52 protein-coding genes (3 of these 52 running past the window's edge) are annotated in these 57,671 nt (G+C 32.3%); 31 read left to right on the top strand and 21 right to left on the bottom strand.

All coding sequences use genetic code 11. The annotated features are described in order from the left end of the window. Positions 1–406, bottom strand: partial view of an LLM class flavin-dependent oxidoreductase gene (locus G6042_RS14135; RefSeq protein WP_169525088.1) — the 5' portion only. 602 nt of this gene lie to the left of the window's left edge; only the first 406 of its 1,008 coding nucleotides appear in the window; its start codon is at positions 404–406; its stop codon lies off the left edge, out of view. Positions 407–728: 322 nt separating this feature from the next. Between G6042_RS14135 and G6042_RS14130 the strand changes: the two genes are divergently transcribed. Together G6042_RS14130 and G6042_RS14125 are read left to right on the top strand one after the other, a co-directional pair. Next, positions 729–1,226, top strand: a complete 498-nt coding sequence (locus G6042_RS14130) for a hypothetical protein (protein WP_235933322.1) — start codon at positions 729–731, stop codon at positions 1,224–1,226. 134 nt (positions 1,227–1,360) lie between these two features. Further along, the gene (locus G6042_RS14125) at positions 1,361–3,457 is read left to right on the top strand and encodes an LTA synthase family protein (RefSeq protein ID WP_169525087.1); all 2,097 of its coding nucleotides are present in this window, start codon (positions 1,361–1,363) and stop codon (positions 3,455–3,457) included. Between the two features lie 13 nt (positions 3,458–3,470). Here G6042_RS14125 and G6042_RS14120 read toward each other — a convergent pair whose 3' ends face one another. Both G6042_RS14120 and G6042_RS14115 read right to left on the bottom strand, forming a co-directional pair. Continuing rightward, on the bottom strand, positions 3,471–3,992 hold the full coding sequence (locus G6042_RS14120) for an NUDIX hydrolase (protein ID WP_169525086.1): 522 nt from the start codon (positions 3,990–3,992) through the stop codon (positions 3,471–3,473). 98 nt (positions 3,993–4,090) lie between these two features. Beyond that, a complete protein-coding gene (locus tag G6042_RS14115; RefSeq protein ID WP_169525085.1) occupies positions 4,091–5,134 on the bottom strand; it encodes a GMP reductase in 1,044 nt (347 codons plus the stop codon). A gap of 258 nt (positions 5,135–5,392) precedes the next feature. Here G6042_RS14115 and G6042_RS14110 point away from each other — a divergent pair, with 258 nt between their 5' ends. Continuing rightward, the gene (locus G6042_RS14110) at positions 5,393–5,965 is read left to right on the top strand and encodes a pentapeptide repeat-containing protein (RefSeq protein WP_169525084.1); all 573 of its coding nucleotides are present in this window, start codon (positions 5,393–5,395) and stop codon (positions 5,963–5,965) included. 55 nt (positions 5,966–6,020) lie between these two features. Here the strand turns inward: G6042_RS14110 and glyA are convergent, their stop codons facing one another. Next, the gene (gene glyA / locus G6042_RS14105) at positions 6,021–7,295 is read right to left on the bottom strand and encodes a serine hydroxymethyltransferase (RefSeq protein WP_169525083.1); all 1,275 of its coding nucleotides are present in this window, start codon (positions 7,293–7,295) and stop codon (positions 6,021–6,023) included. Positions 7,296–7,404: 109 nt separating this feature from the next. Between glyA and fahA the strand changes: the two genes are divergently transcribed. Then, positions 7,405–8,688, top strand: a complete 1,284-nt coding sequence (fahA, locus tag G6042_RS14100) for a fumarylacetoacetase (RefSeq protein ID WP_169525082.1) — start codon at positions 7,405–7,407, stop codon at positions 8,686–8,688. Between the two features lie 146 nt (positions 8,689–8,834). Continuing rightward, positions 8,835–9,917 carry a glycine cleavage system aminomethyltransferase GcvT gene (gene gcvT / locus G6042_RS14095; protein ID WP_169525081.1) on the top strand — a complete coding sequence of 361 codons (1,083 nt, stop codon included), beginning with the start codon at positions 8,835–8,837 and terminating at the stop codon, positions 9,915–9,917. A 125-nt stretch (positions 9,918–10,042) separates the two neighbouring features. Here gcvT and G6042_RS14090 read toward each other — a convergent pair whose 3' ends face one another. Next, positions 10,043–10,642 (bottom strand): outer membrane beta-barrel protein, encoded by a 600-nt coding sequence (locus G6042_RS14090; RefSeq protein ID WP_169525080.1) that lies wholly within the window; start codon positions 10,640–10,642, stop codon positions 10,043–10,045. Between the two features lie 285 nt (positions 10,643–10,927). Between G6042_RS14090 and G6042_RS14085 the strand changes: the two genes are divergently transcribed. From G6042_RS14085 to G6042_RS14075, 3 genes are all read left to right on the top strand, one after another. Next, complete coding sequence (locus tag G6042_RS14085; RefSeq protein WP_262887317.1) at positions 10,928–12,847, top strand: S41 family peptidase; 1,920 nt, start codon at positions 10,928–10,930, stop codon at positions 12,845–12,847. A gap of 4 nt (positions 12,848–12,851) precedes the next feature. Then, positions 12,852–13,886 carry a hypothetical protein gene (locus G6042_RS14080; RefSeq protein ID WP_169525078.1) on the top strand — a complete coding sequence of 345 codons (1,035 nt, stop codon included), beginning with the start codon at positions 12,852–12,854 and terminating at the stop codon, positions 13,884–13,886. A 116-nt stretch (positions 13,887–14,002) separates the two neighbouring features. Further along, entirely contained in the window at positions 14,003–14,713 is a 711-nt protein-coding gene (locus tag G6042_RS14075; protein ID WP_169525077.1) for a YebC/PmpR family DNA-binding transcriptional regulator, read from the top strand. Positions 14,714–14,846: 133 nt separating this feature from the next. Here the strand turns inward: G6042_RS14075 and G6042_RS14070 are convergent, their stop codons facing one another. Together G6042_RS14070 and G6042_RS14065 are read right to left on the bottom strand one after the other, a co-directional pair. After that, positions 14,847–15,887: a PLP-dependent cysteine synthase family protein gene (locus G6042_RS14070; protein ID WP_169525076.1), complete on the bottom strand. Its 1,041-nt coding sequence runs from the start codon at positions 15,885–15,887 to the stop codon at positions 14,847–14,849. 77 nt (positions 15,888–15,964) lie between these two features. Continuing rightward, complete coding sequence (locus G6042_RS14065; RefSeq protein WP_169525075.1) at positions 15,965–18,025, bottom strand: S9 family peptidase; 2,061 nt, start codon at positions 18,023–18,025, stop codon at positions 15,965–15,967. Between the two features lie 132 nt (positions 18,026–18,157). Here G6042_RS14065 and G6042_RS14060 point away from each other — a divergent pair, with 132 nt between their 5' ends. After that, entirely contained in the window at positions 18,158–18,481 is a 324-nt protein-coding gene (locus tag G6042_RS14060) for a YbaB/EbfC family nucleoid-associated protein (protein WP_169525074.1), read from the top strand. A 39-nt stretch (positions 18,482–18,520) separates the two neighbouring features. Here G6042_RS14060 and G6042_RS14055 read toward each other — a convergent pair whose 3' ends face one another. Further along, the gene (locus G6042_RS14055) at positions 18,521–19,546 is read right to left on the bottom strand and encodes a threonine aldolase family protein (protein ID WP_169525073.1); all 1,026 of its coding nucleotides are present in this window, start codon (positions 19,544–19,546) and stop codon (positions 18,521–18,523) included. Positions 19,547–19,734: 188 nt separating this feature from the next. On the opposite strand from G6042_RS14055, the gene prfB reads away from it, so the two are divergent. Both prfB and G6042_RS14045 read left to right on the top strand, forming a co-directional pair. Further along, positions 19,735–20,830 (top strand): peptide chain release factor 2 gene (gene prfB / locus G6042_RS14050; protein WP_169525072.1). Its coding sequence is split into 2 segments (ribosomal slippage): positions 19,735–19,797 and positions 19,799–20,830, totalling 1,095 coding nucleotides; the frame shifts between segments, so codons are not numbered across the junction. Positions 20,831–20,934: 104 nt separating this feature from the next. Beyond that, entirely contained in the window at positions 20,935–22,131 is a 1,197-nt protein-coding gene (locus tag G6042_RS14045; RefSeq protein WP_169525071.1) for an IS256 family transposase, read from the top strand. A 246-nt stretch (positions 22,132–22,377) separates the two neighbouring features. On the opposite strand, the gene G6042_RS14040 is transcribed toward G6042_RS14045, so the two are convergent. The 4 genes from G6042_RS14040 to G6042_RS14025 form a co-directional block, all read right to left on the bottom strand. Then, a complete protein-coding gene (locus tag G6042_RS14040) occupies positions 22,378–22,839 on the bottom strand; it encodes a hypothetical protein (RefSeq protein ID WP_169525070.1) in 462 nt (153 codons plus the stop codon). Positions 22,840–22,953: 114 nt separating this feature from the next. Further along, positions 22,954–24,177 (bottom strand): porin, encoded by a 1,224-nt coding sequence (locus G6042_RS14035; RefSeq protein WP_169525069.1) that lies wholly within the window; start codon positions 24,175–24,177, stop codon positions 22,954–22,956. A gap of 128 nt (positions 24,178–24,305) precedes the next feature. Beyond that, a complete protein-coding gene (locus tag G6042_RS14030; RefSeq protein WP_169525068.1) occupies positions 24,306–25,619 on the bottom strand; it encodes an inorganic phosphate transporter in 1,314 nt (437 codons plus the stop codon). 27 nt (positions 25,620–25,646) lie between these two features. Beyond that, positions 25,647–26,291 carry a DUF47 domain-containing protein gene (locus G6042_RS14025; protein WP_169525067.1) on the bottom strand — a complete coding sequence of 215 codons (645 nt, stop codon included), beginning with the start codon at positions 26,289–26,291 and terminating at the stop codon, positions 25,647–25,649. A 191-nt stretch (positions 26,292–26,482) separates the two neighbouring features. Between G6042_RS14025 and G6042_RS14020 the strand changes: the two genes are divergently transcribed. The 6 genes from G6042_RS14020 (at position 26,483) to G6042_RS13995 (ending at position 34,604) form a co-directional block, all read left to right on the top strand. Beyond that, positions 26,483–28,111 (top strand): acyl-CoA carboxylase subunit beta, encoded by a 1,629-nt coding sequence (locus G6042_RS14020; protein ID WP_169525066.1) that lies wholly within the window; start codon positions 26,483–26,485, stop codon positions 28,109–28,111. 13 nt (positions 28,112–28,124) lie between these two features. After that, complete coding sequence (locus G6042_RS14015; protein WP_169525065.1) at positions 28,125–28,973, top strand: AbiJ-NTD4 domain-containing protein; 849 nt, start codon at positions 28,125–28,127, stop codon at positions 28,971–28,973. Between the two features lie 169 nt (positions 28,974–29,142). Further along, on the top strand, positions 29,143–29,952 hold the full coding sequence (locus tag G6042_RS14010) for a mechanosensitive ion channel family protein (RefSeq protein WP_169525064.1): 810 nt from the start codon (positions 29,143–29,145) through the stop codon (positions 29,950–29,952). 35 nt (positions 29,953–29,987) lie between these two features. Then, positions 29,988–31,628, top strand: a complete 1,641-nt coding sequence (locus tag G6042_RS14005; RefSeq protein ID WP_169525063.1) for a pseudouridine synthase — start codon at positions 29,988–29,990, stop codon at positions 31,626–31,628. Positions 31,629–31,643: 15 nt separating this feature from the next. Beyond that, complete coding sequence (locus G6042_RS14000) at positions 31,644–32,942, top strand: TIGR00341 family protein (protein ID WP_169525062.1); 1,299 nt, start codon at positions 31,644–31,646, stop codon at positions 32,940–32,942. Positions 32,943–32,948: 6 nt separating this feature from the next. After that, positions 32,949–34,604: a M1 family metallopeptidase gene (locus G6042_RS13995; protein ID WP_169525061.1), complete on the top strand. Its 1,656-nt coding sequence runs from the start codon at positions 32,949–32,951 to the stop codon at positions 34,602–34,604. 4 nt (positions 34,605–34,608) lie between these two features. Here G6042_RS13995 and G6042_RS13990 read toward each other — a convergent pair whose 3' ends face one another. Both G6042_RS13990 and G6042_RS13985 read right to left on the bottom strand, forming a co-directional pair. Then, positions 34,609–35,655, bottom strand: a complete 1,047-nt coding sequence (locus G6042_RS13990) for an AMP-binding protein (protein ID WP_169525060.1) — start codon at positions 35,653–35,655, stop codon at positions 34,609–34,611. An 11-nt stretch (positions 35,656–35,666) separates the two neighbouring features. Then, positions 35,667–36,602, bottom strand: a complete 936-nt coding sequence (locus G6042_RS13985) for a CPBP family intramembrane glutamic endopeptidase (protein ID WP_169525059.1) — start codon at positions 36,600–36,602, stop codon at positions 35,667–35,669. Positions 36,603–36,669: 67 nt separating this feature from the next. Here G6042_RS13985 and G6042_RS13980 point away from each other — a divergent pair, with 67 nt between their 5' ends. Further along, on the top strand, positions 36,670–37,035 hold the full coding sequence (locus tag G6042_RS13980) for an ArsC/Spx/MgsR family protein (RefSeq protein ID WP_169525058.1): 366 nt from the start codon (positions 36,670–36,672) through the stop codon (positions 37,033–37,035). Positions 37,036–37,075: 40 nt separating this feature from the next. Then, positions 37,076–39,532, top strand: coding sequence for an outer membrane beta-barrel family protein (locus G6042_RS13975; protein ID WP_169525057.1), 2,457 nt, complete (start codon positions 37,076–37,078; stop codon positions 39,530–39,532). A gap of 72 nt (positions 39,533–39,604) precedes the next feature. Here G6042_RS13975 and G6042_RS13970 read toward each other — a convergent pair whose 3' ends face one another. The 3 genes from G6042_RS13970 to G6042_RS13960 form a co-directional block, all read right to left on the bottom strand. Then, positions 39,605–39,772, bottom strand: coding sequence for a hypothetical protein (locus G6042_RS13970; RefSeq protein WP_169525056.1), 168 nt, complete (start codon positions 39,770–39,772; stop codon positions 39,605–39,607). Between the two features lie 209 nt (positions 39,773–39,981). Continuing rightward, positions 39,982–40,479: a CAP domain-containing protein gene (locus G6042_RS13965; RefSeq protein ID WP_169525055.1), complete on the bottom strand. Its 498-nt coding sequence runs from the start codon at positions 40,477–40,479 to the stop codon at positions 39,982–39,984. A gap of 265 nt (positions 40,480–40,744) precedes the next feature. Continuing rightward, positions 40,745–41,026: a hypothetical protein gene (locus G6042_RS13960; protein ID WP_169525054.1), complete on the bottom strand. Its 282-nt coding sequence runs from the start codon at positions 41,024–41,026 to the stop codon at positions 40,745–40,747. 93 nt (positions 41,027–41,119) lie between these two features. Between G6042_RS13960 and G6042_RS13955 the strand changes: the two genes are divergently transcribed. Genes G6042_RS13955 through G6042_RS13940 form a run of 4 tightly spaced genes read left to right on the top strand, consistent with a single transcriptional unit; the run spans position 41,120 to position 45,151 of the window. Further along, a complete protein-coding gene (locus G6042_RS13955) occupies positions 41,120–41,974 on the top strand; it encodes an aldose 1-epimerase family protein (RefSeq protein WP_169525053.1) in 855 nt (284 codons plus the stop codon). A gap of 8 nt (positions 41,975–41,982) precedes the next feature. Beyond that, the gene (locus G6042_RS13950; RefSeq protein ID WP_169525052.1) at positions 41,983–42,543 is read left to right on the top strand and encodes a GNAT family N-acetyltransferase; all 561 of its coding nucleotides are present in this window, start codon (positions 41,983–41,985) and stop codon (positions 42,541–42,543) included. A gap of 11 nt (positions 42,544–42,554) precedes the next feature. Continuing rightward, positions 42,555–43,727, top strand: a complete 1,173-nt coding sequence (locus tag G6042_RS13945; RefSeq protein WP_169525051.1) for an ABC transporter ATP-binding protein — start codon at positions 42,555–42,557, stop codon at positions 43,725–43,727. 14 nt (positions 43,728–43,741) lie between these two features. Beyond that, entirely contained in the window at positions 43,742–45,151 is a 1,410-nt protein-coding gene (locus G6042_RS13940; RefSeq protein ID WP_169525050.1) for a hypothetical protein, read from the top strand. On the opposite strand, the gene G6042_RS13935 is transcribed toward G6042_RS13940, so the two are convergent. Together G6042_RS13935 and G6042_RS13930 are read right to left on the bottom strand one after the other, a co-directional pair. Then, positions 45,148–45,381, bottom strand: coding sequence for a VF530 family protein (locus G6042_RS13935; protein WP_169525049.1), 234 nt, complete (start codon positions 45,379–45,381; stop codon positions 45,148–45,150). The genes G6042_RS13940 and G6042_RS13935 overlap by 4 nt on opposite strands. Positions 45,382–45,465: 84 nt before the next feature. Further along, positions 45,466–46,146, bottom strand: a complete 681-nt coding sequence (locus G6042_RS13930) for an OmpW/AlkL family protein (RefSeq protein WP_169525048.1) — start codon at positions 46,144–46,146, stop codon at positions 45,466–45,468. Positions 46,147–46,298: 152 nt separating this feature from the next. Here G6042_RS13930 and smpB point away from each other — a divergent pair, with 152 nt between their 5' ends. Further along, positions 46,299–46,754, top strand: coding sequence for an SsrA-binding protein SmpB (gene smpB, locus G6042_RS13925; RefSeq protein ID WP_169525047.1), 456 nt, complete (start codon positions 46,299–46,301; stop codon positions 46,752–46,754). 112 nt (positions 46,755–46,866) lie between these two features. Here the strand turns inward: smpB and G6042_RS13920 are convergent, their stop codons facing one another. Continuing rightward, a complete protein-coding gene (locus tag G6042_RS13920; protein ID WP_169525046.1) occupies positions 46,867–50,613 on the bottom strand; it encodes a transglutaminase domain-containing protein in 3,747 nt (1,248 codons plus the stop codon). Positions 50,614–50,629: 16 nt separating this feature from the next. Further along, positions 50,630–51,271 (bottom strand): protein-L-isoaspartate(D-aspartate) O-methyltransferase, encoded by a 642-nt coding sequence (locus G6042_RS13915; RefSeq protein WP_169525045.1) that lies wholly within the window; start codon positions 51,269–51,271, stop codon positions 50,630–50,632. Between the two features lie 154 nt (positions 51,272–51,425). Between G6042_RS13915 and G6042_RS13910 the strand changes: the two genes are divergently transcribed. After that, positions 51,426–52,394 carry a Gfo/Idh/MocA family protein gene (locus G6042_RS13910; protein ID WP_169525044.1) on the top strand — a complete coding sequence of 323 codons (969 nt, stop codon included), beginning with the start codon at positions 51,426–51,428 and terminating at the stop codon, positions 52,392–52,394. Between the two features lie 123 nt (positions 52,395–52,517). Then, on the top strand, positions 52,518–53,405 hold the full coding sequence (locus tag G6042_RS13905) for a 3-hydroxyacyl-CoA dehydrogenase family protein (protein WP_169525043.1): 888 nt from the start codon (positions 52,518–52,520) through the stop codon (positions 53,403–53,405). 95 nt (positions 53,406–53,500) lie between these two features. Further along, entirely contained in the window at positions 53,501–54,727 is a 1,227-nt protein-coding gene (locus tag G6042_RS13900; protein WP_169525042.1) for a DUF1015 domain-containing protein, read from the top strand. Positions 54,728–54,757: 30 nt separating this feature from the next. Beyond that, positions 54,758–55,420, top strand: coding sequence for a YggS family pyridoxal phosphate-dependent enzyme (locus G6042_RS13895; protein WP_169525041.1), 663 nt, complete (start codon positions 54,758–54,760; stop codon positions 55,418–55,420). 69 nt (positions 55,421–55,489) lie between these two features. Further along, positions 55,490–56,851, top strand: a complete 1,362-nt coding sequence (locus G6042_RS13890; RefSeq protein WP_169525040.1) for an exonuclease domain-containing protein — start codon at positions 55,490–55,492, stop codon at positions 56,849–56,851. Positions 56,852–56,854: 3 nt separating this feature from the next. Further along, on the top strand, positions 56,855–57,671 hold the 5' portion of the coding sequence (locus tag G6042_RS13885) for an ion transporter (protein WP_169525039.1). The gene runs 23 nt beyond the window's last position; the window shows 817 of its 840 coding nt (coding positions 1–817); the start codon lies at positions 56,855–56,857; its stop codon lies off the right edge, out of view. Further along, positions 57,645–57,671 carry the 5' end (the start) of a tRNA (adenosine(37)-N6)-dimethylallyltransferase MiaA gene (gene miaA / locus G6042_RS13880; RefSeq protein ID WP_235933320.1) on the top strand. Its footprint extends 957 nt past the window's final position, so the window shows 27 of its 984 coding nt (coding positions 1–27); its start codon is at positions 57,645–57,647; the stop codon falls past the right edge of the window. Before G6042_RS13885 ends, miaA begins: the two co-directional genes overlap by 50 nt.

Raw genomic sequence — 57,671 nt, 5'->3', positions numbered from 1 at the left:
TAGGAAACTGCTGTGCTTCGTCAAAAAAATCTTTTCGAATTGCTTGTGCTGTTAACGTATCTGTTCCTGGAGCGCGACCTAATCCTAAATCAATGCGGTTGGGAAAAAGCGTTTCTAACGTTCCAAATTGTTCTGCAATGATCAATGGCGAATGATTGGGCAACATAATTCCTCCTGATCCAACTCTGATTTTTTTCGTTTGACTAGCAATATAACTTATCAAGACTACGGTAGCCGAACTTGCTACGTGTTGCATATTATGATGTTCTGCCAACCAAAATCTGTTATACTCCAAACTATCGGCTAATTGGGCTAATTCTTTGGTTTTGGTAAGTGTTTCTGAAGTAGTACTTCCTTGAGTAACAATAGCTAATTCAAGCAGTGAAATTGGAATATTTTTTGACATTTATTTTGGCTCTTTGCACAAAATTACGGCAATCCTTTTGTTAGAAAATCAATTTTAACAGAACAATAATTTGGTATTAGAAAATTATAGACTTCTCCCCTATTTTATTTACCTACTCAAAATCTTTTTGGTGACAAATTCATCAAAAATCATCAATGTAAATATAGTAAAATCAAACTCCTGATTTACTCCTTTACATCTTCTCCCTATCTTCTCCCTACTTACTGTATGAAGAATGTATGAATACATTATGTCAAATAGCCTTCTAATATCATTTTTACATTAAAAAAGTATTTTTATATTTACATCAATTCAAATTACTATGTCATTAGATAAAAGTCGGGAGTTGCCTATTTATAAAAAATCGGAACAAATCTATTCCTTGGTAGAAAGTCTTCTTGCCTCAATACCCGAAGAGGATGATTATCTTCAAGCCACTAAGCACATGATGCGAGATGATGCTATGATTATTTCTGCAAAAATAGCAGGTGCTGAAGGTGGCAATCTGTACAGCATCCGAATGCAAAATGCAGCTATTATTAGAGATCATGCTATGCATTTGTATGTGCAAGTGGGTAGTTTGCGCTTTCATAAAAGTTTTAAAGAAGTCGAATATGTGAAGCTAATTCGCAAAGAAATAGACGAATTCAGACTTCTGTTTATCGAATGGGTTGCTAGTTTTGATCCCAACAATCACTACTGGGATGAATGGGGATTGTTTAATCCGCCAGGTGCTATTCCGCCAAGTGAAGATGAAACGTATAATGATGATGATTTTGACATCAATGATTTTCTAAATGATGACGATGATGATTTTTAAGTCAAACAGAATATAAAAACTTTCTTTTTTAATGTAATAATTTAGAGCAACCTAAACCTCTTATTTATAATTAATCTACTGTCTTTTTTATAAAATGAAAAACCTATTTTATTTACTTTTATAAAAAAAATGAAATGATTTATTTTTCAAGAAAATCTCCTATCATCTGGTTAGGATTTATTTATGTATTACTTTCATTACTCTTGCGGTTTGTCCTTTTATTTCATCCTATAACACAGAGTAATTTTACCGTAGCAGAAATACTAAAAATTTTACTCTTAGGTAGCTGTTTTGATGTTTTGGTTTATAGCATTGCTAGTGTTTTTCTATGGTTATATCTCCTCTTTTTATCAAATACTAAACTGGAAAAACCTTATGGCTACATTATATTTAGTTGTTTTCTAGCGTTACTAATCTATTTGATACTAGGTAATACAATTTTACATGAATATGGTGGTGTATTACCCGAAATTGGTATTGCTTTTATAAGCATAAAGACAATATTATTTGGATTATTACTTTTTCTACCTCGCTATAGAAAACAAATTAGATTAATTTTATTTTCGTTTACACTATTCTTGTTTGTTTTAATTATTGTCTTAAATTTTGTTAGTGAATTTTTCTTTTGGAATGAGTTTGGAGTTCGCTATAATTTTATAGCTGTTGACTATTTAATATATACCAATACTGTGCTTGGCAATATAGCCGAGTCATATCCTATTGCTGGATTGTCAGTTGGAATTGGGTTACTTGTTTTTTTATTGACCTTTTTCTTGGTCAATAAAACCAAAGCTTTTTTAGATAATCTGCCTCCTTTTAAAGAGAAGTTGACTAGCGCTTTTATCTATCTTCTGTTGCTTATTTTCTCTGGATTTAGTATTCCTTTTTTGGTTAAGCTTGAGAGTTCCAACAATACGTTTGTCAACGAAATTCAATCTAATGGAGTATATAAATTTGTAAAAGCATTTCAAACTAACGAATTGGATTTTAAAGAGTTCTACCCAACACTTTCTAACGAAAAGGCTTTTGCTTTACTACATCAAGAAATTAAAAATACCAAAGATTATTCCGTTACCAGAAATATAAAAAGCAATAACCCAGAAATTAAAAAAAATGTAGTTTTAATTACCATAGAAAGCCTGAGTGCAGACTTTCTTTCTGAGTATGGCGATAAAAAACAATTAACTCCTTTTTTAAATAAATTGGCTACCAAAAGTTATCAGTTTACTAATTTATATGCTACAGGAAATAGAACCGTTCGCGGGCTTGAAGCCGTTACTCTTTGCTTACCACCAAGTGCAGCAGAAAGTGTTATTAAACGAACCGATAATAAAAATAAGTTTTCAACTGGAAGTGTTTTTAAACAAAAAGGATATACCGTAAAATTCTTCTATGGAGGCGATGCTTACTTCGATAATATGGAATCCTTTTTTGGAGGAAACGGATATGAAATCGTTGACAAAAAGAGTTTTCTACCAAGCGAAATCACATTTGAGAATATTTGGGGAGTTTGTGATGAAGATATGTATAAAAAGGCTATTTCAGAAATGAACAAAGAAGCAAAGGCAGGAAAACCTTTTTTTAATCATATTATGACTGTTAGTAATCATCGTCCTTTTACATTTCCAGAAGGAAAAATTGATTTAGATCCAAAAGCAAAATCCCGCGATGGCGGTGTAAAATATACCGATTACGCCTTATCACAGTTTTTTGTCATGGCAGAAAAACAATCGTGGTTTAAAAATACTGTCTTTGTTATCGTAGCAGATCACTGTGCTTCGAGTTCTGGAAAAACTGAATTACCACTGGAAAAATACAGAATACCAGCTTTAGTTTATGCTCCCGATTTTTTACCACAAAAGCATGAAAACAAAATAATGTCGCAAATTGACCTGATGCCTACTGTAATGGGGTTTTTGAACTTTAACTATAAAAGTTCATTCTATGGTCAAGATATTTATCATGAAAACTATATTCCGCGAGCATTTATAGCAACTTATCAAGATTTAGGCTTAGTAAAAAATGACATACTAACTATTATTTCTCCAGTAAAAAAAATAAAACAATTTGACCTAAAAATAAAACCAAAAACCAATCTAAAACCTGAATTTCAATCGGTTTATGAAGAAATACCACGCAAAGTTTTAAATCAAAAACTAGTGGATGAAACTATAACCTATTATCAAACAAATGCTTATTTACTAAAAAAAACAAATAAAAATAAACGATAAACCAACTGTTTAATTAAATATATTTTGATTTAATCACATTTCGTATTGATATAAACCCAATATTATTCAAATCAATTTCATCTCGTTTAATCCAAACCAATTCTTGAATTTCATCTTGAGCAGCAATGGCTATGCTTTCACCTTTTAAAGCACATTCATAGAAAATATCCATCGTTCTATAGGCAACATTTCTATAGATATAATTATTTGGAAATGTGGTTACATAAGATAAATTATCTGAAGTAATGGTTAATCCTAATTCTTCTTTAATTTCTCGACACGCTGCTTCTTCGGCAGTTTCATTTGGATCGATAAATCCGCCAGGTAAATCGAGTTTTCCTTTGTCGGGATTTACATTTCTAACCGTGAAAAGTATTTTATCTTCAAAAGTAAAAATAACGGCAACCGCAGCAGCAATGTTGTGATACAATACAAAATCGCAATCTTGACAATGGAACTTGAAGTTATTGTCGTAAGTGAAGTTGGTGCTGGCGCAATTGGGACAGAATTTAAAGAAATTGGTTTCGGTTGACATGCTATAGTGAAATTTTATTTACCACGAATTCGCAAATTGTTTTTTTTTATACTGATAATCAAATTGATTTGTGAAAATTTGTGAAATTTGTGTTTTACTCACAGCTTTCCAAAAACCGTGTTTTCTTGTTCGGTTACGCGGATAAATGTGGTTCGCTTAGTGAGTTCTTTTAGTTTGGATGCTCCAACATACGTACAAGTACTTCGTAATCCACCCAAAATGTCTTGCAACGTATCGATAACATCGCCTTTAAAAGCTACTTTTACTGTCTTGCCTTCGCTGGCTCGATATTCTGCTACGCCACCAACGTGCTTTTTCATGGCTGTTTCAGAGCTCATGCCGTAGAATTGTTTGTACTTTTTACCGTTTTCTTCTATCAATTCGCCACCGCTTTCGGTATGTCCGGCTAGCATTCCGCCAAGCATTACAAAATCGGCTCCAGCACCAAATGCCTTAGCCACATCGCCAGGAATGGCACAACCGCCATCGCTGATAATATGTCCGCCTAAACCGTGAGCTGCATCGGCACATTCGATTATGGCAGAAAGCTGTGGATATCCAACACCTGTTTTTACTCTAGTAGTACAAACCGAACCTGGACCAATGCCAACTTTTACAATATCAGCACCTTCCAAAAGTAACTCTTCTACCATTTCACCAGTAACCACATTACCTGCAATAATCACTTTATCTGAGAACTGCTTACGTGCTTGTTTTAAGAAGTTTACAAAATGTTCAGAATAGCCGTTTGCCACATCAATACAGATGAATTTCAACTCTGAATTGAGTTCCATGATTTGGGCCAGTTTCTTAAAATCTTCTTTTCCTGTTCCTGTACTAACCGCAATATAATTAACGATTTCTGCTGGTGCTTTTTGAAGAAAACTGCTCCATTCTTCCACCGAATAGTGTTTGTGAATGCAGGAAAACAGTTTTTCCTTAGCCAAAGCTACTGCCATTTCAAATGTTCCAACAGTATCCATATTGGCTGCCATAATGGGAATTCCTGTCCAAGTTAGCGTACTGTGTTTGAATTTGAATTCGCGTTCCAATGATACTTGCGCTCGGCTGTTTAGCGTAGAACGTTTTGGACGTATCATAACGTCTTTAAAGCCTAGTTTTAGTTCGGTTTCAATTCTCATAATTACTATGTTTGGTGGTATTCAAATGTAGCATTTTCAGGATTTGGAAATTGATGCGTTTTTATTTTTGGCAGTAATTTTTATTAACAATTGTTAGTAGCTCATTTTCTTTATAATATGTACTTGATTTAACCACAGATTATACTGATTTTACGGATTATCCTGAAGTCTCGGGATTGAAGTTGATTTTTGGGACAAATTATCGACACAATTAAATCTTTTAAATTCACTAGTTTTACAAAAAAAATAAAAAAATATATGTCTTCAGATTATATAATTGACCGCGAGTATAAAGATGAGTTTTTTCTGGATGCGGATTTAAAATACAAAGAGTTCGAAAACTGTACTTTTCACTATTGTGATTTTACGGATTGTACGTTTCAAACGGTAACTTTTGTAGATTGTAATTTCTTTGATTGTAATTTTAAAGCCACCAAGATTAATTATGTTTCCTTACGTGGTGTTTGGTTCAATCGATGTGATTTTACTAGCGTGAACTTTGCCATGACCGATCAAGTGATTTTTGAATTTCACTTTAAAGACTGTTTGCTAGATTACGCTCAGTTTTATGCCTTGAAATTAAAGAAAATGCAGTTCATCAATTGTAGTATGATAGCCGTTGACTTTATGGGAAGTGATTTAACCGAAGTATTGTTTGACAATTGCAACCTCAGAAGAACAGTTTTTATCGATACTATTCTCAACAAAGCGGATTTCTACACGAGTTATGACTATACCCTAGATTTGGAGAAAAACAAAGCCAAAAAAGCGATATTTTCTTCCGATGGATTGAAAGGTTTGTTGGAGAAATACGACATCATCGTAAAATAAAAAACCTCCAAAAGCGAACTCTTGAAGGTTTGAATTTATTTATTGTAGAAAATGATTAATAAACGAAAATGGCTCTTTCGCTCATCATTTCGTTTACTTCGTCTGCAATTTCTTCTAATAGTTCATCATTAGTTGCATTCATCAAAACTCTATCGATTAACTCAACAATGGTTTCCATATCAGCTTCTACCAATCCACGAGTTGTGATTGCTGGAGTTCCAACACGAATACCTGAAGTTACAAATGGCGATTTATCGTCAAATGGAACCATGTTTTTGTTTACGGTGATTTCAGCTTTGCCTAAAGCGGTTTCTGCTTCTTTACCCGAAATATTTTTGTTGCGCAAATCAATCAACATCATGTGATTGTCTGTTCCGCCAGAAATAATATTGTAACCTCTTTTTACAAAAGCTGCTGCCATGGCTTTGGCATTTTTTTGTACTTGCATTTGATACGTAAAAAACTCATCCGACAAGGCTTCGCCAAACGCTACTGCTTTAGCCGCAATAATGTGTTCTAATGGTCCGCCTTGATTTCCTGGAAAAACTGACATATCCAAAACGTGAGACATCATTCTGATTTCTCCTTTTGACGTAGTTAAACCCCAAGGATTTTCAAAATCTTTACCCATCATTATGATTCCGCCTCTTGGTCCACGCAGTGTTTTGTGAGTTGTAGTAGTTACAATATGACAATGTGGAATAGGATCATTCAATAAACCTTTAGCAATTAATCCCGCAGGATGCGAAATATCGGCTAATAACAAAGCGCCAACACTATCAGCAATTTCACGGAAACGTTTAAAATCCATATCACGTGAATAAGCAGAAGCACCAGCAATAATCATTTTTGGTTGCTCTTTAGTCGCTATTTCTTGAATTTTATCATAGTTCAAACGTCCTGTTTCTTGTTCAACACCATAGAAAACAGGATTGTATAATTTTCCTGAAAAGTTAACAGGCGAACCGTGTGTTAAATGTCCACCATGCGATAAATCAAAACCTAAGATTTTGTCACCCGGTTTTAAACAAGCTGCAAAAACAGCGGTATTGGCTTGTGAACCTGAATGTGGTTGTACGTTTACATATTCGGCACCAAATAAAGCTTTTGCTCTATCGATTGCGATTTGTTCAATTACATCTACTACTTCACAACCGCCATAATATCTTTTGCCAGGATAACCTTCGGCATATTTATTAGTCAATACAGAACCAGCTGCTTCCATTACTTGATCGCTTACAAAGTTCTCAGAAGCAATAAGTTCAATTCCTTGTATTTGTCTTTCTTGTTCTTCAAGAATTAGGTCAAAAATTTGTTCGTCGCGTTGCATTTCAATATATTTCGTTAAATTCAGGTCAAAATTACGAAAATCGTTTGTTAAATTAATAGTAAATGATATATTTGATTGCGAATTTTTCAACAACTAAATCAACACAGATATGCCTTCAAGAACAAACGATCCTAATAGAAAATCATGGCTAGATGTAGCCGAAAACAGTGATTTTCCTATCCAAAATATTCCTTTTGGTGTTTTCTTAACTAAAGAAGACGTAATTACTATTGGCACAAGAATTGGCGATTATGCCATCGATTTGGGTGCTTTACAACAATTAAACTACTTTGAAGGTATTGAATTAACCGATGATATGTTTATGCAAGACACGCTGAACGACTTTATTTCTGACGGAAAAAAGACTTGGCGATTGGTTCGTAACCGCATCAGCGATATTTTTGAAATCAACAATCCAAAACTACGAGATAACGCCGAACACAGAGAAATTGTTATCTTTAAAATGGAAGATGTAGAAATGCAATTACCTGTTTTAATTGGCGATTATACTGATTTTTATTCGAGTAAAGAACATGCCACTAATGTTGGAAAAATGTTCCGTGATCCCGAAAATGCTTTGTTGCCTAACTGGTTGCACATTCCGGTAGGTTATCACGGAAGAAGTTCTACTATTATTCCATCGGGAATTCCGGTTCATCGACCAATGGGACAAACGTTGCCAAACGGCGAAACTTCTCCGGTTTTTGGTCCGTCACGATTGGTGGATTTTGAATTGGAAACTGCTTTCATTACAACCGATGCTAATATCATGGGCGAAAATATTCCTGTTAACGAAGCAGAAGATTATATCTTCGGGATGGTTTTATTGAACGATTGGAGTGCGCGAGATATTCAAAAATGGGAATATGTTCCGCTTGGACCATTTTTAGCTAAAAACTTTGCTTCTTCTATTTCACCATGGATTGTAACGATGGATGCTTTGGAACCTTTCCGTTGCAAAGGACCAATTCAAGAACCGATGCCACTTCCCTATTTACAACAAAAAGGAAAACACGCTTTTGACATTAATCTAGAAGTTTATATCGAGCCAGAAAATGTTGCACCAACTTTAGTTTCGAAATCGAATTTCAAATATATGTATTGGTCAATGTCGCAACAATTAGCGCATCACACTTCAAACGGTTGTCGTGTAAATTCTGGTGATATGATGGGTTCAGGAACGATTTCTGGTCCAACGCAAGATAGTTTTGGTTCGATGCTGGAACTAACTTGGGGTGGAAAAAATCCAATAAAAATGGCAGATGGAACAGAACGTAAATTCATCAACGACAATGATACGGTGACGATGAAAGGTTTTTGTCAAAACAGTTCGGTTCGTATTGGTTTTGGAGAAGTTTCTTCTAAATTATTGCCGCCGTTTGTTAGGAAATAATCCTTCGACAAGCTCAAAAATCAATTTCAAAAATCAACTTCAATAAAAAACAACCATAAAAAAATTAACCGCAAATTCGCAAATTAAAAATATTTATAAGCTTCAATAATTTGCGAATTTGTGGTAAATCTTTAATACAATAAAAAATGAAAAATACAGCTTTAACTCATGTTCACGAAAGTCTTGGTGCAAAAATGGTTCCGTTTGCGGGATACAATATGCCGGTTCAATATGAAGGTGTAAATGCCGAGCACGAAACGGTTAGAAATGGTGTTGGTGTTTTTGACGTTTCACACATGGGTGAATTTTTACTTACTGGGGAAAATGCTTTGGCTTTAATCCAAAAAGTAACTTCTAATGATGCTTCCGTTCTTGAAATTGGCAAAGCGCAATATTCTTGCTTACCTAATAACGATGGCGGAATTGTGGACGATTTGATTATTTATAAGATGAAAGAAAACCAATATTTATTGGTGGTAAACGCTTCTAATATTGAAAAAGATTGGAATTGGATTTCATCTCATAATGATTTAGGCGTAGAAATGCGCGATTTATCAGAAGAGTATTCATTGCTTGCTATTCAAGGTCCAAAAGCTATTGAAGCGATGCAATCATTAACTTCAGTAGATTTATCTGCTATCAAATACTATCATTTTGAAGTTGGACCATTTGCCGGAATTGAAAATGTAATCATTTCAGCAACTGGTTATACTGGTTCTGGTGGATTTGAAATTTATTGCAAAAATGAAGAAGTAGAACACGTTTGGAACCAAGTCTTTGAAGCAGGAAAATCATTCGGGATTAAACCTGTTGGACTAGCTGCTCGCGATACATTACGTCTTGAAATGGGATTTTGTTTGTATGGAAACGACATCAATGATACTACTTCGCCACTAGAAGCTGGTTTAGGTTGGATTACTAAATTCACGAAAGAATTTACGAATTCTGAAAATCTGAAAAAGCAAAAAGAAGCTGGTGTTTCAAGAAAATTAGTTGGTTTTGAAATGGTTGAAAGAGGAATTCCTCGTCACGATTATGAAATTGTGGATGCTAATGGAAACAACATTGGGATTGTAACTTCGGGAACGCAAGCGCCAAGTCTAGGCAAAGCTATTGGAATGGGTTATGTAAAAACAGAATTTTCAACTGTAGATAGCGAAATATTCATTCTAATTAGAGATAAAAAAATTGCTGCCAAAGTGGTAAAAATGCCTTTTTATAAAAAATAACAATGGCAAATTCAATGGCAATGGTAAATTACAATGTCAATGAATTGATATGATAATGAAAAATACAGAAACCGTTTATCGTTTTCTGTATTTTTTTGTTTTAAACCTTTTTAGAATAAAACACATTATAGTTTAAAAACGCCGCCAAAATTAAAACTTGTGTAGAAATTTTTTCTTGACTTTTCCTTATTTGTATCTGTAAATCCAATAAATTGAGATACATCAAAAACAAGTCCTATATTTTCGGTAAGAGTTAATTTGTAACCAATTCCAGCATTGATTCCAAACTGAAATGAATTTGAAATATCTTTAGTGTCAATAGTAATTCCATCTTCGGATTTGGCTTTTGCGTCTAAAAGAAAACCACCACTAACTCCGTAATTCAAATTCCAATTTTTATTACTTCCAAAATGCCAATTAATGGCTAACGGGATAGTAAGATATTTAAGTTTTTCTGAATATTCATCTGAAAAAATTAAAAATTTAACCTCTTTTGAACCCATTGTTTGATAAAACAGACCTGAACGAAAACTCCAATTTTCATTAAAATAATAATCAACATTGGAACCTATATTTATACCTCCAACAGGTTCTGATGTGAAAATAAAAACCATAGATTGACTATAACCAATAACTGGTGATAATTCGATAGTTCCTTTATCTCTGGATTGTGAAAAACTAAAAAAAGAAGTAAATAATAGAATAATGGTAAAGATTTTTTTCATAATTTTTTTTCATAGCAATCAAATATATGCTTTTTCAAGTTATTTAAAAAAAGTAAAATGTTGTAAAACGGTTATCTTATTATTGGTATATCAAAAAAAATAAAAAAATATTTTCTTATAAATGAAAAGATTATATTTGAAATGTACTTAACCTAAAATAATTTGAACACCAAGCTAGTAAACTTTTCATTGAAAAAAATACTTTTCCTCCTACTATTTGCTCCATTTTTACTCATTGCACAAAGTGAGCAAAATCCTTGCGTAACACTATCTCGGATTAATGATATGCTTCAAAAAATGCATTATAAACCAAAACCGGTTGACGATAGTTTATCAGTTTTTGTTTATACCAATTTCTTGACGAAACTAGACGAAAACAATCGATTATTTACTGAAGCCGATTTAGAAAAATTCAAAGATTTCAAGTATCAAATTGATGATTTTATCCTAACAAAAGATTGCAGTTTTCTGGATGTAATGTATCAAACGTACAATCAAGTAGTTGAACGTTATATCAAAGCCATTACCACTTTAAATACTGAAAATTTTCCTTCAAGCAGTAATGAGAATATTGTGTTATCTCGAAAAAGTTTTCCTTATTTAAAAAACGAAACCGAAATACAAACGCTTTACAGAAAGCGAATTCTGTTTACTATTTTAAGAGAAATTGGCGAAAGTAGCACCAATAAAGACTCGCTTACTGCTAATTTTAAATCGATTTATGCCGAAAGAAAAGCGAAGGTTTTTGAAAAATTTCTCTGCAAAGCCACCAATCTTCATTTGACCAAAGAAGAATTTACCGAGCAATTTTACTCGGTGTTCTGCTCCTATTTTGATCCGCATTCCGATTATTTTTCACAAAAAAGTAAATCTAGTTTTTTCTCTTTCATTAGTTCGGATAATTTAAGCTTTGGATTTTATGTTTCACAAAACAATAACGATGAATTTATTGTTGCCGAAATTTTACCTGGAAGTGCCGCTTATTTCTCTGAAAAAATAGAAAAAAATGATGTTTTACTGAAAATCACTCATAATCAAACCGAATATGTAGTGGATTGTATTCCGGTTGAGAAATTATTTGAAATACTAAATTCAGATGCTTATAAACTTGCTGATTTTACTTTTAAAAAAGTAAACGGATTGGTGTACAACGTCACTTTGAGCAAAAAAGTTCTAAAAGATGTACAAAATAATGTATATAGTTTTGTTTTAAAAAATGGTGACAAAAAGTTTGGTTACATCAAAATTCCTTCATTTTATGCCACTTTCGATAACGGAAAATCAAGCGTTAGTCAAGATGTAGCCAAAGAAGTATTTAAACTTAATGAAGAAAAAATTGACGGTTTAATTATTGATTTACAATATAATGGTGGCGGTTCTTTGGAAGAAGGAATTCTGTTAAGTGGTTTGTTTATCGACATTGGACCAGTTGCGGTAATGAACGACAAAAACCAAAAACGAAATGTGCTGAAAGATTACTATCGTGGTTCTATTTTTTCGGGAAATATGGTAGTTTTAGTGAATGGTTTATCGGCTTCGGCTAGTGAATTATTTGCCAACGCCATGCAAGATTATCAACGCGCTATTATTGTTGGTAACACTACTTTGGGCAAAGCAACGATGCAACAAGTTTTTCCTATCCAAAAATCGGAAAATGAATTTGTCAAAATTACTTTAGAGAAATTTTATAGAATTACTGGAAAAAGCAATCAATATATTGGTTTAGTTCCCGATGTTGAAATTCCTACGCTTCTTGACGAGCAAATGCCTAGAGAAAAAACCAATCCTTCGGCATTAAAAAATGATGAAATTGATATAAAACTTAAATACCAACTTTTCAAGAATAACAACTATTCAAATGCTATTCAAAAAAGCAAAGAACGACTACAAAACTCCGTTGAGACCAAGGAAATTGAAACCTTAAACACTCAAATTAAACCTTATTTTGAAAGTAGTTTTCCGCCAATAACTTTACAATTTGAAAGTGTTTTTGACGATGTTTCTAAAATTAATTTGATTTGGAACGAAGTAAAAACATACTCCGAAAAAGAATATCCAATTCAAGTTGAACAAAATAAAATTGACTTAGAGTATCAAAAATTTGACGAATTTCTAAAAACTATTTCTGCCACAAGAAGTAAAGCTTTGAAACAAAATTTTGCCCTAGTTGAAGCCATAAATATTTTAACCGATTTAACACCTTAAAAACATGAAACTAAAAATTGTATTTGCCTTATTTTTTATAAGTACTTTGAGTGGTTTTTCACAAGAGTTTAGCAAACCTGTTGATTTTTTAACTTTCATCAACAAAGAACAAGAACTGATAGCTAAAAGTACCTGGAAATATACTTCGGCAGTTGCTCATTCTAAAAGTGCTCGAAGAATCGATGCCACAAGAAAGCAATTGATAAAAAGTATTCAATCGTCAAAAAAGAAAATTACTGATATTAAAAACGGTTATAATGGCGATACCGAATATCAAACTAAAATTGTTCAATATTTAGATTTTTGCGAAAAAAGTATCAACGAAGAATATGACAAAATCATCAATATGCAAGAAGTAGCTGAACAATCTTATGATGCTATGGAAGCTTATTTAATGATGCGAGATTTAGTCAACAAAAAAATTGACGAAGAAAATGACAAAGCAGAATTGGCTTTTAAAGAATTTGCTCTAAAATACAATATTACCATTACCAATCAAGAAAGTGAATTGTCAAAAAAAATAGCTATTTCGGGAAAGGTTTTTGATTATCATACAGCACTTTACTTAATATTCTTTAAAACTAATATTACTGATCTTAATTTATCTTTGGCTATTGAAAAGAAAGATTTAGGTGCCATTCAACAAAATGCAAGTGCTTTGCTTCTATATGCCGAAGAAGGTTTGGAAAAAATTAAAGCAATTCAACCCTATTCTAATGATAGTTCGATGTTAACAGCTACCAAAAAATGTTTGGAATTCTACAAAAAAGAAGCCGAAACCTTTGTTCCAAAAATTGTAGATTTCTACATGTTCAATGAAAAATTTGAAAATGCTAGAAAATCGATGGAAAACAAATCGGCTAAAGACCGAACCAAAGAAGAAATCGATAGTTATAACGGAATGGTAAAACAAGTTAACAAAGAAATTGAAAATTATAACAAAATGAATTCTGCTAATTTTCAAGAGAAAAGTACAGTAGTAAACACTTGGAATTCGACTGGAGACAACTTCATTTCAAAACACGTTCCAGCCAATTAAAAATAATTTACAGAAATTGGCAATACAATAATATTACCTTATTTTTGCACACTGAAAAATTAAAAAAAACGGTTTAAATAGTATATAAAATTACTATTTGAAATAATAAATAAGAAATGGGAAGAGCATTTGAATTTAGAAAAGCACGTAAAATGAAACGTTGGTCAGCAATGGCAAAAACGTTTACACGTATTGGAAAAGACATTGTAATGGCGGTGAAAGAAGGTGGAGCAAATCCAGAAACCAACTCACGTCTTAGAGCAGTTATCCAAAACGCAAAAGCGGCAAACATGCCGAAAGATAACGTAGAACGTGCCATTAAAAAAGCATCTGATAAAGATACCGCTAACTTTAAAGAAGTACTTTTTGAAGGTTATGCACCACACGGAATTGCGATTTTAATCGAAACTGCTACCGATAATAACAATAGAACTGTTGCCAACATTAGAAGTTATTTCAACAAATGTAACGGAACAATGGGAACGCAAGGTTCGGTTGAATTCATGTTTGATCATACTTGTAATTTCCGTATTCCAGCCGAAGGTCAAGATGTTGAAGAACTTGAATTGGAAATGATTGATTTTGGTGTAGAAGAAATTTTTGCTGATGAAGATGGAATTGTAATGTATGCTCCGTTTGAAAGCTTTGGTTCTATTCAAAAAGAATTAGAAAATAGAAACATTGAGATTTTATCTTCAGGTTTTGAGCGTATTCCTCAAATTACAAAAGAGTTAACTCCAGAACAAATTGCGGATGTAGAAAAACTTTTAGAAAAAATTGAAGAAGATGAGGATGTGATGAACGTATATCACACAATGCAGGAATAACATATTCAATATTAGATTTTAGATATTAAATTTGCGCCAAGAGAAATCTTGGCTTTTTTTTTATAAAAAATGCTATTGACAAAAAAAAACCACTCAAAATTGAGTGGTTTTCTTCTTCTATTAATTTTAAAATCTATTTAATAAATTCAACTTTTTGAACTTCTTCGGCATTGATGCTATCAAAGAAACCCTGTTCGTTCATCCAATCATCGCTGAATACTTTACTCATGTATCGTGAACCGTGATCAGGGAAAATTGCAATAACATTACTGTTTTCGTTAAATTCGCCTTCTTCTGCATATTGCTTGATGGCTTGCATTACAGCTCCAGAAGTATAACCTACAAATAAACCTTCTTTTTTAGCGATTTCTCTTGTAGTGTGAGCACTTTCTTCATCAGTTACTTTCATGAAATTATCAATAACGTCAAAATCTGTTGCGGTTGGAATTAGGTTTTTACCCAAACCTTCTATTCGGTAGGGATAAATTTCTTCGGCGTCAAACTCTCTAGTTTCGTGGTATTTTTTCAATACTGAACCAAATGCATCCACTCCTAGAATTCTAATATTTGGATTTTTTTCTTTTAAGAATTTTGCTGCTCCCGAAATCGTTCCACCTGTTCCGCTACATGCGATTAAGTGAGTGATTTTTCCATTGGTTTGTTCCCAAATTTCTGGACCAGTTGTTTTATAATGAGCATCAACATTTAATTGGTTAAAATATTGATTAATGTAAACCGAACCTTTAGTTTCTTCGTGTAAACGTTTTGCTACATTATAATAAGAACGCTCATCATCGGCAGAAACGTGAGCTGGACAAACATATACTTTTGCTCCTAGCGAACGCAACATATCGATTTTGTCCTTTGAAGATTTTGAACTCACTGCCAAAATACAATTGTAACCTTTGATGATACTTACCATTGCTAAACTAAATCCTGTGTTACCAGAAGTAGTTTCAATAATAGTATCGCCAGGAGTTAAAATTCCTTGTCTTTCGGCTTCTTCAATAATATATAATGCTATTCTGTCTTTAGTAGAATGACCTGGGTTGAAAGCTTCAACTTTGGCATAAAAATTTCCTTGTAAAGATTCTGTGATTTTGTTCAGTTTAATTAAAGGTGTGTTCCCTATTAAACTTAGTACATTATCGTGAGCTTTTATATTTTCTTCCATAAAATAAATTAGTCAAGGCAAAAAGAAGACACTATTTCAGTCTTCAAAACATTGCAAATTTAATAAAAATATTTTAACTATCTTTTTATTCCTTCTAAATCTAACAAAAAACTGAATTCTTTGGCGATTTCTTTAAGCGATTCAAACCTTCCCGATGCTCCGCCATGACCAGCTTCCATGTTAGTATCAAGGTATAATTGCTTATCATTTGTTTTTAGTGTTCTTAATTTAGCAATCCATTTTGCTGGCTCCCAATATTGTACTTGCGAGTCGTGTAAACCTGTTGCAATATAAATATTTGGATAATCCTGTGCCACTACATTATCGTAAGGTGAATAGGACAACATATAGTTGTAATATTTTTTTACATTAGGATTTCCCCATTCGTCATATTCTCCAGTTGTCAACGGAATGCTGTCATCTAACATAGTTGTTACCACATCTACAAACGGCACTTGTGCGATTACTCCGTTATACAAATTTGGTGCCATGTTTAGAATTGCACCCATCAATAATCCGCCAGCAGAACCACCTTCGGCATATAAATGTTCGGTTGATGTATATTTTTCGGCAATAACAAATTTAGAACAATCGATAAAATCAGTAAACGTGTTTTTCTTTTTCAATAATTTTCCATCTTCATACCATTGACGACCTAAATCTTCTCCACCGCGAACATGTGCAATGGCATAAATAAATCCTCTATCCAAAAGCGAGAGTCGAACGGTTGAAAAATAGCAATCCATCGTTACACCATAGGAACCATAAGCATAAAGCAACAAAGGATTTTTGCCGTTTTTCTTCATTCCTTTTTTATAAATCATCGAAATTGGCACTTTGGTTCCGTCAATTGCGGTTGCCCAAATGCGTTCTTCTTTATAATTGTTTTTATCAAATGTTCCGCCCAAAACTTCTTGTTCTTTCAAGATAGTTTTCTCTTTGGTTTTCATGTTAAAATCAACAAGCGATGATGGCGTTGCCAATGATTGAAAGCTATATCTTAAAATTTCGGTGTCAAAATCGAGATTGGTTGTGGTATAAGCCGAATACGTTTCGCTATTAAAAGGTAAATAATATTCTTTGTTGGTTTTCCAATGAATTATTCTGATTTTATTTAATCCTTCAGAACGCTCAGAAACCACCAAATAATCTCTAAAAATATCAATATCTTCGAGCAAAACATCTTCTCTATGCGGAATTTCATCAATCCAGTTGTCTTTAGAAGTTTTGTCTTCGGGCGTTTTCATCAACTTGAAATTGGTTGCCTCATCTTTATTGGTAATGATATAAAAATGGTCTTCAAAATGCGACACCGAATATTCTAAACCACGCGTTCGTTTTTGAAATACTTTAAATTTTCCATCGGGTTTGGAAGCCAATAACAATCGATATTCAGTTGTCATTGTACTATCGGACTGAATTAGAATGTATTTTCTTGACTTCGATTTAAAAACGCTAACGTCAAATGTTTCGTCTTTTTCGTGATAAACCAAAATATCATCGGCTGGATTTGAATCGAGTTTATGTTTGTAAATTTTATCGGAACGAAGCGTTACATCGTCTTTTCTAGAATAAAATAAGGTTTGATTATCGCTTGCCCAAGTTGAACTTCCTGTTGTATTTTCAATTTTAGTGGGTAGAATTTCATTGGTTACTAAATTCTTAATTTGAATGGTATATTGTCGTCTGGAAACGGTATCAATTCCAAAAGCAATCCATTGATTATCATCGCTTACACTTAAACCTGTCATTTGAAAATAAGCATGACCTTTTGCCATTTCGTTACAATCAAACAGAATTTCTTCGGGAGAATTTAAGTTTTCTTTTTTTCGGGCATAAATAGGATAATCTTTTCCTTTTTCAAATCGGGTGATGTAGAAATAACCGTTGTAAAAATAAGGAACCGATTGGTCGTCTTCCTTAATTCTAGCTTTCATTTCTTCGAATAAAGCTGTCTGAAATTCCTTTGTATGAGCCGTAGATTGCTGATAATATTCGTTTTCTTGGTTTAAATACTCAATCACTTCAGGATTTTCTCTTTCGTTTAACCAATAATAATTATCGGTTCGAATGTGTCCATGTTTTTCGAGTTGCTTTGGAATTATTTTCGCTTTTGGCGGCTGAATGGAATTTGACATTTATTTTGAAATGAATTTAATGTACAAAAATAAGTACTCGTGAAAGTAAATATTTTATTTTAACAATTAGTTATAAACTTAGAAATTAACAAAAAACACTATTTTTGTCTTAAACAATTAATTCCTATAAAAATGTTTGGAGACATGATGAACATGATGGGTAAACTGAAAGAAACCCAACAAAAAATTGAAGCGACAAAACAACGTCTTGATACTGTTTTGATTGACGAAAAAAGTAATGATGGTTTGCTTGAAGTAACGCTTACTGCCAACCGAAAAATTAAATCGATTTCTATAGACGAAAGTTTGCTAGAAGACAAAGAACAACTGGAAGATTATTTGATTTTGGTACTTAACAAAGCGATTGAACGCGCTACCAATGTAAACGAAGCCGAATTGGCAGCTGTTGCCAAAGAAGGAATGCCAAATATTCCTGGAATGGATTTGTTTAAATAAACTTAAAAACCAGTAAATCAAATAGTTTACTGGTTTTTTTTAGAATTTTATCTTCTCCAAAGCATCAATCACATATTCGTGCATGACTTGTTTGTAATCCAAATGGGTAACCATTCGCAAGGTATTTTTTGCCATCAAACTAATTCCAATTCGTTTTTGTTTTAGTTTTTCGATAACCAATTTATCATCAATTCCATCGTTTACTGAGAAAATAACAATATTGGTTTCAACAGGTTCAACAGTTTTTACCCAACTCAAGCCAGACAAGACTTTACCCAATTCCTTTGCGCGTTTGTGATCTTCTTCTAGCCTATTGATATTGTTATGCAAAGCATAAATTCCGGCTGCGGCTAAATAACCCGATTGACGCATATTGCCGCCAAAAATCTTTCGAATTCGAAGTGCTCGATGAATAGTTTCCGCATCAGAAACTAAAACCGAACCAACCGGACAACCCAAACCTTTTGAGAAACAAACCGAAATGGTGTCAAACAACGCTCCAAACTGTTTAGGATGTTGCTTTTTGGCCATCATAGCGTTCCAAAGTCGAGCGCCATCCAAATGGTATTTCAAATTATTTTCAACACAAACTTGCTTTATTTTTTGCAATTCTTCCAAGTCATAACAAGCTCCACCGCCTTTGTTGGTTGTATTTTCAATACCAACCATTTTTGATAATGGCGCATGATAAAACTCTGGATCATTAATTCCGTTTTCTACTTGTTCTGCCGTAATCATTCCTCTATTTCCGTCCAACAAATTAAAATTGACACCGCTATTAAACGACGCTCCGCCAGCTTCATACAAGTGAATATGCGACCATTTGTCACAAATAATCTGGTCACCAGGATTGGTATTTAATTTAATCGCCGTTTGATTAGCCATTGTTCCCGAAGGAAAAAACAATGCCGCTTCCATTCCAAATAAATCCGCTACAATTCGCTCAAATTCATTCACTGTTGGATCTTGCTTAAAAACGTCATCACCTACTTTTGCCATAAACATTGCTTTCAACATTTCCGCCGAAGGTTTAGTAACCGTGTCGCTAATCAAATTAATTTCCATATTCAGAATTCTTGTCTTACTTTCGCAATAATATTATTTAGGAGCTGATTCCCGCTATTCGTTACAATCTTTTTATTGCTTTGTCACCCTGAGCACATTCGAAGGGCAGTTTTGTGAAGCAATAAAAAGGATTTCCACTTCTATCGGGGCTAAAACCAGCAGTAAAAAAACGCAAAACTACATTATTTATGACAAATACCGAACAAATAAAAGGTATTGTAGAACGCCTTGGTGCGTTGAGGAGGTATCTTTGACATTGATGCCAAGCTAATTGAAATTACCAACGAGGAAGAAAAAACTTTTGCGCCCGACTTTTGGAATAATGCAAAAGAAGCCGAAATTATTGTAAAAAACCTGCGTTCGAAGAAAAAATGGGTAGAAGATTTTGAAAAAGGAGAAAACCTTTGCGAAGAACTTCAAATAACCTATGAATTCTTTAAAGAAGGTGAAGCTACTGAAGAAGAACTGGATAGTCAATATGAATTAACCAATACACATATTGAAAATCTGGAATTCAAAAACATGCTTTCTGATGAAGGCGACAGTTTAAGTGCTGTATTGCAAATTACGGCTGGAGCTGGCGGAACCGAAAGTTGTGATTGGGCTTCTATGTTGATGCGAATGTACTTAATGTGGGCAGAAAGTCAAGGTTACAAAGTAAAAGAACTAAACTTTCAAGAAGGCGACGTTGCCGGAATAAAAACCGTTACACTAGAAATTGAAGGCGATTATGCTTTTGGTTACTTAAAAGGTGAAAATGGTGTTCATCGATTGGTTCGTATTTCACCATTTGATAGTAATGCGAAACGACATACTTCGTTTGCCTCAGTTTATGTTTATCCATTAGTTGATGATACTATCGAAATAGAAATCAATCCTGCCGATATTGAAATCATTACTTCCCGTTCGAGCGGAGCTGGTGGACAAAACGTAAATAAAGTTGAAACCAAAGTACAATTGTTTCACAAACCCACAGGAATTCAAATTCAATGTTCGGAAACACGTTCGCAGCAAGATAACCGTCAACGAGCGATGCAAATGTTGAAATCGCAATTGTATGAAATTGAGCTAAAAAAACAACAAGCACAACGTAGCGATATTGAAGCTGGAAAAATGAAAATTGAATGGGGTTCACAAATTCGTAACTACGTTATGCATCCTTATAAATTAGTAAAAGATGTAAGAACTAGTTATGAAACCAGCGATGTTGAAGGTGTTATGAATGGTGAAATCGATGAGTTTTTAAAGGCTTACTTGATGATGATGGGACAAAAAGAAGAGTAACACATTAAATATAGTACTATACCATAAACTGTGTAAGTAGAAAAAATAATGGGGTTTTAAAACCCCATTATTTTTTTGTTTAATTTTAAATTTTACACAGTCTTATGAAAAAAGAAGATTTATTATCGGATGAATTCTTAAAGCAATTCAAAACAGGCGAAGACCTAAATGGCTTTCTTGCCCAACTACAAAAACGTGGATTAGAAGCTATCTTAAACGGTGAACTCGATGCTCATTTAGGATATGATAAGCATGAAAAATCAACTACCTCTAACTCAAGGAATGGTTATTCCAGTAAAAAAGTAAAAACCTCTTTTGGTGAATCGGAAATTCAAGTTCCTAGAGACAGAGAAGCTTCTTTTAATCCTATGATTGTTCCAAAAAGGCAAAACATGGTAGATGGATTAGAGAACGTAATTGTCTCCTTATATGCCAAAGGAATGAGTGTTAGTGATATTGAAGAACAGATTAGAGAAGTATATAATTTTGACATTTCTACATCAACGATATCACGTATAACAGAATCAGTAGCCAGTGATATTATAGCCTGGCAAAATCGTCCATTAGATCCTGTTTATTTAATTGTTTGGATGGATGGTATCGTATTTAAAGTTCGCGAGAGTTCAAAGGTTATAAACAAGACTATTTATCTAGCAGTTGGTCTTAATAGAGATGGTAAAAAAGAAGTTCTTGGTATGTGGTTAGGAAAGAATGAAAGTGCTAGTTTTTGGTTAGGTGTATTAACTGATTTAAAAGCCAGAGGTGTTGAAGATATCTTAATTACAGCAACTGATAATCTAAACGGATTTACTCAAACTATTAAAAATGTATTCCCTGAATCACAAACTCAAATCTGTGTAGTTCATCAAATTAGAAATTCTGCTCGTTATGTGGTTTGGAAGGATAAGAAGGAATTTTCAAAAGACATGAAGCAAATTTATAATGCTCCAACTAAACAGGCTGCCAAAGGAGCTTTAGAAGATTTTGCCAATAAATGGAACCATAAATATCCTTATGCGGTAAAATCTTGGGAAGAAAACTGGGAAGAATTAACTGTATTTTTTGACTTTCCAATAGAAATCAGAAAAATAATTTACACCACTAATTTAATCGAAAATCTTAATGGTAAGATTAGAAAGTACACCAAAAATAAATTATCGTTCCCAACGGATGATGCTGTTTTAAAATCCGTATATTTGGCTCTTAGAGAAGCAACCAAAAAATGGTCAATGCCAATCCAAAATTGGGGATTAATTCTCAATCAGTTCTTAACTATATTTGAAAAAAGGGTTCAACTTTAATTAAAAAAGTCAAACCCCATTATTTTTAACTTACACACTTTTTAGGATAGTGTCTTAAATATCAGTCTGTTTTAAAATTACAGTAAACTTTGATTAATTACTAAAAAATTAATCCTATATTTGCAACGAGGATTCTGAAAAGAAGTTACACCTCACCACAATAGTCGATCGCTCCAGGTCGACTTTTGTATTTTTATAGCATAGCATTTCATAAAAAAAGCCGATAACATGTATCAGCTTTTCCTATTATTTTTTCTTCTTTTTAGATTTTGACTTTTTCTTTTCTTTAGCTTTTTGCTTTGCTTTTTTAATTTTTTCCTTCTTTTTCTTTTTCTCTTTCGCTTTTTTGGCTCTAAGCTTTTCTTTTTCCTTCACTTTTTTCTTTTTCTGTTTTTCCTTTGCTTTAGCTTTAGCCTTTTCCTTAGCTTTTTTAGACTTTATCTTTTTAGCAATGGCTGCAGCTTCTTCTAAAATATCCGATTGAGAAATAACTTCGGCATCAGTATTTTCAACAACTGGCTGGTTTTCTTCCACTACATCATTGGCTTCTTCCACAACAGGTTGAACAACTTTAGTCGTTCTTCTTCTGGTTGGTTTTGGTTTTGCTTCTGTTTCTGATGTTTCAGTGTTTGGAACTTCATTTGTAGTAATCACTTCTTTAACAGTTTCTGAAACTTCGCTGGTTTGTGTTGGTTTTCTTTTAATCATAAGAATAGAAATTGATAAACAAATGTATTATATAAAACGATACTCCAATGTTAAGTTTTCATTTTGAGTAAAAACTTAACATTGGAGTATATTTTGTTCTTCTGTTTGTAAAAATTAAATTCCGATTTCTACTTGAAAACGCAAATACCAATTGTTTTTTGTAGTTCCATCGGCAAAATTTAATTTATCAAAATTCAATTCGGTTTGAAGTTTGAACGCATGTTCCCAAATGTATTTGGTTACACCAATGGAATATTGTCTGGTATTTGGTGCCAAAGTACGAATGTCATCGGCTACATTTTGAACCGAATAACGTGCAATAAATTCATAGTTGGATTTTGTACAGTAACTCGCTTGATAATCAAATCCGTTTCCAACATAAGCAAAACTGGTTTCTGTTATATCATCAGGATTGAACGTTACCGCATTTTCATTGGTAGTTCTAGACATATAACTCATCATCGCAGCCCAACCGTTATACTTAAACATGGCATCAAGCATAACTGATTTCATCGTTCGTGTATCAAATAAATCATTACCTAATTGACCTTGTGTTCTTCTCGCATGATTATTTTGCTGAAATGCTCCCGACAACATCAATTTTGGTTTCTTTTCGCGAACAACATCGCCTTCAAAATAAGTTCCGTCTTTGGAAAACGCACCAAATGGAAAGGCTTCAACTTTTCCGGTAACAGCAACGCCATCATCGGGTTTTTCGGTGCTGTTTCGTCCTTCACCAGTAGAAACTGCAGCTTTAAAATTATAAGAGAATTTATCTTTGAATTCATTCAAATTGTGAACTTGAAAACCAAAATCTCTATCAATCGTAAATCGAGCATTATTAATTGTTCTATCGGTCAATTGCAAACCTCCAGAAGAGTTCACACGCTGACGATTTCCTGGTAATTTTGTTTGCCCAAAACTAATGTTGAAATTCTTATTTGGACGATAGAAAATCACTGCATCACGAATGATATTGATGTTTTCACCATCGCGAATTTCACCTACATCGCCTGGCGCAAAAGATAATTGTAATGCGTATAAAAATTTTGGACTTCCTACATAACCATCGAAACGCAATCGCAAACGACGAATTTGTGCATCATAACCACCATTTTCGTCATCGTTTTTAATATAGCTTACCCTATTCTGCATTCTAAAGCGAATGTTTAATTGAAAAATGCTATCAGGAGAAGTCATTCCGATACCTTTTCCAAAATTATAATAAGGTAATACAGAAAGCTTTACATCATTATCGTCTTTGGTTTGCTTGATAGTAACCTGTGAAGTTCCGATAAAGGATATAAAGAATAAACTTAGTAATAGTATTTTCTTCATTCTGAATTTGTATAATTAGTTAGTGTTGTTTACAAAAATTTGACGTTTTCTAAATGATTTAATAACAAACGTAAATAAGTTACAAAAAAAGCCAACCATAACAGTTGGCTTGATAATGTATCAAAATATTATAAAAATAATTTTAGTAGATAATAAGTTAACGCTGCTAATACCGCAGAAACAGGAATAGTTAAAATCCAAGCCCACAATAGTTTTACGGTTACACCCCAACGAACAGCAGAAACTCTCTTGGTAACTCCTACTCCAATGATTGACCCTGTAATGGTATGCGTTGTTGATACTGGAATTTTAAAATGTTCTGTTGAAAACAAAGTCAACGCTCCAGCCGATTCTGCCACAACGCCTTCAAAAGCGGTAACTTTTGTGATTTTGGAACCCATAGTTTTTACAATTTTCCATCCACCGCTTAAAGTTCCTAATGCAATCACTGTATAACACGTTAATGGAATCCAACCTGGCATTGTACCTTTGTCAATATCGATGTGTAAGTCAAGAATTCCTCCAATAGATAATTCAGCATCTGGATTTAATTTTACATAAACCATTACTGCTGCAGCAATAATTCCCATTACTTTTTGAGAATCATTTCCACCATGTCCCAAACTAAATGCTGCTGATGATAATAACTGCATTTTCTTTAGAACTTTTTCAGCTGTAGCTGTTGAAAAACTGCTAAATAGCAAATTGAATGTTGCCAAACTATAGAAAATAATAGCAACCAAAAACCATTTGATATTATGTGGTTCACTAATAAAATACCAAAATTTATTATGAAACATTGCTTTTTCTGGAACGTAATCAAATTTTAAAACCGTGCTCAAAAACCATAAAACTAATAGCATCAATACTACAGTTAAAACTTTTGGCCATTTATTTTTCTTTGATGAATACATTAACCAAAGCGAAATAAAATAGGAAATTATCATTCCTAATAATGGAGCAAAGACAATAAATAAAATTACAATCATTACTCCAGATGGCAATAATTCACCTTCTTTGGCATCTTTTAACCAGTTTACAATTTTAAAACCATAATCTTCCACAGGAACATTGGCATCATAAAAACCGTGTGCAATTGCTGCTCCAGCAAAACCACCAATTAAAGTATGAGAAGAAGAAGACGGAATTCCTTTCCACCAAGTCAATAAATTCCAAATAATTGCAGCAATAACTCCGGCAAGAATAACGACCAAATCAATACTACTAGTATGGGCAGTTTTGGCAACCGTATCGGCAACACCAAATCCAAAAACCCAATACGCCATGAAATTGAAAACCGCTGCCCAAAGAACCGCTTGAAAAGGTGTTAAAACCTTAGTTGCCACAATTGTAGCAATTGAATTGGCTGCATCATGAAAACCATTGATGTAATCAAAAACAAGTGCTAAAAAAATGATGACAATTAATAATGTAAAATCCATAAATAATGTTTAATTTTTAAAGATTAATTATGAATGTTTTACAGAAATTTGTTCCATTACGTTAGAAACACTTTTACATTTATCTGATGCAGATTCTAAGGCAGAAAGTACTTCTTTGTATTTAATGATGTTTTTTACATCCGTTTCGTTCTCAAAAATATCAGCAACTGCTTTATCAAAAACTGAATCGGCTTTGCTTTCCAGTTTGTTGATTTTTTTACAAGTATCTTTAATCGCTTTATGATCTTTCATATCTTTCAATTCCTTGATACCAACTTGTATCAACTGACATGCTTCAACGTTAATTTCGGTTAATTTTCTAATAGACTTTGTAATTTTATCTACTTGATACAAACGCATTCTGCTTGCTGCTCCATGCATAAAATCAGCTACATTATCCATTGCCTTTACCAAAGCATAAATATCTTCTCGATCAAACGGAGTAATAAAATTTCTACTTAACTCTAAGTGTGTTTTATGAGTGATTTCTTCAAGTGTTGCCTCAAGTTCTTCTACTTTTTTGAAATACTCTTCACGCTCTACTTTTGGCGCGTTTACTGCTTCATGCAAAGTTTCTGCTAATAAAACTAAATTAGATGCTGCTTGTTCAAAAAGTGGGAAGAATTTTTTATCTTTTGGAACTAAAAACTGGAAGATGTTGTTTAATGTCATGATGTTAAAAATTTGATGCAAATGTATTACTCTAATGTTAAGTGAATATTAAATATATATTGATCATTTTGACTGAAATTTACAATTTGTTAACATTAAAAAATCAGACATAAATCTGTATAATTTTTGGCTTTGAAAACGTTTTCGTAGATTAGCAACCCAAATAAAAACAACAACAATATATTTTACAAATGGATATCAACTTCAATAAAAACGAAGATCATAACAGACTTTTATTATCAGATTTAAAACAGCGTTTTGCCAAAGTAAAACTTGGCGGCGGTGAAAAACGTATCGAAAAACTTCATGCCGAAGGCAAAATGACCGCTCGTGAACGTATTGATTATCTGCTTGATGAAAAAGCAAAAAGTATCGAAATTGGTGCTTTTGTTGGCGACGGAATGTATGCCGAACACGGTGGTTGTCCATCTGGTGGTGTTGTAGTAAAAATGGGTTATATCAAAGGAAAACAATGTATTGTTGTTGCCAATGATGCTACAGTAAAAGCTGGCGCATGGTTTCCAATTACAGGAAAGAAAAATCTTCGCGCGCAAGAAATTGCCATGGAAAATCGTTTACCAATTATTTATTTAGTCGATTCTGCTGGAGTTTATTTGCCAATGCAAGACGAAATTTTCCCTGATAAAGAACATTTCGGTCGTATTTTTAGAAATAACGCCATCATGTCGAGTATGGGAATTACCCAAATTGCTGCTGTTATGGGAAGTTGTGTTGCTGGTGGTGCTTATTTGCCAATCATGAGTGATGAAGCGATGATTGTAGATAAAACAGGAAGTATATTTCTTGCTGGAAGTTATTTGGTCAAAGCTGCTATTGGAGAAAACATTGACAACGAAACACTTGGCGGAGCAACTACGCATTGCGAAATTTCAGGTGTAACCGATTATAAAGCCAAAGACGATAAAGATGCTTTGGACAGAATAAAAAGTATTGTTGGAAAAATTGGTGATTATGAAAAAGCAGGTTTCAACCGTGAAAAACCTGAAAAACCTGCATTGGAAGAAAAAGATATCTACGGAATTTTACCAAAATCACGTTCAGATCAATACGATATGATGGAAATCATCAAACGATTGGTTGATAACTCCGAAATGGATATGTACAAACCTGATTATGGAAAATCGATTATTACTTGTTATGCGAGAATTGACGGTTGGGCTGTTGGAATTGTTGCCAATCAACGTACAGTTTCTAAAACCAAAAAAGGCGAAATTGAATTTGGAGGCGTAATTTATTCCAGTTCTGCCGATAAAGCCACACGATTTATTGCAAACTGTAACCAAAAGAAAATTCCGTTGGTTTTTCTTCAAGACGTAACTGGATTTATGGTTGGAAGTAAATCGGAACACGGCGGAATTATAAAAGATGGAGCCAAAATGGTGAATGCGGTTTCTAATTCGGTTGTTCCAAAATTTACGGTTGTTGTTGGAAATTCTTATGGTGCCGGAAATTATGCCATGTGTGGAAAAGCATACGACCCAAGATTGATATTTGCTTGGCCAAGTGCCGAACTTGCCGTAATGGGTGGAACACAAGCAGCCAAAGTTTTAGCACAAATTGAAGCTTCTTCCTTAAAAGCCAAAGGAGAAATTGTGGATGAAGTGAAAGAACAAGAACTGTTTGATAAAATCAAAGCACGATATGATGCGCAAGTTTCTCCTTATTACGCTGCGGCAAGACTTTGGACCGATGCAATTATCGATCCATTAGAAACCCGAACTTGGATTTCTATGGGAATTGAAGCTGCCAATCATGCTCCAATTGAAAAAAAATTTAATTTAGGAGTTATACAGGTTTAAATTATTATAAATTATGAGATTTTCTGAACGAAATGGTTTTAAACCAATTAAAGAGCAACTTCAAATTGAAAATATTGATATCGATTTAAAAAATTCCATTTGGTCACTTTTTTTAGAATCATATCTAAAAAAAATTGAACAGTATAATTATAATTCAAATGAAAATAAATTGCTTAAATACTGCTATGAACTATGGTTGAATTTTTTTAAAATACCAATCGATAAAGCTCCTGTGTATTCAAGTAGTGGTAGAACTTATGTAAATGAAGAAGTTTTTTTTAAGTTCATTAGAGATTTTTTCTTTTCCAATTCTACTATGTGGTATGAAATATATGATTTGATTGAATACTCATCAAAATATTTTACTCCAGAAACAATTATTACATTTAATAAAATTTTTGAAAGAGAAAAGTCGGCTTACAGATTCATAGATAATAAAATTATAGCAATTACTTCAAAAGAAGAGATTGAAGAAATTGAAGAAGCCATAGCTGGTAACACAATTTTTAATTCAGTCAATGATCATCTAAAAGCAGCCACAAATATTTTATCTGAGAAAAACAATCCTATTTACAGAAATAGTATTAAAGAGTCTATTTCTGCTGTTGAATCATTGTGTAAAATCTATACTAATAATGACAAAGCTACTCTAGGTGAAACTCTTAGCATCTTAGAAAAAAACAATCAACTCCATCCTGCATTAAAAAAATCTATATCTTCTTTGTATGGTTATGCTAGTGATGGAGCAGGAATAAGACATGGATTAAAAGAAGATGATATAGTCATTGATTTTCATGAGGCAAAATTCATTCTGGTCGTTTGTGTTTCCTTTATTAATTATTTAAAAAGTAAAATGATTTGATTTAATTGGATTATTTCACTCATTTCAAACCAACATCTCCACTATTCCATTACCATAAAAATTTCCCTTTCCGTTTTATTACAAACCAAAATTACAGAAAACAAAGACAATTATAGCATTAAAGTATATTTTTTTGTAATTTTGGAATCATATAAAAAATGAACTCCACTTGAAAGAATTCCTAGATTATATCCTTATTGATTATGACAATTTTACTATTAAGGTATATACTTTGATACAATTATTTGTAGTTTTTATTGTTGTAAAAGTAGTGTTGTTACTTGTAAAAACCGGAATTAATAAAAGTTCAACTTTTGATATAGCAAAAAAATATTCAGTCTATCAACTAATAAAATATGTTGCTTATACACTTACTCTAATTTCTTTTTTACATATACTTGGTTTCAACGTTTCTTACTTACTCCTTGGTTCTTCAGCGCTTTTAGTTGGTTTGGGTTTTGGATTACAAAATTTATTTAGCGACTTTATTTCGGGAATAATTCTGTTAATAGATTCAAGTGTAAAAGTTGGGGATGTAATTGAAGTTGATGGATTAATTGGTCAAGTGGTTCAAATCGATTTTAGAACTACTATGGTAATCACAAGAGATGATAAATATATAATTGTTCCCAATACTGATTTAACAAAAAATCAATTAGTCAACTGGACTCACAATGACGTTTTATCTCGATTTGAAATTAAAGTTGGCGTAGGTTATAACTCTGATATAAATCTAGTTATAAAATTATTAAATGATGCAGTAGAAAGTCATAATGCAGTAGAAAAAAGCAAAAAACCTGTCATACGTTTTAGTGATTTTGGAGAATCATCACTTGATTTTACAGTGCTTTTTTGGTCTAGCGAAGTTTTTAGAATTGAAAATGTAAAAAGTGATATTCGAATTAAAATATTTGAACTTTTCAAAATCAATAATATTGAAATTCCTTTTCCTCAAAGAGTAATTCACAAAATAGATTAAGTAAATCATCTTTTGCTAATTCAGTACTAAAATAAATGAATTCATCTCTTTTTCAACTTTTTCCAAAATCTATTTTAACAGAAAAGATTCCTGAAAAATTCACCTTTCCGTTTTATTATGAACCGCACGAATTAAGCAGAATTGCAGCAAAAGAACTGCAAAATTATTTGGAAACCCAAACCGATTTTGAGCATAATTTTGGTTTAGACGAAAAACAAAAAGGCCTGCAAATTGGAAAAATGTTTGGCGTTTTGGTCGCTCAAAATCAAAATGGCGAACTCGGTTATCTTTGGGCTTTTTCGGGGAAATTAGCCGAAAGCAATCATCACCCAAAGTTTGTTCCAACGGTTTATGATATGCTGGACGACAATGGTTATTTCAAAAAAGAAGAAGTCATTCTCAATCAATACAATGCTGAAATCGAAGCTTTGGAACAAAACCAGGACTATTTATCGGCCATTCAATATTTGGAACAAACTAAATTCCAAGCAGAAAAAGAAATTACTGCTCAAAAAGAAAAAATAAAACTCGGGAAAAAACTTCGGGCTGAAAAAAGACAAACGGCAACGCTTGAACAACTCGAACAATTCAACAAAGAAAGTCAAGACGAAGGTATTTTGCTCAAAAAAATGACGCAATATTGGAATTATAAATTGGAAGAAGCTAAACAAAATTTAGAGCAGTTCACCAATAAAATCAACCTATTAAAAGAAGAACGAAAAGAAAAATCGGCTGCGTTACAACAACAACTTTTTACCGAATATGCTTTTCTGAATAAAAACAAAGAACTCAAAAGTTTAGCCGAAATCTTTAACGGAAATCCGCCGGCTGGTTCAGGTGAATGTGCTGCGCCAAAATTATTGCATTATGCGTTTCAACATAATTTAAAACCTATCGCTATGGCGGAATTTTGGTGGGGAAAATCGCCAAAATCCGAAGTTAGAAAACATAAACAGTTTTATCCAGCTTGCATGGGCAAATGCGAACCAATTTTAAAACACATGCTAAGTGGCATTGAAACCGATGAAAATCCGTTTGAAATCAATCCAGCTGATGGAAAAGAACTTGAAATCATATTTGAAGACGAACACATTATTGCGGTAAACAAACCCGCCGAATTTCTATCGGTTCCGGGAAAACAAATTACCGATTCAGTACAAACCCGAATTCAATCAAAATATCCTAATGCTATGATTGTCCATCGATTAGACATGTCAACTTCAGGTATTATTTTGATTGGAAAAAACTTTGAAAGCTATAAAAATCTGCAATCACAATTCATCAAACGAAAAGTAAAAAAACGTTACGTTGCGTTACTTGACGGAATTTTAACAGCAAAAGAAGGAACAATTGAATTGCCACTTCGCGTGGATTTAGACAATCGTCCCAATCAAGTTGTATGTTTCGAACATGGAAAACCTGCAAAAACCGAGTGGAAAACCATCGAAATTCGTAACAATCAAACCTTGGTTCACTTCCACCCGATTACCGGACGAACGCATCAACTACGTGTTCACGCGGCGCACAATTTAGGATTGAATTGTCCAATTGTTGGTGACGATTTATATGGAACCAAAGCCAATCGTTTGCATCTTCACGCTGAAAGTATTACATTTATTCATCCTTTTTCAAAAGAAGAAATGACAATTCAGGTAGAAATTGATTTTTTTAAATAGATAAAACCAACGATTATGCTTAATAAAATAATAACTTTTTTTGATTTAAGTAATGGTGAAGAAATCAAAGAAAAAGTTTTGGAACAAGTCAAGTCAAACATCTCATTTAGAGGTTCTAATCTATGGATTTTGGCTTGTGCAATAGTTATTGCTTCTGTAGGTTTAAATGTCAATTCGACCGCAGTAATTATTGGTGCAATGCTAATTTCGCCATTAATGGGACCAATTGTTGGCGCTGGTTTTAGTCTTGGAACTTTTGATTTTCCTTTGTTCAAAAAATCCATTAAAAACTTAATAATTGCCACCGTTGTTAGTTTAATCGTTTCAACTTTGTACTTTTTTTTAAGTCCATTTAAAGAAACGCAATCCGAATTATTAGCACGAACTTCACCAAATATTTATGATGTTTTAATTGCTTTTTTTGGTGGATTAGTTGGTGTAATTGCCATTACCAGAGTTGAAAAAGGCAATCCAATTCCAGGTGTAGCTATTGCAACAGCTTTAATGCCGCCATTGTGTACCGCAGGTTATGGTTTGGCTATTGGTAATTTTTCATTCTTTTTTGGCGCGATTTATTTATACACCATAAACTGCGTTTTTATTTGCATAGCGACTTTTGCAATTGTAAAATATTTAAAGTATCCATCTTCGCAAAATTTCTCAAATAAAGTATCAGAAAATCGAGTGAAACAAATTATTTATGGATTGATTTTAGTAATGATTATTCCAAGTGTTTTCTTTGCAAATCAATTATTTCAAGAAAAAAAATTCATTTTAAAAGCTAATAATTTCATTGAAACAGAATTTACCCAAAAAGGATTAACTCTTATCTATAAACATCTTAATTCAAAATCTAATCCAAAAAGTATTGAAGTAGCTTTTTTGAGTAAAAAATACAATTCTGATGAACTCAACCAATTAAAATCCAATTTACCTGAATATGGATTAAATAATACTAATTTAATCATCAGACAAGATACTACCGATTTGAAAAAGAGTATTTTAAACGAAATCAATAAGGACAAGTCTAAACAAAATCAAAAAGATGTTCTCATTGCTAATCTCGAAAAGAAAATTAAAGACAATAACTATAATAATAACGAAATCTTAAGTGAACTTAAAATACTTTTTCCCAAGATAAAAAGCATTTCTATTGCTAATCATCATTTTTTTGAAAATACAGATAGCTTAAAAATTGTTCCAATAATGATTTATAAAAGTGTTCCTAATTTATCGGAAGACGAAAAAACAAAGATGCAGTCATGGTTGAACAAAAGATTGAATAAAAATAATCTAAGAATAATCGCTGAATAATATTTTATGAAATATCTCCTTTTAATTGTTACTGCATTTTTTACAGTCACACAAACTTCTGCGCAAACGTATACTAGAAAAGATAGTCTTCATGGCGGATTGCGTTTTGAAAGAACTTGTTTTGATGTTCTGGAGTATGATTTGAATATTAAAATTAATCCTGATGAAAAGTACATTTCGGGTTCAAATTGGATTACTTTTAAAGTTGTTGAAAATACAAAACGAATTCAAGTCGATTTATTTGAAAATATGAAAGTGGATAGCATTTTTATTCTCAACAAACCTATTAAATATCTCGCACTTGACTCTATTCATTTGCCAGCAAAAAAATTGAACTATCAAAGAGAATATAATACAGTTTTTGTAGATTTTCCAGAAGAATTAGAAAAAGGCTCAACAGAACACCTTGCTTTTTACTATTCAGGAAAACCATTAGAAGCAAAAAATGCTCCTTGGGATGGTGGTTTTGTATTTTCAAAAGACAAAGCAGGAAAACCTTTTATTGGCGTTGCCGTTCAAGGAACTGGAGCAAGTTTATGGTATCCTTGTAAAGATTCACAAAGTGACGAACCCGATTTTGGCGCAAGCATAAAAGTTGCTGTTCCCAATGGTTTAATGAATGTTTCCAACGGAAGATTTATAGGTTCGGAAAAACTTGAAAATAACTTTACCCGTTGGGATTGGGAAGTAAATAATCCGATAAATAATTACTGCATTACTCTGAACATTGGCGATTATGTTCACATTCACGATAATTACAAAGGATTGGATTTGGATTATTATGTTTTAAGTTACAACGAAGAAAAAGCCAGAAAGCATTTTGAAGAAGTAAAACCGATGATGGATTGTTTTCAAAGTAAATTTGGCGAATATCCATTCAAAGATGATGGTTATAAATTAGTTGAAACTCCTTATTTAGGTATGGAACACCAAAGTGCTGTAGCTTATGGAAATAAATATCTAAAAGGTTATCTTGGAAGTGATTTATCGGGAACTGGTGTTGGACTTCTTTTTGACTTTATTACCATTCACGAAAGCGGTCACGAATGGTTTGGTAATAGCATTACTTCCAAAGATATTGCCGACATGTGGATACACGAAGGATTTACACAATATTCTGAAATTGTGTTTATCGAATGTGAATTTGGTTATGAAAAAGCCATGCAATATGCAAACGGTTTGAGACAAAACGTAAAAAACGACAAACCTATAATTGGAAACTACGGTGTTAATAGTGAAGGTTCAGGCGATATGTATCCAAAAGGTGCATTGCTATTAAATACATTACGCCATGTAATAAATAATGATGAAAAATGGTGGAAATTACTTTTAGATTATTCCACAACTTTTAAACACAAAATAATCGATACCGAAACTGTTATTGCCTTTTTCAATAAAGAAAGCGGAATGGATTTGACCTCAATTTTCAATCAGTATTTGCGTCACACTTCTATTCCAAAATTGGAATATAAAATCACAAAAAATCGTCTGGAATTCAAATGGAAAACTGATGAAACTAATTTTTCTATGCCAATTGACATTAAAATAAACGGAAAATCTAAACGAATTTATCCAGTAAACGCTTGGGTTAAATCAGATTTTAAAGTGAAAGCAAGTGATAAAATAGAAGTTAGTCCAAATTTTTATATCATAAAAAATTAGTAATCTATTTAGATTGTAAACTTTCTTTCCTCATAACTTTTCCATTAGCAGTTTCTTTAAATTTTGGAACAAAAACAATTTCTTTTGGTTTTTCATATTTGTCTAAATCGGCAAAAATGGCGTCATCAATAGCTTGTTTTTCACCTTCGACAACCAAAATTACTTTTTCGCCTAATTCTTTATCTTCTTTGGAAGCAATAAAAAAACGAACGTCTATTTTTCCTGCTAGTTTTTCTTCAATTTGTTCTGGAATTAATTTAATTCCGCCACTATTGATCACATTATCCATTCGACCAAGAAAAATAAATTGATTTTCATTAATCAACTCTACAATATCGTTCGTTACGATTACTTCATCCGAAATCCTTGGTGCGTGAATAACCAAACAATTTCTATCATCATAGGAAATCGTAACATCTGGCAAAACAGTAAATGCCTTCTCGCCTACTTTTTTAGCAGCAATATGTGTGATAGTTTCCGTCATTCCATAGGTTTCAAACGCTTCGGTCTTTAATTTAATCAATTGTTTTTCGAGAGAATTATTAATTTTTGCTCCTCCAACAATCATTTTTTTAACGCGTTTTAGTTCGCTAATAGAATTTTGAGCTTGCAGCGGAACCATTGCCACAAAATCATAATCATACTCGTTATTGCGCAACGGATGAGAACTTGGAGCTACAAATTCTAAATCTAAACCTAAAATCATAGCACGAACCAACATCATTTTTCCCGCAACAAATTTAACCGGAAGACAATGTAATGCTTTATTTCCGGGTTGTAAATCAAAGAAATCGCCTGTTGCCAAAGCCGAATTGACCATAGCTTGTTTACTTACCGAAATGATTTTTGGCGTTCCAGTTGTTCCCGAAGTTTGCATTTCGATATAAGGTTTTCCATCAAACCAATCCAAAAGAAAATCGCCAACTGGTTTTTCAAAATCTTCGCCTTCTTTAATAAAACTATAGGCAACACGACACAAGTCTTCGCGATTTAGATGAAAACCATTCAGTTTAAAAAGATTATGCACATTTTCATAAGTTGGATTGCTCATAATTTTAGTTTTTAAAAAGGTTCAACATTTTTTTCTTCAATTTTTCCAGTCAATTTTTCTTTCCAATTTGTCCAGCCGTATTTTTTACTAAAAATAAACAATAAAATTGGGAAAATTATAAAAACAGGAACCAAAATTTCAAATCCAGCCGAAGGTTCTGAATTGTCTTTCAGAATTGATTCCGTTTGAAATGCCGACCAATCTGAAGTTATAAGCAAAGCCGCAATTAAATTATTGGCAGCGTGAAACCCTAATGCTAACTCCATTCCTTCATCCATTAAAGTCAAAATTCCAAGAAACAATCCCGTTCCGATGTAGTAAATCATGATGATGTAACCCAGTTTTTGTACTTCGGGATTGGCAATATGCATTGTGCCAAAAATCACCGATGTCATGACTAAAGGAAACCATTTGTTCTTGGCTAAATTAGCAAATCCTTGCATCAAATAACCTCTAAAAATATATTCTTCAGTACTAGTTTGAATTGGAATTAAGATAATTGCAATAACAGCTAGAATAGTAAAAGGTATTGGTTTAAAATTTATTTCAAAGTCTTCAGGATTAGAATAATACATTATCACAGTTGAAGCGATTGTAAAAATTCCCCAAATGGAAAACGAAAAGAAAAAACGCTTCCAATCCATTTTGCTTCTAGATGTTGTAACCGATAAAAAAGTTTGTTTGTGAAGGTATTTTATAACCAAATAAATAGCCAAAAATGCAAACACAAAAGACAGCATTAATAAAAACAACGATAAATTTGGATTAAGGAAACTTAACAGTGATTTTTCATCGGTTGGAAACGGTTTTCCACTCGAAAATGATTTAAACGCAATGGCAATCATAAACGGAATTTTTCCAATAAACGATGCTGCAATTATAACTACAGAACCAACAATGTATTTCCAAAACTTATTTTCGGGTGTAACCGCATTTTCTAAAAACATACTTCAAATTTTATTTGTCTAATTTAATTTTTTTTATGCGAAAATATGGAACTTTGTAAAAAAAAATATGATTGAAGTACTTCATAATCCTAGATGTGGCAAATCAAGAACATGTTTAGCATTTCTTGACGAAAAGAAAATTGATTACACTATTATTAAATATCTTGATAATCCGTTAAGCATAAACGAAATAGAAACTCTTTTGAAAAAATTAAATTTCAAACCCATTGATTTAGTTCGTCAAAAAGAAAGTATTTGGATAGAAAATTTTAAAGGAAAAAATTTGGATGACAAAGCGATTATCGAAGCCTTACATCAATTTCCTATCTTGATTGAAAGACCAATTATTGTTGGTAAAAACCACGCAGTTATTGCCAGAGACTTAACCAAATCTGAAGATTTATTTAACAAACTTTTGGGAAACCAATCTTGAGTGAAAATGTATTTTTGCCATTGAATTTAACTTAATTTCAATGAAAAACATCAAACTGATAGTAGCAACTGCTCTTTTTTTCCTTTCATTTTTATCCTATGCTCAACCCAATGCTGGTCAAAGCAAATTAAAAGTTACAGGTAAAGTGATTGAAAAGTCAACCAATCTTCCACTTGAATATTCAACAATTACATTAAAAAATGTAAACAATCCAAACCAAGTTTTTGGTGGAATTACTGATGCAAAAGGAGAATTTTCTGTTGATGTTGCTTCGGGAAATTACAATATTATTATTGAGTTTATTTCGTTTCAACCTAATGAAATTAATAACAAAAGTATTACTCAAAACACAAATTTAGGTACTATTTTGTTGGAAGATGGTGCAAAACAGTTGAACGAAGTTGTGGTTAGAGCCGAAAAAACTACCGTTGAAATTAGACTTGATAAAAAAGTATACAACGTTGGTAATGATTTAATGGTAAAAGGTGGAACGGTTAGTGATATTTTGGACAATATTCCATCGGTTTCTGTTGATGTTGAAGGAAATGTAAGTTTACGTGGAAACGAAAATGTAAAAATCCTTATTGACGGAAGACCTTCAAATGCTATTAGCGTTACAGATGCTTTGCGATTAATTCCTGCCGATGCAATCGACAAAGTTGAAGTAATCACCAATCCATCAGCAAGATATGACGCCGAAGGTGGCGGCGGAATTTTGAATATCATTCTAAAAAAAGGGAAAAACAACGGATTAAACGGAACATTAATTGCCAATACAGGTTATCCTGAAAATCATGGAATTAGTGGAACTTTAAACTTCAAAGCAAAAGAATTCAATCTTTTCACGACACAAGGTTATAGCTACAGAAAAAGTCCTGGAAATTCGTTTACCAATTCAAGATATTTGAATGACGATAATTCTACACGCGATTATATGTATGAAAACCGTGAAAACGAACGCTTAAATAAATCGTATAACGGAAGTTTTGGTTTTGATTGGTTTTTAAATGAAACCTTAACTTGGACTAATATTGTAAATTATAGAAAAAGTAGTGGAAACAATGTTGACGATGTATTCCAAGATTATTATGATGGAAATTTTGTTTACGATTATACCAGAAATCGTGTAAACGAAGAAGATGGAAATAGTCAAAATATAGAATTTAGCACCAATTTTACCAAGAAATTCAAAAAAGAAGGTCACAAATTAACTATTGATGCATCGGTTTCATCGAATAGTGATAAAAATATTGCTTTGATTACAGATAGTACAAACAATTCTGCAAATGTTTTTACCGATAATACTTTTAATGACCAAAAGCAAAACAGAAATTTATTTCAACTTGATTATGTTTTACCAATTGCAAAAAACAGTCAATTTGAAGCAGGTTATCGTGGAGATTTTTTAACAAATACTACAGATTATAGTGTAATTACAAACGGAATTCCTTTACCACAGTTTACTAATATTTTGGAATACAAAGAAAAAGTAAATGCGTTTTACACTCAATTTGGAACCAAATTCAATAAACTATCAATGCTTTATGGATTGCGTTGGGAAGATTCAAATATTGATGTAAACCAATTAGTTACCAATGATTTTAATAATAAAAAGTACAACAACTTTTTCCCATCGGCATTTTTTACCTATGAATTAAATGAAACAAGTGATATTTCACTTAGTTACAGCCGAAGAATACAGCGACCAAGAGGAAGACAATTAAATCCTTTTAACAATTTATCGAGTAACGTAAACATTTTTATCGGTAATCCCGATTTGGATCCAGCGTTTACAAATGCGTTCGATTTAGGATTTATAAAAAAATGGAATAAATTAACGTTTAACACTTCGATGTATTTCAATGCAACATCTGATGCTTTTCAATTTGTTAGAAGACCAAACGGCGATTTCCAAGATGGTGTTCCAGTTATTATCTCTACACCTATCAACTTAGCAAAAGAATACCGCAGCGGATTTGAATTTACATTAAACTATTCTCCATACAAATGGTGGAAATTAAACAGTAACTTCAACTTTTTCTACAACGAAACCGATGGCGATTTTAGTTATACAGATATAGACAATAATGTTATTTTTCAAAATTTTGACAACAAAGCAACTTCTTGGTTTGCCAGAATAACTTCAAAAGTTACTTTGCCATATAAAGTGGATTGGCAAACTAACATGAGTTATAACGGTGCACAAAAAACAGCTCAAGGAAAAAACCTTGGTGTTTTTGCTATGAATTTAGCTTTTAGTAAAGATGTTTTCAAAGAGAAAGCAACTGTTTCTTTAAATGTTAGTGATGTTTTTAACTCTAGAAAAAGAATTTCGGAAACCTATCTTCCAGGAAATGTAGATTCGTATGGCGAATTCCAGTGGAGAGAAAGACAAATCACACTTTCATTTACTTATAGATTTAACGTTAAGAAAAACGAAAGAGAAAAACCTAGAAACGGAAATGGACAAGATGATGGTGGAGATTTTCCAGGATAATGAACTAAATAATTTAGAATAAAAAAAGTCCCGAAATTATCGGGACTTTTTTTTGAACAAAATTTAAAAAAATTATTGCTCTTTTTCTTTATTAGCTTTTCTTTCTTTTAAAAACTCTCTCATTCCACCAAAAACCCAGTAAGGAATAATTGCTGTAATCAAGAAAATCATTAACCAAAAACCGATAGTTAAAACGGTTAAGAAAAGTAAGAAACCTAAATACTGTTGAAATTCAAACATGTTTTCCGGAATTTTTTTGAATTATACGCAAATGTATGAGTATTATTTAAGCTAACCAAAGAAGATTAGATATTTTATTAACCATTTCTATCTAAATATTGTTAGAAAATAATGAGCTTCTTTTATTGCTGTAAAAATAAAAAGCCCAATGTTTAGAGCATTGGGCTTTTAAAATTGATCTGTCAAAATCAAACAAAACAGTAATCAAACTATTTTTCTTTCATGAATATATTGGTATAATATCTTTTACCTGTTTTAGAATCAGTTGATGCTGATATTCCAAAATGTGTAAAATCACCTTCAATATTTTGTCTGTGTCCAGGACTATTCAACCAAGCCGCTACAACACTTTCCGCTGTAATATAGTTGTAAGCAACATTTTCAGCTACTTTTTCAGCACCAAGAGTATTGATTATATTTTGTGAGCGTTGTTGAAAACCATCATGACTGATAGTTTGTTTTTCAATCATATATTCGTTATGACCTTCAGACTTATACGAAATATGATTGATAACTTGTAATTCGTTTAAGCCTAAATTTTTTCTGTGGTTATTGATTAATTGTACTAAGCGTAGTTCAACTTCATTGTAGTTGTAGTTAGTTACAACAGCTTCTTTTGTTGCGGTTTCTGATTCATCAGACGAACAAGACACAGTAGTGAACACGATTGCTAATAACAATAATGCTCTAAACATTTTTGTTTTCATAGTGGTAGGTTAAGTTTTTAATAAAGTAGATGTGGGGCAAACACTTTATTTGATTAATATTGACAGAACGTATTGTTTAATTTGATGTGACAAACATATACACAAAACCGATTAAGTACAAATAAAATCGATGAAATACATTTTTTTCAATATAAAATAGGAATAAAACTTACAAATTAACATCTATCGATAACATAATCTAAATAGCTTGAATAAAAAAAACCACTTAAAAAGTGGTTTTTAATGCTAAATAGAATGTCTTTTTTTAAGCCGCCATAAAAATTCGATGAATTGGAATTGTGAAACCTTGCTTTAAAATAACTCGATGATCTGTTAAAGCCCAAACTGTTGTTTCTACAACTTTTTTTGATTGATTATCTTCAAAGTAAATTTTAATTTTTGAATGCTCAAGATTGCCCAAATACAAAGCTCTATTCAAATCGACAAATCGCTGTTTAATTTCTTCATCTGAAGAAAGTACTTCAACATTAGGAAAAGACAGTAACTGAATTTTCTCTTTCTCTATAATTTCATATTTCGATTCCATGACAAAAAACTAAAGTTAATAAAATGGTTATAGAACTTAAAGTTAATGAAATATATTTGTACTATAATGCATTTTAACAAAATTTAAAATCAATTGGCAACAACAATCTCAAATTCAAAAATAACCGCTACGATTAATTCTAATGGTGCCGAATTAATTTCGCTTAAAGACAATAAAACTGGCAAAGAATACATGTGGAACGGCAATCCTGATTTTTGGGCAAAACACTCGCCTATCCTTTTCCCAATTGTTGGAACGCTAAAAAATAATTCTTACCTGTATAATAATGAGGAATATCATTTATCTCGACATGGCTTTGCACGAGATAATGTTTTTGAAATTATTTATCAAAAAGATAACGAAGTTGTTTTTTCTTTAAAATCCAATAATGAAACGTTACAGCATTATCCATTTCAATTTGAATTACAAATTAAATATGCCATTTCAGAAAATGATTTACATATAACGTATAGTGTTTTTAATGAAAATGATTTCCAAATGCCTTTTTCCATTGGCGGTCATCCAGCTTTTGCTTTAGATAAAAATTTTGAAAATTATGCATTGGAATTTGAAACTGATGAAACCTTAGAATATTATCCGTTAGAAAATGATTTACTTTCTAATCAAAGTTTGAAAATCCATTTGGAAGAAAAAACGTTGCCACTAACCTATTCGCTTTTTGAAAATGATGCTTTGGTTTTAAAAAAGTTAAACTCAAATTCCATTTTACTGAAAGAAAACAATTTACCCGTATTAAATTTCAGTTTTAAGGATTTTCCAAACTTTGGCATTTGGACCAAAATAAATGCGCCTTTTATTTGCCTTGAACCTTGGATTGGTTATGCCGATACGATTGATGCCAACGGAAATATTCTTGAAAAAGAAGGAATTCAAGTATTGGAACCAAAAAAGAATGATACATTTACATTTACTATTTCAATTTTATAATTTCCAAAATGCTTACCATTAATTTTCATCCGTTCCAAAATCTTGAAACTGAACGCTTAATGCTTAGACGTTTACATGACAACGATGTTAACGAAGTTCTTGAACTGCGCGGCAATCCTGAAACTATGAAATTCATTCCGCGACCATTGGCAAAAAATACTGATGATGCTTTGGAACATATCAAAATGATTAATGATAAAATTGATGAAAATGTTGGAATAAATTGGGCAGTTACTATTAAAGGAAGCGATAAAATGATAGGTTTACTTGGTCATTATCGAATTCAACCCGAAAATCACCGAGCGGAAATTGGTTATATGATTTTGCCTCAATATCAAGGAAAAGGTTATGTAACCGAAGCAATAAAAGCTGTAATGGAATATGGTTTTAATCAAATGAATTTGCATTCGATTGAAGCTGTTATTGATCCGGAAAATTATGCTTCCGAAAAAGTATTGCAAAAAATAGGCTTCGTTAAAGAAGCACATATTCTTGAAAATGAACTCTATGACGGAAAATTTTGGGATACCGTAATTTATTCGATGCTAAAAAGAAACTATAAATTTTAGATTTAAAATATATGAACGAATTTGAAAAACAATATCAGGAATTATTAGACTTTCTAGAGTTTGGTGATTTCTCAATTCTTACCAAAAGAATAATCGATTTAACGCTTGATACAGAAAATATTGAGCATTATAAAAAAACAATCGATTTCCTAAAATGGTTGGATACTAACGAAAATAATTCTGAAGGAAAAAAGGAAAAATACCAAACCGTTTTAACCGATTTGCATACAACTTTGTCCAAAAAACCAGTTGTAGAAAAAAACATTTTGGTTTCAGCTAAAGATATTGTGAAATCCTATGGCATATCAAGATTTTCGCTTGGTTCAATAAATATGGAACTGAAACAAGGTGAAATTCTAGGTTTAGTTGGCGAAAATGGTAACGGAAAAACTACTTTACTTCGTTTGCTTTGTGGTGAATTGTTTGCTTCGCAAGGAAATTTAAAATATCATTTTGATTATGACGATGCTTACGATTTGAGAACCAAACTAGTTTATATTCCACAACGAACTGATACTTGGTATGGTTCAATGTTTGAAAATCTACAGTTTACAGCGGCAAGTTATGGTTACAAACCAGAGGAAAACGAACTTTTGGTTGAGTTAATTATTTCACGACTTGGACTGAGAAAGTTCAGAAATTTTGAATGGAAAAGCTTATCTTCAGGATATAAAATGCGTTTTGAATTAGCCCGAATGTTATTGAGAAAACCTAAACTACTTTTGATAGACGAACCTTTGGCAAACCTTGATATTCTTGCACAACAAACTGTTTTAGAAGATTTTAAAGCAATTGCAAAATCGCCATTTCGACCAATTGGAATTGTTTTAAGTTCACAACAATTGTATGAAGTAGAAAAAACTTCTGATCAAGTTATTTTTCTTAAAAACGGACAGCAAAAAAACCTTCACAATACCATTTCTGTCAATCCGGAAAAACAAGAACTAAATACCGAAAACTTCTTGATTGTTGAATTTGAAAGTAGTTGGTCTCAAAAAGAATTGGGCGAATTATTTGAAAAATCTAATATGATTTCGCTACAATTTAATGGCGGAACTTACATCGTTACTTTTCCAGAAAGTTTGACCATTTATGATTTTATGAATATAATTTCTAATAATCAAGTTCCAATATTGTATTTCAGAAATATATCTAATTCTACCCGTCGCTTTTTTGTTTCCTAAAAAACCAACTCATTATGTTTACTAAAATTCAAAAATATTTACTTATCAATCATCCATTGCTTTGGAATACTAAAATAGTTCCAGCATTGTGTTTTGCTATCCTTTTTCATATCTTATTTTTTGTAATTGGATATGTATATGGAAACGTTGATTTTACTGATGAAAACTATTATCGAAGTGATTTTTCAACTGGAGTTATCATTTTCTTTAGCATATTGATTACTATTTTATTCTTTGTCGTATGGTTTGTTTATTATTTTAGAAACAACGCATACAAATCATTGTACCGATTGAGTAATTTGTATCTCTATAAAGAATGGTTAATCATTTTTTTGGTATGTTTTCTAAACATCACCTATTCAATTTCTTTCCTTTCGGGAAAAACCTTAAAAGAAAGAAGCTACTATTCCAAAGAAGAAGTTGATAAACGAGGACGAACAATATTAATGGCTTCTGTTTTTATTGATGGTAGTTATGACTATGAAAATGTAGCTGTCGCTGATAGTGTTGGTAAAATTGTATTCAACAAAAAAAAATATCAACAAAACTCATTGATGAACAAAAGTTTTGACTATTACTACGGAAGTTTTACGGAGACAAATAATGATGAAATCAAAGTAAAAACCTGGATGCAAAATGACAATCAAGCTGAGATAAAAAAACTCATGAATGATTATTTTTTACTGATAAAAGAACATAACTTAAAAACAAATCTTACTGCTAATCAATGGTTTGAATTAACATACAATTATCCCGATTTCACTAATTATGAGCGAATTGGAAGAAGAATGGAAGACGTTACTGAATTCTTTAAAGATAATGCAAATCAAAATATTTATAAACATTATTTACCTCAAAACGCATTAATAAGCTCTTATTCTCAACTTTCTAAAGCTTGGAATGATCCAATAATTGAAACTGGTACTTTGCTAATTCTACTATACGTATCTATTGCGATGGCTATGTTAGTCTATGCTTTTAAAGTTACAACCGGTAGAAATTGGCTTATTGCATTAGTAAGCATCGGGATTTTATGGATTATAACAGGAATTTTGGCAGCAATAACAAATTCCGAGATTGTCTTTATGTGCTTTTGGCTTTCTATAATTGTACTTACGAGTATTTATTTCTTTTCCGTTATCAGTAATAATAAAGGGAAAAATTTCTCAGGAATTGCTCTAAACCTTATTCTTTGGTGTATTTCAGGTTTTCTTCCGTTAATTTTTGGATTAGTTAGTGAATATTATAACAATCCTAAATCTATTGTAGTTGCTGGACAAATTAAACATACCAACACACCACAATATGAATGGTTAAACGATAATGCTACATTATTATCTTGGATTAACATACTGATTATTATGGCAATCATGTATTTTATTTCAATTTACATCAAAAAATGGAAAGCTTTGGCGGAAAGCTAATTACTTTTCAATTTTGGCAACGTTCTAATATAAAGTTCTTCGACTTTTTTTCGAGCCCAATCGGTTTTTCGTAGAAAAGTTAAACTCGATTTAATGGATGGATTTTCATTAAAACAACGAATTTTAATCAATTCGCCCAAGGTGTCAAAACCATAAAAAGCAACGAGTTCTTCAAGGATTTTTTGAAGTGTAACACCATGAAGCGGATTATTTGAATGATTGTTTTCCATGGAACAAAGATATCATTTCTAAAAATAAAAAAGCAAACCCTTTAATTTTAAGAGTTTGCTTTTTTATTAACTAACTTTATACTACTAAAATCGCATTCCAACTCCAAATCCCCAAAGCCAAGGATTGATGTCAACTTCGGCTGGAATACTTAAACCTGTTGCTAAATTAGACGCATCAACCGTTACATCTGTTGATAAAAACAAACGTTTCACATCTACGTTGATAAAAAATGTATCATCAAGCATTAAGTCAAAACCAACTTGAGCTGCATAGCCTAAAGCATTATCGTATTTAATATCTTTAACAACGCTTCCTGCTTTTTGATTGTAGAAAATTGTGTAATTCAATCCAGCACCAACATAAGGTTTAAATACTTTTTCTTTCATTGGAAAAAAGTGATATTGCAATGTTAATGTTGGCGGTAATAAATAAACGCTACCTAAATCAACATCGGCACTTGTTGGTCCGCCAACAGCCGAAATATCAGAAGCTACGGTATGTACGTCATGTTTGGTTGTTCCTAAAATCAATTCGGCTGCAATGTTTTTCGTAAAGAAATAAGTAATGTCTAATTCTGGAATAAACGAATTTGAAATGTTTACATCGCCACCAATTACGCCTATTTTTGCACTTTCATCTGGAGTAACTCCAACACCGCGAAGTCTAATCATCCAATTTTTAAAATCATCTTTTTTTGTATCTTCTTGAGCATTTGCAGTGAAGCCAATAAAAGCCAATCCAACTGCTAATAAAACTTTTTTCATTTTGATTATTTGGTTTAAAATTATACTTCAAAAGTATTGTGAAGTATTTGCTTAAAAACTGACATAAATCATAGATTGAATATTTTTTTATCAATTTATTTTTCACACTTTTTATCAAAAAAATTACCGTTTTGTTCTTACATTTGTCCGCTATGTTAAAAACAGTAAATATTCTTAATAAAAGAGCTCGATTTGATTATGAAATAATCGAGACTTATACTGCCGGAATTGTTTTAACCGGAACAGAAATAAAATCCATCCGATTGGGTAAAGCTAATATTACCGAAGGTTTTTGTGAATTTCACAACGGAGAATTATTTGCCATCAATACTCAAATTGATGAATATCTTTATGGAAATCAGTTCAATCATAAAGCCAAAAGCGAACGCAAACTTTTGCTAAACCGAAGAGAATTGAAAAAACTAGAAAGAGCTTTGGACACCAAAGGTTTGACCATAATTCCGTTAAAACTTTTTACCAACGAAAAAGGTTTGGCAAAATTAGATATTGGTCTTTGTCGAGGAAAGAAAACTTATGACAAACGCGAAAGTCTTAAAGAACAAGACGTGAAACGCGATATTGCCCGAATTAAAAAGGAATACAAATAAACACAGATTTCACGAATTTTCACAAACTCAGCATTTCTCAAAAACATAAACTCCACTAATCATCAACTTCATTTTTTGATAATTAGTGGAGTTTTTTTTATAGATTTAATTTCTATTTAAACCCTACAACTTGTTCTTCAACAGCTAAAACTTCTTCCACAAAATTTTTGTATTCAGTATATTCTGTCGTTGTTATATCGTCCCAAGGTGTTTTTACGTTACGTGTAATTTTTAACGAATTTGGAGCAACCAATTCAAATGCAATGTCATAACTATGTTTTTTGAAAGTAAATGTCATATTTTCTGGAACTTCGGTAATTTTTTTCCCTTCAGGGATATTTAATACTACAACCGAATGATATTCATTACAATTTTCATACGTAATGTATTTTATATCATAATTTCTAGTTTCTTGACCAATAATATCACGAGTGTATACTTTATCCACAAATGGAATATCGGTGATTTTTAGATTTCCAACATTTTTCAATTTTTCACTTACCGAAATTTGGGTTTCAAACTCGATTGCATCATCAAAAACTTCATTTTTAATCAATTTAGCCGAAAGTAATTTTACGGTTTTCTTCAATTTCGAATTGTATTGATCTTCTAAATCTTTTTTGCGAACATCTTCGGTTGTTGAACTCGAAAACAATTCGTTGAAATAAGATTTGTTTGCTCCTACAACTTTTCGAGTATTTACAAAACTCATTTCTTTATCGGTAATGGTTACAACACTTTTTGTAATCAATTGATTTACCGTAGCGTTATCAAAAGGAATTTGAATAAGCGATGATTTTTCATTTTCATTTTTATCAAAAGAAATTACCAAAGCGTCAGCTTTGTAAAGCGAAATTGGCAACGATTTGAAAGGTAAAAACTTGTCTGTCAGTTCTAAGAAAACTTCTTTTCCATTGATAATTGTTCTAACAATACAGTGATTAAAATCTTTTGACGGCAACGACATCATGTTTGAACTATTGTCATTAGTAGAAACCAAAACCAAATTGGATTTTAATCCAGCCAATTGAGAAAATGCTACAAATAAAGTCGAAACATCTTTACAATCACCCAATTTTGTGGTAATGGTTTTAGACGGTTTTTGTGGCACATAACCACTTTGTCTAAAATCTTGCGAACTATATTTTATATTTTCTTCAATATAGGTATAGATTTTCTTTGCAATTATTTCTTCGGATAAACCTGTTACGCCATTTGGAAAAATTTGGTCAAAAGTACTTTTGGTAATTTTATCCAAAGTCAATGTTTTCTTAACTAAATCAGCATACCAATTAGAGATTTCTTTCCATGATTTAATTGAACTTACATTAATTGTATTCGTTAAATCGGCGTAATTTTTAGAATTTGGTTCTAATAATGGTATCGCTGGAACGTTGGTTCTTTTCCAAATGGTACAAATTTTATTGTTTATTTTCTTGGTTGTTGGAGTAATATTTCCGTTGAAAATTTTGGTAGCATATTGAACATCTTGCGGATTAATAATTCCAAATATCGATTCCAACGATGGATATGTACTGTTAAAATAGCAATCTATATTAAAATCTTTAAAAAATCGTCCGGTTGAATTACTATAGGATTCATATTCGATATAAACAACATCGCCAACTTCTAGCTTTGAAAAAACTAATGTTCCCGAACCTTCTTCGGCTGGAACAATACTTCCATCTTTTTTAACAACTTCCGATTTTTGAAGCGTAATTGAATAGGTATTCAAGCGGTATTCTTTCATTTCTTCAATTCCGTTTTCGCCCGTTATTTCATAAATCAAAACCACTTTTGACTTTCTTCCGCCTTCGGGTAAAATGTTTACAATATACTCATCGACTAAAGTTACAACGCCATAATCGCTTTTCATTTGAGAATTTCTTCTCTCTTTTATCAATTTGTATTTGTCTTTAATATCAATTTCTTCAATTTCATCAGGCGTTTTGGTAATGTCATACAACTGTTTTCTCAAAGTGCTATTTTCTGAGTTGTGTTCAAGCGATTGACGCAAATATTTTTCGGCTTCTTTTACATTATTCATATAATTGTAAACCATTCCTTTTCGTTCCATCAAATGATATGAATACGGATATAATGCCAATGAATTATCGATTTCTACCAAAGCATCGCTGTATTTTTTATCTTCAATTAACGAGTTGATATAATCGGTTGCAACTCCTGTAAAATAAGGATAATTCTTTTTTCTTTCGGAGAAAATTCGCTTGATATCATCTTTTCTATCTGCAGCACGATAATATCCAATAAGTTTTGAAATTGCTGTAAAATTATCTGTTTTAGAAACTAAATTTTCAAGCATTGAAATGGTTTTCTCTTTATTTTTTTCTAACGAATCATATAAAGGAGCAAAAGTTGTAATATAAAATTCGCTGTTATGAGTTGCGGTCAAAATGGTTTCAGCATTTTTCATCATCGCTTCTTTATTTGAATTTCTAGCGTTGATTAAAAAATCATACAGAATACTCAAAACTGGCGTTGCTAATTTTTTGGCTTTTTCTCTATATTTTTCCAATTCAGCTATACTTGTTGAACCTAACCAATCAGTATCTTGTGCTTTGGTTGCAATTGTATAATAGTAATCTGGATCTTGAAGTTCCATGTTTTTGATGATTTCATTCACCTTTGCAACATCTTCTTTATAAGCATAAAACTCAGCCAAACGGGTTTTTACAATCGAACTATTTGGATAGGTTTTGTCTAAATCTTCGATAACATCATCGGCCAATTCAAGTTTTTTATTGTGAATATAAGCATCAAAAAGTAAGAACTTATAAATTACATTAGATGGATTTTCTTTTACTTTTTTAACCAAATAATCTTCAAAATCTGGGTTGATTTCTTCTACATTTAACGATTGAAGTGTTGATTTAGTATAATCTTTATAAGTATTATGATAAACAATGTTTTCAATCTTATTATTTTGAGTATCAGTTACCGTAAAAAAGAAATAATTATTTCCACTAGAAATAGATGATTTTATCAAAATTCGGTTGATACCTTTTGGTAATTTTACTTTCAATTTATAGGCATTCAAATCGGACAGTTTGTTTAAAGTATTCACGTAAACTTCAACATCGTTTACAAATATTTTTAACGAAGCGCTCATTCCAAAATTAAAAACAACATCACGTTCTTCTGGATTTTCGGCAAAAACCTGAGAATACATAATTCCACTACCATATTCATCTTCGTTAGAAAATGTATGATATCCTTCGTTTTGCATCACTTTTGGATTATACCAACCTAATTTTCCATTGCTATTTGCATCAAATAATTTGTCGTTTTTTGGATAAATTTCTGGTTCATATTCAATGTCAATTCCGCTATCGTTCAAATTTTCAAATGCGCCACAAAGTTGCCAATTCATCACAGCATTCAACTGCTTGATATAGTTGTTGTAACCTTCATAATTTTTACGATTTCTATCAGCTGTTGCTTTATAGTAAATTACAATTGGATTGTTTTTAAAGTTATCCAATTGTATCATAGTATCTATTTTTTTATAGATATTATCATTAAAACCAAGCGTTTCAATATCATCCAAAATAAATTGTTGCTTCATCAAAGAAGTTAGGTAATACTTGCATTCGGGAAATTTTGCAAAAGAATTGATGAATTTTTCGTCAAAATCAAATTTACCATTTTCCAATTCAATCATTTTTCCAAGCAAAAAATATTCTATTTTACTTTCGGAAGTGGTTTTAAACTCTTTTTCAAAAAGTTTTTGAGCTTCGGTTCTTTTATTGGCTAATAACAAATCCCAAACTTTCTTTTCGGCAGTTTGTGCCAAAGCAATGGTTGAGAATAACAAGAATAAAATTTGAAATTTCTTCATTATATAAAGTTTGGTTTTAATTTTTATTTTCTAAAAGTGGTACAAATCGGAACTCGCCAAATTCATGTTTTTCAAATTGAGTTTCATTTTTTCGGATAAGCATCGTCATTACTTGCTCATTTTCACCCAACGGAATGACTAATCTTCCGCCTATTTTCAATTGTGCCATCAATGGTTTTGGGATAATTGGCGCGCCAGCTGTTACAATAATACTGTCAAACGGCGCATGATTAGGCAAACCTTTATAACCATCGCCAAAAGACAAATGTTTTGGACGAATACCTAATTTTGGCAACAAAGCCGACGTGATTTTAAACAATTCATTTTGTCTTTCTACCGAAAAAACTTTGGCACCAAGCATACACAAAACAGCGGTTTGATAACCTGAACCTGTTCCAATTTCAAGGATTTTATCATCTTTTTTTACCTGAAGCAACTGCGATTGAAACGCCACAGTATAAGGTTGTGAAATGGTTTGTCCGGCAGCAATTGGAAACGCTTTATCCTGATACGCAAAATCTTCAAAACTAGAATTTAAGAACAAATGTCTTGGAATTTTTTTTATCGCTTCCAAAACGCTTTTATCTGTAATTCCTTTTTCTTCTAATACCTTAGCTAACTGATTTCTAAGTCCTTGATGTTTGGCTGTATCTTTCATGTCTTTGCGAAGAATGAAGCAATCTCATCCTTTTTATATTTTGGTAAAAATAGAAGTAAAAATTCCAAAATACAAATAACAAATTCCAAAAAAACTTTAATTCTGAAACTTGAAACTTGAAACAAATATCTTATTTTTGATAAAATTTATTTTTATGCTAAAAGTTGGCGTTTTGGGTGCAGGTCACCTTGGAAAAATACACTTACGATTGTTAAATCAATCAGAAAAATATGAATTAGTTGGGTTTTATGACGAAAACCCCGAATATGCCGAAAAAATTGCCGCCGAATTTGGATACAAACGTTTTGACACAATTGCCAAATTAATTCACGCCGTTGATGTTATTGACATTGTTACGCCTACACTTTCGCATTACAAATGTGCCAAAGTTTCTATCAAATCAGGAAAACACGTTTTTATTGAAAAACCAATTTCTACAACGGTTGATGAAGCCGAAGAAATTATTGCTTTAGCAAAAGAGTACAATGTTAAAGGTCAAGTTGGTCACGTAGAACGATTTAATCCGGCATTTACTGCAGTGAAAAATCAAATTGAAAACCCAATGTTTATCGAAACGCATCGATTGGCTGAATTCAATCCTCGTGGAACTGATGTTCCGGTAGTTTTGGATTTGATGATTCACGATATTGATGCGATTTTAAGTGTTGTAAAGTCAAAAGTAAAATCGGTTCACGCCAGTGGTGTTTCAGTTTTAAGTCAATCGCCGGATATTGCTAATGCTCGAATTGAATTTGAAAATGGTTGTGTTGCCAATATTACTTCGAGTAGAATTTCGATGAAAAATATGCGTAAATCAAGATTTTTTCAAAAAGATGCTTATATCTCTGTGGATTATTTAGATAAGATTTGCGAAGTCGTAAAAATGAAAGAAGCGCCAGAAGTTCCAGGTGATTTTGATATGATTTTACAAAATGCCGAAGGCGAAAAAAAGCAAATCTATTTTAACAATCCTGAAGTAGCACCAAATAATGCCATTCTAAACGAATTAGAAACTTTTGCCGATGCTATCAATAACAATACAACTCCAGTGGTAACCTTAGAAGACGGAACGGAAGCTTTGCGAGTTGCTTATATGATTATTGACAGTATGAATAAGAAATAGATTATGTCCACGATGTAGACACAATTCGAAACAGAACTAAACCATTAAGATGTTAAGTTTCATTAAGCCTTAATTTTTCTTAATTTCTTAATGGTTCAAACTAAAACAAACTAAACAAACATAATGAATACAATTGCAGTAATTGGCGCAGGAACAATGGGCAACGGAATTGCTCACACTTTTGCACAAAGCGGTTTTACCGTAAAGTTAATCGATATTTCTGAAAAATCCTTAGAAAAAGGAATGGCAACTATTGCTTCTAATCTTGATAGAATGGTTGCTAAAGGAACAATTTCCGAGGAAGACAAACACAAAACTATTGGAAATATAATCACTTACACCGATATTAAAGATGGTGTTGTGGGTTGTGATTTAGTAGTTGAAGCCGCAACGGAAAACGTAACGCTAAAACTAAATATCTTCAAACAGTTAAGCGAAGTTTGCGACCATAATGTAATTTTGGCAACTAATACTTCGTCTATTTCTATTACTCAAATTGCAGCACAAGTTGTTCATCCGGAACGTGTAATTGGAATGCATTTTATGAATCCGGTGCCGATTATGAAATTAGTCGAAATTATCCGTGGTTACAACACTTCGGATGAAGTGACAAAAATCATCATGGATTTATCAGTAAAATTAGGAAAAACGCCAACCGAAGTAAACGATTATCCAGGATTTGTAGCCAACAGAATTTTAATGCCAATGATTAACGAAAGTATCGAAACGTTGTACAATGGCGTTGCTGGTGTTCAGGAAATTGACACGGTTATGAAACTCGGGATGGCACATCCAATGGGACCATTACAATTGGCCGATTTTATTGGATTGGACGTTTGCCTTTCAATTTTAAACGTAATGTATGACGGTTTCAAAAACCCAAAATATGCTCCTTGCCCACTTTTAGTAAACATGGTGATGGCAGGAAAACTCGGTGTAAAATCAGGTGAAGGTTTCTATGATTATGCTGAAAGCAAAAAAGCAGAAAAGGTTTCTAAACAATTCAAATAAAATTTAACCACAAAGAACACGAAGAAAGTACAAAGCTCACCAAAAAATCTTCGTGTCCTTTGTGTAAAACTTTGTGACCTTCGTGGTTAAGTAACATGAGTAAAATAATCCCTTTCAAAGCCGTTCGACCGACTTCAGATAAAGTAAGTTTGGTAACTTGCAGAAACTATGACGATTATAGTTCGGCTGAGCTTGCCGCTTGGTTGAGTTTTAATCCGTATTCGTTTTTGCACGTCATTCATCCTGCTTATATGCATTCTCAGAAAATCACTTTGGACAAACGTTTTAAAGGAGTTGCACACAAATATCAGGATTTCAAAGAAGACGGAATTTTCATGGAAGAAGACAAATCCGTTTTCTTTTTATATGAAATCAAAACCAAAACGCAATCTTTCACCGGAATTGTTGCCGGAACTTCGATAGATGATTATAAAAACAATGTAATCAAGAAGCACGAAGATACATTGCAGTATCGTGTGGAATACTTCAAGGATTATTTGCATCAAACGGGTTTTAATACCGAACCGGTTTTAATCACTTATCCTGATAATCAAACGCTAAGCGATTGGATTTCTGAAAAGAAAAAAAGTCAGCCGATTTATAACTTTTCTACTACTAACAAAGAAAAACATCAGCTTTGGAAAATTGAAACCGATGAAGAAATTGCTTGGATAACAAAACAATTTGAAGAAATTCCCGAACTGTATATTGCTGATGGACATCATCGTTCTGCTTCGGCAGAAATGCTTTATGATGAAGATAGTCATTTAGGCAATGAGAATTTAAACTATTTTATGAGTTTTTTGATCGCGGAAAGTCAGGTTAAAATCTATGAATTCAACCGAATTATTCGTGATTTGAATGGCTATTCCAAAGAAGATTTTCTAGAAAAACTCTCTGAACATTTCATCATCAAAGACAAAGAACAGGAATTGTGGAAACCACAAAGCAAATTTGAATTTGGTATGTATCTCGATGGAAGTTTTTATGCACTTTTTTATAAAATCAATGATAATTTCAAAAATCAAAATTCAATATTGACGAATTTAGACGCTCAAATTTTATACGATAAAGTCTTGCAACCATTACTTGGCATTGAAGATTTACGAAACGACGAACGAATTGAATACATTCCTGGAAAACAATCCATTGCTACTATAAAAGAATTGGTTGACGAAGGCGAATTTGAAGTTGGTTTCATGCTTTATCCAAGTGATATTTCAGAAATTAAAGCTTTGGCAGACAACAATTTAATCATGCCTCCAAAATCAACCTATATCGAACCAAAGTTTCGTAGTGGATTGATGGTTTATGAATTATGATTTAGAAAAAAGAGAAAAGAAAATAGACAAATGTCAATACAACAAAATTTATTCCAAATAAAATCCCAACTTCCGTCAAACGTAACACTTGTTGCGGTTTCAAAAACCAAACCTGTTGAAGATTTAATGGAAGCTTACAATGCCGGTCAGCGAATTTTTGGTGAAAATAAAATCCAAGAAATGACCGAAAAATGGCAGCAAATGCCCAAAGATATTGAATGGCACATGATTGGTCACGTTCAGTCGAACAAAGTGAAATATATGGTTCCGTATGTAAAATTGATTCACGGAGTTGACAGTTTGAAATTACTAAAAGAAATCAACCGTCAAGCCGTTCGCTGGCGAAAAAACATCAATTGTTTACTCCAAATACACATTGCCGAAGAAGAAACTAAATTTGGTCTAAACGAAAATGAATTGATTGAGTTACTGAATTCTGATGAGTTTAAAGAAATGACCAACATCAAAGTCATTGGTTTAATGGGAATGGCTACTTTTACTGATAATCAAGGACAAATAAAAAAAGAGTTTCAAAATTTAAAAAACATTTTCGACAAACTCCAACAACTTGAAACTTTAAACTTGAAACTCGAAACCCTTTCCATGGGAATGTCAGGCGATTATCAATTAGCCATCGATTGCGGTAGTACAATGGTTCGGATTGGAAGTAGTATATTTGGAACAAGAAATTAAAATAATTAAAGTTGAGATTCCTACGGAATGATAAACTAGTTACTATTCACTAATCACTAATCACTTTTTTTGTACGCAATACTAGACATAGAAACCACCGGAGGACAATTCAACGAAGAAGGAATTACCGAAATCGCCATCTATAAATTTGACGGTCACGAAGTCGTTGATCAATTTATCAGTTTGGTCAATCCGGAAAAACCAATTCAACCGTTTGTGGTAAAATTGACCGGAATTAACAATGCAATGCTTCGTTCGGCACCAAAATTCTATGAAGTTGCCAAACGAATTATTGAAATTACTCAAGATTGTATCGTTGTTGCCCATAATTCGTCTTTCGATTATCGAATTCTAAGAACCGAATTTTCACGTTTGGGATATGATTACATTAGACCAACACTTTGCACCGTTGAATTATCACAAAAACTCATTCCGGGACAACCTTCTTACAGTTTAGGAAAACTAGTTCGCTCACTCGGAATTCCTGTTGCTGATAGACATCGAGCAAGTGGCGATGCAATGGCGACTGTGAAATTATTCAAAATGCTTTTGGCAAAAGATGTCGCAAAAGAAATTTTGATTAGTTCAATTAAAGCCGAAATCAAAAAAGGATTAACTCCAAAATTGCTCGATATTGTAGAAAGTATGCCAACCAAAACCGGTATTTACTACATTCATAACGAAAAAGGCGATTTGATTTATATTGGCAAAAGCAAAAACATTAAAAAACGTATTAATCAACATTTTACAGGAACTTCGGGTAAAAGTAAAAAGATACAACGCGAAGTTTTTGCCGTAACTTATGAAGAAACTGGTAGCGAATTGATTGCTTTATTGAAAGAAAGCGAAGAAATCAAAATCAATAAACCGATTTACAATCGATCGCAGCGAAAAACTATTTTTCAATATGCGCTTTATGTTGAAAAAGATGAAAACGGATATTTGGCTTTAAAAGTTCAAAAAGCTGATGGTCGAAAAAAAGAAATTACATCCTTTACTTCTATTCAGGAAGGAAAAAATATGTTGTTTAAAATTACTGCCGAACATCAATTGTGCCAAAAAATAAATGGTTTATATGAAACCAAAAATGGTTGTTTTCAGCTAAAAATTAAAGAATGTAACGGCGCTTGTCTCGGCAAAGAAAATCCCGAAGATTATAACCAACGTGTAGAAGAATTCATTCAGGAAATGAAATTTGAGAACAATAATATGGTTATCATCGATCGTGGCAGAAGCATTGAAGAACGAAGTGCTGTTTTAATTGAAAACGGAATTTACAAAGGTTATTGCTTTTTTGATTTGAATTATCAAGTGAGCAACATCGAAATCTTAAAAAATATTATTATTCCGATGCAAAATAATCGCGATACTAAAACCATTATTCAAGGTTATTTGAGAAGAAATAAAGTGATGCGAATTTTAAAATTTTAGAAAATGAAAAATCATATTAAAACCAAATATGAAATTCTCAGACAAAAGATTTACATCATCATTTATGGTTCCAATACTTTTGCGGGGAAACTTTTTGACTTAATTCTACTTGGCGTTATTCTTTTGAGTGTGCTTTTGGTCATGCTGGAAACAGTGGAACAATTGGACGCAAAATACCATCAATTTCTAATCATTTCCGAATGGATAATTACGGTTGTTTTCACTTTGGAATACATCATGCGAATTATTTCCAATAAAAAACCGCTTAATTATATTCTGAGTTTTTATGGAATTGTCGATTTAATTTCTATTCTTCCAATGTATCTTTCGTTCTTTATTCCAGGTTCGAGAATGCTATCGGTAATACGAGCTTTACGTTTACTTCGTTTGTTTGGAATATTAAATTTAGTCCATTTTACAGGTCAAGAATCACAATTAAAACTCGCCATCAAAGCCAGCCGAACCAAAATTATTGTATTCGTTTACTTTGTATTAATTGTTTCCATTTTATTAGGTGCAATTATGTATGTAGTTGAAGGAAAAGAAAGTGGTTTTACTAGTATTCCTGTAAGCATTTATTGGTGTATTGTTACGTTAACAACTGTTGGTTATGGCGATATTGCGCCAGTAACAACACTTGGACAAATCATTGCATCGTTTATCATGATTATGGGTTATGGAATTATTGCGGTTCCAACAGGAATTGTAACGGCTGAATTTGCCGGTATGAAAAACAAAGACAAAAATAACGATGTAAAAAAATGCCCATCGTGTACAACCTTAATTTACAAAGATGACGCGCGATACTGTCATCATTGTG

Origin of the sequence: Flavobacterium solisilvae (assembly GCF_012911605.1) — a bacterium.
Lineage (GTDB): Bacteria > Bacteroidota > Bacteroidia > Flavobacteriales > Flavobacteriaceae > Flavobacterium > Flavobacterium solisilvae.
This window is presented reverse-complemented; position numbering and strand designations above follow the sequence as displayed.

Excerpts from the sequence above, each read along its gene's own strand:
- G6042_RS13920 (WP_169525046.1), bottom strand. The coding sequence starts at position 50,613 with ATGAAGAAATTTCAAATTTTATTCTTGTTATTCTCAACCATTGCTTTG.
- G6042_RS13930 (WP_169525048.1), bottom strand. The coding sequence starts at position 46,146 with ATGAAAAAAGTTTTATTAGCAGTTGGATTGGCTTTTATTGGCTTCACT.
- G6042_RS13950 (WP_169525052.1), top strand. The coding sequence starts at position 41,983 with ATGCTTACCATTAATTTTCATCCGTTCCAAAATCTTGAAACTGAACGC.
- G6042_RS13965 (WP_169525055.1), bottom strand. The coding sequence starts at position 40,479 with ATGAAAACAAAAATGTTTAGAGCATTATTGTTATTAGCAATCGTGTTC.
- G6042_RS14025 (WP_169525067.1), bottom strand. The coding sequence starts at position 26,291 with ATGACATTAAACAACATCTTCCAGTTTTTAGTTCCAAAAGATAAAAAA.
- G6042_RS14055 (WP_169525073.1), bottom strand. The coding sequence starts at position 19,546 with ATGGAAATTAATTTGATTAGCGACACGGTTACTAAACCTTCGGCGGAA.
- G6042_RS13905 (WP_169525043.1), top strand. The coding sequence starts at position 52,518 with ATGAATACAATTGCAGTAATTGGCGCAGGAACAATGGGCAACGGAATT.
- G6042_RS13970 (WP_169525056.1), bottom strand. The coding sequence starts at position 39,772 with ATGTTTGAATTTCAACAGTATTTAGGTTTCTTACTTTTCTTAACCGTT.
- G6042_RS14120 (WP_169525086.1), bottom strand. The coding sequence starts at position 3,992 with ATGTCAACCGAAACCAATTTCTTTAAATTCTGTCCCAATTGCGCCAGC.
- G6042_RS13980 (WP_169525058.1), top strand. The coding sequence starts at position 36,670 with ATGATTGAAGTACTTCATAATCCTAGATGTGGCAAATCAAGAACATGT.
- G6042_RS14110 (WP_169525084.1), top strand. The coding sequence starts at position 5,393 with ATGTCTTCAGATTATATAATTGACCGCGAGTATAAAGATGAGTTTTTT.
- G6042_RS14090 (WP_169525080.1), bottom strand. The coding sequence starts at position 10,642 with ATGAAAAAAATCTTTACCATTATTCTATTATTTACTTCTTTTTTTAGT.
- G6042_RS14080 (WP_169525078.1), top strand. The coding sequence starts at position 12,852 with ATGAAACTAAAAATTGTATTTGCCTTATTTTTTATAAGTACTTTGAGT.
- G6042_RS14130 (WP_235933322.1), top strand. The coding sequence starts at position 729 with ATGTCATTAGATAAAAGTCGGGAGTTGCCTATTTATAAAAAATCGGAA.
- G6042_RS14020 (WP_169525066.1), top strand. The coding sequence starts at position 26,483 with ATGGATATCAACTTCAATAAAAACGAAGATCATAACAGACTTTTATTA.
- G6042_RS13985 (WP_169525059.1), bottom strand. The coding sequence starts at position 36,602 with ATGTTTTTAGAAAATGCGGTTACACCCGAAAATAAGTTTTGGAAATAC.
- G6042_RS13960 (WP_169525054.1), bottom strand. The coding sequence starts at position 41,026 with ATGGAATCGAAATATGAAATTATAGAGAAAGAGAAAATTCAGTTACTG.
- G6042_RS14005 (WP_169525063.1), top strand. The coding sequence starts at position 29,988 with ATGAATTCATCTCTTTTTCAACTTTTTCCAAAATCTATTTTAACAGAA.
- G6042_RS14115 (WP_169525085.1), bottom strand. The coding sequence starts at position 5,134 with ATGAGAATTGAAACCGAACTAAAACTAGGCTTTAAAGACGTTATGATA.
- G6042_RS13935 (WP_169525049.1), bottom strand. The coding sequence starts at position 45,381 with ATGGAAAACAATCATTCAAATAATCCGCTTCATGGTGTTACACTTCAA.
- G6042_RS13895 (WP_169525041.1), top strand. The coding sequence starts at position 54,758 with ATGTCAATACAACAAAATTTATTCCAAATAAAATCCCAACTTCCGTCA.
- G6042_RS14070 (WP_169525076.1), bottom strand. The coding sequence starts at position 15,887 with ATGGAAGAAAATATAAAAGCTCACGATAATGTACTAAGTTTAATAGGG.
- G6042_RS13915 (WP_169525045.1), bottom strand. The coding sequence starts at position 51,271 with ATGAAAGATACAGCCAAACATCAAGGACTTAGAAATCAGTTAGCTAAG.
- gcvT (WP_169525081.1), top strand. The coding sequence starts at position 8,835 with ATGAAAAATACAGCTTTAACTCATGTTCACGAAAGTCTTGGTGCAAAA.
- G6042_RS14045 (WP_169525071.1), top strand. The coding sequence starts at position 20,935 with ATGAAAAAAGAAGATTTATTATCGGATGAATTCTTAAAGCAATTCAAA.
- G6042_RS14000 (WP_169525062.1), top strand. The coding sequence starts at position 31,644 with ATGCTTAATAAAATAATAACTTTTTTTGATTTAAGTAATGGTGAAGAA.
- G6042_RS14085 (WP_262887317.1), top strand. The coding sequence starts at position 10,928 with ATGCTTCAAAAAATGCATTATAAACCAAAACCGGTTGACGATAGTTTA.
- G6042_RS13900 (WP_169525042.1), top strand. The coding sequence starts at position 53,501 with ATGAGTAAAATAATCCCTTTCAAAGCCGTTCGACCGACTTCAGATAAA.
- G6042_RS13990 (WP_169525060.1), bottom strand. The coding sequence starts at position 35,655 with ATGAGCAATCCAACTTATGAAAATGTGCATAATCTTTTTAAACTGAAT.
- G6042_RS13995 (WP_169525061.1), top strand. The coding sequence starts at position 32,949 with ATGAAATATCTCCTTTTAATTGTTACTGCATTTTTTACAGTCACACAA.
- G6042_RS13945 (WP_169525051.1), top strand. The coding sequence starts at position 42,555 with ATGAACGAATTTGAAAAACAATATCAGGAATTATTAGACTTTCTAGAG.
- fahA (WP_169525082.1), top strand. The coding sequence starts at position 7,405 with ATGCCTTCAAGAACAAACGATCCTAATAGAAAATCATGGCTAGATGTA.
- G6042_RS14030 (WP_169525068.1), bottom strand. The coding sequence starts at position 25,619 with ATGGATTTTACATTATTAATTGTCATCATTTTTTTAGCACTTGTTTTT.
- G6042_RS13940 (WP_169525050.1), top strand. The coding sequence starts at position 43,742 with ATGTTTACTAAAATTCAAAAATATTTACTTATCAATCATCCATTGCTT.
- G6042_RS13975 (WP_169525057.1), top strand. The coding sequence starts at position 37,076 with ATGAAAAACATCAAACTGATAGTAGCAACTGCTCTTTTTTTCCTTTCA.
- G6042_RS14015 (WP_169525065.1), top strand. The coding sequence starts at position 28,125 with ATGAGATTTTCTGAACGAAATGGTTTTAAACCAATTAAAGAGCAACTT.
- G6042_RS14125 (WP_169525087.1), top strand. The coding sequence starts at position 1,361 with ATGATTTATTTTTCAAGAAAATCTCCTATCATCTGGTTAGGATTTATT.
- G6042_RS14060 (WP_169525074.1), top strand. The coding sequence starts at position 18,158 with ATGTTTGGAGACATGATGAACATGATGGGTAAACTGAAAGAAACCCAA.
- G6042_RS14075 (WP_169525077.1), top strand. The coding sequence starts at position 14,003 with ATGGGAAGAGCATTTGAATTTAGAAAAGCACGTAAAATGAAACGTTGG.
- G6042_RS14040 (WP_169525070.1), bottom strand. The coding sequence starts at position 22,839 with ATGATTAAAAGAAAACCAACACAAACCAGCGAAGTTTCAGAAACTGTT.
- G6042_RS14065 (WP_169525075.1), bottom strand. The coding sequence starts at position 18,025 with ATGTCAAATTCCATTCAGCCGCCAAAAGCGAAAATAATTCCAAAGCAA.
- glyA (WP_169525083.1), bottom strand. The coding sequence starts at position 7,295 with ATGCAACGCGACGAACAAATTTTTGACCTAATTCTTGAAGAACAAGAA.
- smpB (WP_169525047.1), top strand. The coding sequence starts at position 46,299 with ATGTTAAAAACAGTAAATATTCTTAATAAAAGAGCTCGATTTGATTAT.
- G6042_RS14035 (WP_169525069.1), bottom strand. The coding sequence starts at position 24,177 with ATGAAGAAAATACTATTACTAAGTTTATTCTTTATATCCTTTATCGGA.
- G6042_RS13910 (WP_169525044.1), top strand. The coding sequence starts at position 51,426 with ATGCTAAAAGTTGGCGTTTTGGGTGCAGGTCACCTTGGAAAAATACAC.